This window comes from Pseudomonas crudilactis, assembly GCF_013433315.1.
In the GTDB taxonomy this organism is placed as follows: Bacteria; Pseudomonadota; Gammaproteobacteria; order Pseudomonadales; family Pseudomonadaceae; genus Aquipseudomonas; species Aquipseudomonas crudilactis.
Window position 1 is genome coordinate 171,090 of record NZ_WXVV01000006.1, and the last position, 57,671, is coordinate 228,760.

At 58.4% G+C, this 57,671-nt stretch carries 47 protein-coding genes (2 of these 47 cut by a window edge); 18 read left to right on the forward strand and 29 right to left on the reverse strand.

Features of this window, described 5'->3' with window-relative positions; translation table 11 throughout:
• The 6 genes from rfbA to GTU76_RS29955 form a co-directional block, all read right to left on the reverse strand.
• On the reverse strand, positions 1 to 352 hold the 5' portion of the coding sequence (rfbA, locus tag GTU76_RS08900; RefSeq protein WP_180698456.1) for a glucose-1-phosphate thymidylyltransferase RfbA. The gene continues 539 nt to the left of window position 1, outside the view; the window shows 352 of its 891 coding nt (coding positions 1-352); its start codon is at positions 350 to 352; its stop codon lies off the left edge, out of view.
• Positions 349 to 1,242 (reverse strand): dTDP-4-dehydrorhamnose reductase, encoded by an 894-nt coding sequence (rfbD, locus tag GTU76_RS08905; RefSeq protein ID WP_180698457.1) that lies wholly within the window; start codon positions 1,240 to 1,242, stop codon positions 349 to 351. The genes rfbA and rfbD overlap by 4 nt, the downstream gene beginning before the upstream one ends.
• Positions 1,239 to 2,315: a dTDP-glucose 4,6-dehydratase gene (gene rfbB, locus GTU76_RS08910; RefSeq protein ID WP_016986948.1), complete on the reverse strand. Its 1,077-nt coding sequence runs from the start codon at positions 2,313 to 2,315 to the stop codon at positions 1,239 to 1,241. Before rfbB ends, rfbD begins: the two co-directional genes overlap by 4 nt.
• A gap of 209 nt (positions 2,316 to 2,524) precedes the next feature.
• The gene (locus GTU76_RS08915; protein WP_016986949.1) at positions 2,525 to 2,764 is read right to left on the reverse strand and encodes a lipopolysaccharide assembly protein LapA domain-containing protein; all 240 of its coding nucleotides are present in this window, start codon (positions 2,762 to 2,764) and stop codon (positions 2,525 to 2,527) included.
• A gap of 27 nt (positions 2,765 to 2,791) precedes the next feature.
• Positions 2,792 to 3,088, reverse strand: coding sequence for an integration host factor subunit beta (gene ihfB / locus GTU76_RS08920; RefSeq protein ID WP_003189779.1), 297 nt, complete (start codon positions 3,086 to 3,088; stop codon positions 2,792 to 2,794).
• Positions 3,089 to 3,237: 149 nt separating this feature from the next.
• Positions 3,238 to 3,516 carry a hypothetical protein gene (locus GTU76_RS29955; RefSeq protein ID WP_016986950.1) on the reverse strand — a complete coding sequence of 93 codons (279 nt, stop codon included), beginning with the start codon at positions 3,514 to 3,516 and terminating at the stop codon, positions 3,238 to 3,240.
• 393 nt (positions 3,517 to 3,909) lie between these two features.
• Here GTU76_RS29955 and GTU76_RS08925 point away from each other — a divergent pair, with 393 nt between their 5' ends.
• The 4 genes from GTU76_RS08925 to GTU76_RS08940 are packed head-to-tail and all read left to right on the forward strand — an operon-like array spanning position 3,910 to position 7,959.
• On the forward strand, positions 3,910 to 4,704 hold the full coding sequence (locus tag GTU76_RS08925) for a class I SAM-dependent methyltransferase (RefSeq protein WP_016986951.1): 795 nt from the start codon (positions 3,910 to 3,912) through the stop codon (positions 4,702 to 4,704).
• On the forward strand, positions 4,701 to 5,108 hold the full coding sequence (locus GTU76_RS08930) for a GtrA family protein (protein WP_175553538.1): 408 nt from the start codon (positions 4,701 to 4,703) through the stop codon (positions 5,106 to 5,108). Before GTU76_RS08925 ends, GTU76_RS08930 begins: the two co-directional genes overlap by 4 nt.
• Positions 5,109 to 5,111: 3 nt before the next feature.
• A complete protein-coding gene (locus tag GTU76_RS08935; RefSeq protein WP_016986953.1) occupies positions 5,112 to 6,392 on the forward strand; it encodes an NAD-dependent epimerase/dehydratase family protein in 1,281 nt (426 codons plus the stop codon).
• Positions 6,382 to 7,959, forward strand: coding sequence for an FAD-dependent oxidoreductase (locus GTU76_RS08940; RefSeq protein WP_175553537.1), 1,578 nt, complete (start codon positions 6,382 to 6,384; stop codon positions 7,957 to 7,959). Before GTU76_RS08935 ends, GTU76_RS08940 begins: the two co-directional genes overlap by 11 nt.
• A gap of 108 nt (positions 7,960 to 8,067) precedes the next feature.
• Here GTU76_RS08940 and rpsA read toward each other — a convergent pair whose 3' ends face one another.
• The 8 genes from rpsA to mtnA form a co-directional block, all read right to left on the reverse strand.
• Positions 8,068 to 9,750 (reverse strand): 30S ribosomal protein S1, encoded by a 1,683-nt coding sequence (gene rpsA / locus GTU76_RS08945; RefSeq protein WP_007908431.1) that lies wholly within the window; start codon positions 9,748 to 9,750, stop codon positions 8,068 to 8,070.
• A 119-nt stretch (positions 9,751 to 9,869) separates the two neighbouring features.
• Positions 9,870 to 10,559 carry a (d)CMP kinase gene (gene cmk, locus GTU76_RS08950; protein ID WP_064391442.1) on the reverse strand — a complete coding sequence of 230 codons (690 nt, stop codon included), beginning with the start codon at positions 10,557 to 10,559 and terminating at the stop codon, positions 9,870 to 9,872.
• Positions 10,556 to 12,763, reverse strand: a complete 2,208-nt coding sequence (locus GTU76_RS08955) for a bifunctional prephenate dehydrogenase/3-phosphoshikimate 1-carboxyvinyltransferase (RefSeq protein ID WP_246376025.1) — start codon at positions 12,761 to 12,763, stop codon at positions 10,556 to 10,558. The genes cmk and GTU76_RS08955 overlap by 4 nt, the downstream gene beginning before the upstream one ends.
• Before the next feature lie 28 nt (positions 12,764 to 12,791).
• Positions 12,792 to 13,904 carry a histidinol-phosphate transaminase gene (gene hisC, locus GTU76_RS08960; protein WP_077574022.1) on the reverse strand — a complete coding sequence of 371 codons (1,113 nt, stop codon included), beginning with the start codon at positions 13,902 to 13,904 and terminating at the stop codon, positions 12,792 to 12,794.
• A 13-nt stretch (positions 13,905 to 13,917) separates the two neighbouring features.
• Positions 13,918 to 15,012 (reverse strand): prephenate dehydratase, encoded by a 1,095-nt coding sequence (gene pheA / locus GTU76_RS08965; protein ID WP_007908404.1) that lies wholly within the window; start codon positions 15,010 to 15,012, stop codon positions 13,918 to 13,920.
• The gene (serC, locus tag GTU76_RS08970) at positions 15,012 to 16,097 is read right to left on the reverse strand and encodes a 3-phosphoserine/phosphohydroxythreonine transaminase (protein WP_180698459.1); all 1,086 of its coding nucleotides are present in this window, start codon (positions 16,095 to 16,097) and stop codon (positions 15,012 to 15,014) included. Before serC ends, pheA begins: the two co-directional genes overlap by 1 nt.
• A gap of 223 nt (positions 16,098 to 16,320) precedes the next feature.
• A complete protein-coding gene (gyrA, locus tag GTU76_RS08975; RefSeq protein WP_016986960.1) occupies positions 16,321 to 19,095 on the reverse strand; it encodes a DNA gyrase subunit A in 2,775 nt (924 codons plus the stop codon).
• 425 nt (positions 19,096 to 19,520) lie between these two features.
• The gene (gene mtnA / locus GTU76_RS08980) at positions 19,521 to 20,597 is read right to left on the reverse strand and encodes an S-methyl-5-thioribose-1-phosphate isomerase (protein WP_016986961.1); all 1,077 of its coding nucleotides are present in this window, start codon (positions 20,595 to 20,597) and stop codon (positions 19,521 to 19,523) included.
• A gap of 108 nt (positions 20,598 to 20,705) precedes the next feature.
• On the opposite strand from mtnA, the gene GTU76_RS08985 reads away from it, so the two are divergent.
• The 5 genes from GTU76_RS08985 (at position 20,706) to GTU76_RS09005 (ending at position 25,578) form a co-directional block, all read left to right on the forward strand.
• Positions 20,706 to 22,040: a TRZ/ATZ family hydrolase gene (locus GTU76_RS08985; protein WP_016986962.1), complete on the forward strand. Its 1,335-nt coding sequence runs from the start codon at positions 20,706 to 20,708 to the stop codon at positions 22,038 to 22,040.
• 58 nt (positions 22,041 to 22,098) lie between these two features.
• Positions 22,099 to 22,797 (forward strand): bifunctional 2-polyprenyl-6-hydroxyphenol methylase/3-demethylubiquinol 3-O-methyltransferase UbiG, encoded by a 699-nt coding sequence (ubiG, locus tag GTU76_RS08990; RefSeq protein WP_016986963.1) that lies wholly within the window; start codon positions 22,099 to 22,101, stop codon positions 22,795 to 22,797.
• A 4-nt stretch (positions 22,798 to 22,801) separates the two neighbouring features.
• Entirely contained in the window at positions 22,802 to 23,473 is a 672-nt protein-coding gene (mupP, locus tag GTU76_RS08995; RefSeq protein ID WP_180698460.1) for an N-acetylmuramic acid 6-phosphate phosphatase MupP, read from the forward strand.
• A gap of 76 nt (positions 23,474 to 23,549) precedes the next feature.
• Entirely contained in the window at positions 23,550 to 24,290 is a 741-nt protein-coding gene (locus tag GTU76_RS09000) for a YciK family oxidoreductase (RefSeq protein WP_025113079.1), read from the forward strand.
• Between the two features lie 361 nt (positions 24,291 to 24,651).
• Positions 24,652 to 25,578: a GGDEF domain-containing protein gene (locus GTU76_RS09005; protein ID WP_016986966.1), complete on the forward strand. Its 927-nt coding sequence runs from the start codon at positions 24,652 to 24,654 to the stop codon at positions 25,576 to 25,578.
• Between the two features lie 119 nt (positions 25,579 to 25,697).
• Here the strand turns inward: GTU76_RS09005 and GTU76_RS09010 are convergent, their stop codons facing one another.
• The 7 genes from GTU76_RS09010 to GTU76_RS09040 form a co-directional block, all read right to left on the reverse strand.
• A complete protein-coding gene (locus GTU76_RS09010; protein ID WP_219342090.1) occupies positions 25,698 to 26,459 on the reverse strand; it encodes an iron-containing redox enzyme family protein in 762 nt (253 codons plus the stop codon).
• 79 nt (positions 26,460 to 26,538) lie between these two features.
• A complete protein-coding gene (locus GTU76_RS09015; RefSeq protein ID WP_180698461.1) occupies positions 26,539 to 28,998 on the reverse strand; it encodes an EAL domain-containing protein in 2,460 nt (819 codons plus the stop codon).
• Between the two features lie 201 nt (positions 28,999 to 29,199).
• Positions 29,200 to 31,026, reverse strand: a complete 1,827-nt coding sequence (locus GTU76_RS09020; protein ID WP_016986969.1) for an ABC transporter ATP-binding protein — start codon at positions 31,024 to 31,026, stop codon at positions 29,200 to 29,202.
• Positions 31,019 to 31,621, reverse strand: coding sequence for a DsbA family protein (locus GTU76_RS09025; RefSeq protein ID WP_175555660.1), 603 nt, complete (start codon positions 31,619 to 31,621; stop codon positions 31,019 to 31,021). The genes GTU76_RS09020 and GTU76_RS09025 overlap by 8 nt, the downstream gene beginning before the upstream one ends.
• A gap of 35 nt (positions 31,622 to 31,656) precedes the next feature.
• A complete protein-coding gene (gene trhO / locus GTU76_RS09030; RefSeq protein ID WP_180698462.1) occupies positions 31,657 to 32,598 on the reverse strand; it encodes an oxygen-dependent tRNA uridine(34) hydroxylase TrhO in 942 nt (313 codons plus the stop codon).
• Between the two features lie 101 nt (positions 32,599 to 32,699).
• Complete coding sequence (locus GTU76_RS09035) at positions 32,700 to 32,999, reverse strand: BolA family protein (RefSeq protein ID WP_016986972.1); 300 nt, start codon at positions 32,997 to 32,999, stop codon at positions 32,700 to 32,702.
• Between the two features lie 12 nt (positions 33,000 to 33,011).
• Complete coding sequence (locus GTU76_RS09040; protein WP_016986973.1) at positions 33,012 to 33,533, reverse strand: DUF2059 domain-containing protein; 522 nt, start codon at positions 33,531 to 33,533, stop codon at positions 33,012 to 33,014.
• A gap of 193 nt (positions 33,534 to 33,726) precedes the next feature.
• On the opposite strand from GTU76_RS09040, the gene GTU76_RS09045 reads away from it, so the two are divergent.
• The gene (locus tag GTU76_RS09045; RefSeq protein WP_175553531.1) at positions 33,727 to 35,121 is read left to right on the forward strand and encodes a class II fumarate hydratase; all 1,395 of its coding nucleotides are present in this window, start codon (positions 33,727 to 33,729) and stop codon (positions 35,119 to 35,121) included.
• Between the two features lie 122 nt (positions 35,122 to 35,243).
• Here GTU76_RS09045 and GTU76_RS09050 read toward each other — a convergent pair whose 3' ends face one another.
• Positions 35,244 to 36,203 (reverse strand): DMT family transporter, encoded by a 960-nt coding sequence (locus GTU76_RS09050; RefSeq protein ID WP_180698463.1) that lies wholly within the window; start codon positions 36,201 to 36,203, stop codon positions 35,244 to 35,246.
• Between the two features lie 211 nt (positions 36,204 to 36,414).
• Between GTU76_RS09050 and GTU76_RS09055 the strand changes: the two genes are divergently transcribed.
• Positions 36,415 to 36,609 carry a DUF6316 family protein gene (locus GTU76_RS09055; RefSeq protein WP_016986976.1) on the forward strand — a complete coding sequence of 65 codons (195 nt, stop codon included), beginning with the start codon at positions 36,415 to 36,417 and terminating at the stop codon, positions 36,607 to 36,609.
• Positions 36,610 to 36,747: 138 nt separating this feature from the next.
• On the opposite strand, the gene GTU76_RS09060 is transcribed toward GTU76_RS09055, so the two are convergent.
• A complete protein-coding gene (locus GTU76_RS09060; protein WP_180698464.1) occupies positions 36,748 to 37,932 on the reverse strand; it encodes a thiolase family protein in 1,185 nt (394 codons plus the stop codon).
• 102 nt (positions 37,933 to 38,034) lie between these two features.
• Positions 38,035 to 39,549 (reverse strand): polyphosphate:AMP phosphotransferase, encoded by a 1,515-nt coding sequence (pap, locus tag GTU76_RS09065; protein ID WP_180698465.1) that lies wholly within the window; start codon positions 39,547 to 39,549, stop codon positions 38,035 to 38,037.
• A gap of 171 nt (positions 39,550 to 39,720) precedes the next feature.
• On the opposite strand from pap, the gene mnmC reads away from it, so the two are divergent.
• Positions 39,721 to 41,700 carry a bifunctional tRNA (5-methylaminomethyl-2-thiouridine)(34)-methyltransferase MnmC2/FAD-dependent 5-carboxymethylaminomethyl-2-thiouridine(34) oxidoreductase MnmC1 gene (gene mnmC / locus GTU76_RS09070; RefSeq protein ID WP_180698466.1) on the forward strand — a complete coding sequence of 660 codons (1,980 nt, stop codon included), beginning with the start codon at positions 39,721 to 39,723 and terminating at the stop codon, positions 41,698 to 41,700.
• Positions 41,701 to 41,704: 4 nt separating this feature from the next.
• Here the strand turns inward: mnmC and GTU76_RS09075 are convergent, their stop codons facing one another.
• Positions 41,705 to 46,540: an NEL-type E3 ubiquitin ligase domain-containing protein gene (locus GTU76_RS09075; protein WP_180698467.1), complete on the reverse strand. Its 4,836-nt coding sequence runs from the start codon at positions 46,538 to 46,540 to the stop codon at positions 41,705 to 41,707.
• 250 nt (positions 46,541 to 46,790) lie between these two features.
• Between GTU76_RS09075 and GTU76_RS09080 the strand changes: the two genes are divergently transcribed.
• The 5 genes from GTU76_RS09080 to GTU76_RS09100 all read left to right on the forward strand — a co-directional run bounded on the left by GTU76_RS09080 (position 46,791) and on the right by GTU76_RS09100 (position 53,513).
• Positions 46,791 to 48,131 (forward strand): dermonecrotic toxin domain-containing protein, encoded by a 1,341-nt coding sequence (locus tag GTU76_RS09080; protein ID WP_180698468.1) that lies wholly within the window; start codon positions 46,791 to 46,793, stop codon positions 48,129 to 48,131.
• A 109-nt stretch (positions 48,132 to 48,240) separates the two neighbouring features.
• Entirely contained in the window at positions 48,241 to 50,013 is a 1,773-nt protein-coding gene (locus tag GTU76_RS09085) for an N-acetylglutaminylglutamine amidotransferase (protein WP_016985985.1), read from the forward strand.
• A gap of 3 nt (positions 50,014 to 50,016) precedes the next feature.
• Positions 50,017 to 51,765: an N-acetylglutaminylglutamine synthetase gene (ngg, locus tag GTU76_RS09090; RefSeq protein WP_180698469.1), complete on the forward strand. Its 1,749-nt coding sequence runs from the start codon at positions 50,017 to 50,019 to the stop codon at positions 51,763 to 51,765.
• A gap of 159 nt (positions 51,766 to 51,924) precedes the next feature.
• On the forward strand, positions 51,925 to 53,115 hold the full coding sequence (locus tag GTU76_RS09095; protein WP_016985987.1) for an osmoprotectant NAGGN system M42 family peptidase: 1,191 nt from the start codon (positions 51,925 to 51,927) through the stop codon (positions 53,113 to 53,115).
• Between the two features lie 170 nt (positions 53,116 to 53,285).
• Entirely contained in the window at positions 53,286 to 53,513 is a 228-nt protein-coding gene (locus tag GTU76_RS09100; RefSeq protein ID WP_003192759.1) for a YheU family protein, read from the forward strand.
• 5 nt (positions 53,514 to 53,518) lie between these two features.
• Here GTU76_RS09100 and csrA read toward each other — a convergent pair whose 3' ends face one another.
• The 3 genes from csrA to GTU76_RS09115 all read right to left on the reverse strand — a co-directional run bounded on the left by csrA (position 53,519) and on the right by GTU76_RS09115 (position 55,051).
• The gene (csrA, locus tag GTU76_RS09105) at positions 53,519 to 53,704 is read right to left on the reverse strand and encodes a carbon storage regulator CsrA (RefSeq protein WP_007908359.1); all 186 of its coding nucleotides are present in this window, start codon (positions 53,702 to 53,704) and stop codon (positions 53,519 to 53,521) included.
• A 135-nt stretch (positions 53,705 to 53,839) separates the two neighbouring features.
• Entirely contained in the window at positions 53,840 to 54,172 is a 333-nt protein-coding gene (locus GTU76_RS09110) for a YnfA family protein (RefSeq protein WP_180698470.1), read from the reverse strand.
• Positions 54,173 to 54,235: 63 nt separating this feature from the next.
• Complete coding sequence (locus GTU76_RS09115; protein WP_077574042.1) at positions 54,236 to 55,051, reverse strand: SDR family oxidoreductase; 816 nt, start codon at positions 55,049 to 55,051, stop codon at positions 54,236 to 54,238.
• 302 nt (positions 55,052 to 55,353) lie between these two features.
• Between GTU76_RS09115 and GTU76_RS09120 the strand changes: the two genes are divergently transcribed.
• Positions 55,354 to 55,512: a DUF3309 family protein gene (locus GTU76_RS09120; RefSeq protein WP_169432680.1), complete on the forward strand. Its 159-nt coding sequence runs from the start codon at positions 55,354 to 55,356 to the stop codon at positions 55,510 to 55,512.
• Between the two features lie 74 nt (positions 55,513 to 55,586).
• Here GTU76_RS09120 and GTU76_RS09125 read toward each other — a convergent pair whose 3' ends face one another.
• Positions 55,587 to 57,671: the 3' portion of an LTA synthase family protein gene (locus GTU76_RS09125; protein ID WP_180698471.1), read on the reverse strand. Its footprint extends 9 nt past the window's final position; the window shows 2,085 of its 2,094 coding nt (coding positions 10-2,094); its start codon lies beyond the right edge, outside the window — the gene reads right to left on this strand; the stop codon is at positions 55,587 to 55,589.

Genomic DNA, 57,671 nt, shown 5'->3' on the forward strand with positions numbered 1-57,671 from the left:
CATAGAAAATGTTGTCACCAAGGATAAGGCAGCATGGATCCTTGCCGATGAACTCCTCCCCAATGATAAAAGCCTGGGCCAATCCGTCCGGGCTAGGTTGCTCGGCATAAGAGAGATTGATGCCGTACAGACTGCCATCTCCCAGAAGCTTCTTAAAACAAGGCAGATCTTCAGGGGTGGAAATGATGAGAATTTCACGCATCCCGGCCAGCATCAGCACGGAGAGCGGATAAAAGATCATCGGCTTGTCGTAGATAGGCAACATTTGCTTGGAAACACCCAGTGTCAGCGGGTGCAGGCGTGTACCCGAGCCACCAGCCAGGATGATGCCTTTACGATTTGTCGTGGTCATTTGTTTAAAACTTCCCTAAGCATTCGAGTTACGCCACTTTGCCAATCCGGCAAGTGTAGAGAAAAATTGTCCCGCAGTTTGAAAGTATCCAACCGTGAATTCAGCGGACGGGCCGCTGGTGTTGGATAAGCGGTAGTCGGGATTGGCTCGAGCGCGCTAATCGCTAGAATCTCACCATTGGCTTTGGCGAAATCGATCACATGAGCGGCATAGTCATACCAGGACACTGCACCGCCGGCCGCCAGATGATACAGGCCAGCCAACTCAGGATTTATCAGGACCTGCCGGATTGCCAAAGCTGTCACGTCAGCGATCAAATCTGCACCCGTCGGGGCACCAACCTGGTCTTCGATGACATTGAGGATTTCGCGCTCCTTGGCCAGTCGCAGCATTGTCTTGGCAAAATTATTGCCGCGCGCACCATAAACCCAACTGGTACGGAAAATAAGATGCTGGCAGCCCGAGGCAGTGATTGCCTGTTCGCCGGCAAGCTTGCTGGCGCCATAGTGATTGACTGGGGAAACAGTGTCCGTCTCCTGCCAAGGCTTGTCGCCCTCGCCGCTGAACACATAGTCAGTCGAGTAATGGATTAACCAAGCGCCCAGGGATGCAGCCTCTTCAGCCATGACCTGAGTCGCTTGACCATTAACGCGATCGGCCAACTCTACTTCGGACTCTGCCTTATCGACCGCAGTATAAGCAGCTGCATTCACGATGATATCGGGAGCGATCTGACGGATCGTCTTGCGCAACAGTTCGGGATCGGACAGATCGCCAACCAAACCATCTACCGGGTTGCGATCAAGAGCAATCAACTCGCCAAGAGGGGCCAGGGAACGCTGCAACTCCCAGCCCACCTGACCATTTTTTCCCAAAAGAAGGATTTTCATGCTTTTTTTGAACGTTCTGCGTAGTTCTGATCGATCCACTGTTGGTAGCTGCCGCTCTTCACGTGCGCCACCCATTCAGAGTTGTTCAAATACCATTCAACGGTTTTGCGAATGCCGGTTTCAAAGGTTTCTTCAGGCGACCAGCCCAGCTCTCGCTGGATTTTGCTCGCATCAATGGCATAACGCTGATCATGGCCAGGACGATCGGCGACATAGGTGATCAGGCTTGCATGTGGACGATGAGCAGAGGCAGGGCACAACTCATCAAGCAGTGCACACAATGCGTTGACCACTTCAATATTCTGCTTTTCGTTATGACCACCGATGTTGTAAGTCTCGCCGACAACGCCTTCGGTGACGACTTTGTACAATGCCCGGGCATGATCCTCGACATAAAGCCAATCGCGAACCTGATTACCTTTTCCGTACACCGGCAGCGGCTTGCCTTCGAGGGCATTAAGAATAATCAGCGGAATCAACTTCTCCGGGAAGTGACACGGACCGTAGTTATTTGAGCAGTTGGTGACCAATGTTGGCAGGCCGTAAGTGCGCGCCCAAGCGCGAACCAAGTGGTCGGAACTGGCTTTGCTGGCCGAGTATGGCGAACTCGGTTGGTAAGGCGTGCTTTCAGTAAAGAGATCTTCCGGACCTTCGAGGTCACCGTACACTTCATCAGTTGAAATGTGATGGAAACGAAAGCTGCCCTTACGCATATCATCCATTGCCGCCCAATAATGACGAGCGGCCTCCAACAATACGTAGGTGCCAATGATGTTGGTCTGAATGAATTCGGACGGACCAGAGATAGAGCGATCGACGTGAGATTCTGCGGCCAGATGCATGATGGCATCCGGTTGATGCTCACGCAGAACACGATCAATCTGGTCTCGATCACAGATATCAACGCGTTCGAACGCATACCGCTCGCTCTGACTGACTTCAGCCAAAGACTCAAGGTTGCCGGCGTAGGTCAGCTTATCGACGTTAACGACAGAGTCGGTGGTACTGGAGATGATATGGCGAATGACTGCCGAGCCGATAAACCCGGCACCGCCGGTAACTAGAATTTTCACGCGAAACCATACCCTTGAGCTGCGGACAGCGCCTCAACGTGCGCCATCTGATCCATGAATGCAAAAGCCGTCAGACTTGAGGCTTCTGTAAAAACAAGCCGAAGCGATTGAGGAGTACACCACTATCGAACAGGGGCTGTATTTTACAGCTTAATGTACATTTTACTAATGGATATAGACGGGTAGCGACGCGATATCAAAGGAGGCCCTCAGTCGAGGCGCTTGCGCGCAATCCTGGACGGACGATTCAGGAACCAGCTCAATACTGGGCCTGCAACCATACCGATCAACAACGCCACGACTACCACCACCGACACTGGAAGCTGCGGGCCTGTCCAGCCGAGAAACGCCAGAGAGATCGCCTGCTGGTTTTCCAGAACGAATGCCAGGATCGCCAATACCAATAAAAGAACAAAAACACCAAGAAGCATGCGCTTGAGATTACGCATGAGCAAATTCCTGAACGGTAGCGACTGTCAAACGCCTTCCTCCTCTTCCTCGTTCACCCGATCGCGCAGCTCTTTACCGGGCTTGAAATGCGGAACAAATTTTCCGTCGAGACTGACAGATTGTCCGGTTTTAGGATTGCGACCGACGCGTGGCGCACGATAGTGCAAAGAGAAGCTGCCAAAACCACGGATCTCTATACGATCCCCGGTGGCAAGGCATTGAGACATTTGCTCAAGCATGGTCTTGATGGCCAACTCCACATCTTTGGATGAGAGCAGCCCTTGATGGGTGACAATTCGTTCGATCAACTCCGACTTCGTCATATTTTTCCCTTCTTTTTCAAGCAGCTAGATCATCGCTTCAGAGGTTTTAGCACGCCCAAAGGGTTTTGAACAGCCTAGGGATTGACATATATCGAACCCACACGCACGTCACTCTTGCCGTGGCTGGCAAAATCAGTCAATACGGAAGATCATCGACAGATGACCAGCATCGTACGAGTCAAGTAGCCAGCAGGATTAAAGCCGAAAGGGAAGTCATCGACGTCTTTTGCATCGTCGGATCTCACTATCACTTTATAGCCTGCACCCTTGCACTCTTTTGCCGCTCGCCTGTGGCATTTATCCCAACCCCCCCCTATTCCCGAGCAATCGACTTCGATACCACTGACGCCCCGCACAGCATGAGTTTTGGCGCTCGTGGAACAACCGGCCAATACCAACACTATCAGTGGCAATACGAACCTTTTCATTCACATCCTTATGCCAGAAACAACGCCCGGCTTTTCGACCCCAAACCAAAGAATAGCCTCGATTTACCTTACAGCCACGAAAACAGACCCGCTCACGAGCACATTCGTTTCATCCCAAGAGAGCAGAAAACAAGCCCCCACCCATGAAAGCGTATCTGCCGGCACCTCGAAACCCTCCGGCCCGGCGGTCACCAAAACGCCCCTGACAGAAGTGAGCGATCGGATATACTCCTTCGATTTAAACGTGTCAGCCGCCCGACCCTACATTGAGAACCGGATCTGAAGCGTCAGCTTGGCTAGAAAGCCCTTGGCATCAGACCCTGCAAAAACGAACGCACTGCCAAAATCCCTGGAAATCAACTAACAATAAAATCGATTGATGTGGAGTAAGCAATGAAAGGATTTATAGCGTTTCTTTCTGAACCCTCACTGAAAAAATTCGACGTTGACGGCATCGAGCGCATCGAGCTTCACAGTAAGGTTCTGGAAACAAAGCAGATGCTCAAGGAAGTCTTCGTTGAGTTTCATCACTCATTTCATGAACTGGCCGCTCGCCATATTCCAGCCAAAGGATTGGAAGTAGAACTCGGAGCCGGTGTTGCCCCGATGCGCGACACCTATCGGCAGGTACTGGCAACAGACATCGTTGCCGCCCCTTATCTGGACCAGGTCGTAGACGCACAGAATATGGAGCTGGACGATGCAGGCGTCGCCGTCTTCTATGGGCAGAATTGCTTTCACCACTTCCCGGAACCTGATCTCTTTTTCAATGAGGTCAAGCGAACCCTCAAACCCGGAGGCGGTTTGATCCTGATCGAACCTTATTACGGGCCGCTGGCTAGCACTCTCTATAAGCGGATGTTCAAGTCCGAAGGGTTCGACAAGGCTTATGGGTCGTGGAACACGCCCGCGACCGGCCCAATGAATGGAGCAAACCAAGCCCTCAGTTTTCTCGTCTTCATTCGTGACAAAGAGGAGTTCGACCGCAAGCACCCAAGCTTGGAAATAGTCCACCAAGAGGTATGCAATAATTACCTCCGATACCTGATTTCCGGAGGCCTGAATTTCCGTCAGTTACTTCCGAATTTCTGCACGCCCCTCATCAAACTGCTCGAAAAGATCTTGCAGCCGCTGAATACGTTATTGGGCCTGCATCACATTATAGTAATAAGGAAAAAACCAGCTTGACATTTGCAAAGTATATGGGCGTACAGCTATTCGCTTACGCCCTGGACATGAGCTCGTTCCTTTTGTTCGCCCACCTGCTCGACGGCCAACACATTCTTGCCAACATTTTCAGCAAATTGTTTTCAGGGATATTCGCGTTTTTCCTGCACCGTCACTTTACATTTCAGTCTACTGAGACCAGCCGCCGGACCCAGGCGATTCGCTACTTTTCGCTGCTCGCGATAAACATTCCGGTTTCGTCAGGACTTTTCACCCTGACTCTGGCACTTGTTGCGCCGCCCGCCCTGGCAAAGTTTTTGTCGGACGCTGCCTGCACGGCAATGACTTACTGGATCAGCAAAGTCGCGATCTTCCACAAAAAAACCCCACAGAATGAGAAGTCCGTAGACTCGAAAGGCTTATAAACAATGAAACTGCTGATTACCGGCGCCACGGGATATATTGGTGAACGACTGACCAGCTTGGCAGCCAGAGATGGACATGACGTCTATTGCGCCAGCCGCAAACCTACTCTGACGAAGTACAAATGGCTGCCATTCGACTTGGGCTCACCCACGCTCGAAATACCGCAAGATTGCAAGGCACTGGTCCACCTTGCCGCCGATACCAGCCACAACAAGAACACGTCCTCCGAAACCGAAATAATCGCTGCCAGAGCGCTAATTCAACAGTCATCACTCACCGGCACGAAGATCATCTTCATCTCCAGCCAGACCGCTTCGCCTGACGCACCGACTTCGTACGGGCAGACCAAGTGGCGCATTGAACAGGACATCCTTGCCGCCGGTGGCGTGGTGATCAGACCAGGACAGGTGTATGGCGGCCAGGAGCGCGGACTTTTTGGGGTTCTGTCGTCATTGGTGCGTCGCGTGCCGGCCATTCCTGCCCTGCTACCGGCACCGTTGATCCAGCCCATACACGTTGACGACCTGGCCGCAGCGATACTCACGGCAGCCGACAATAACGACATTAGAGGGGAAACCCTTTCGCTGGGGATGATCCAGCCCATCTCCTTTGGCGCCTTCCTGGAATCCATCGCGACCGACAAGCTGCACAAGCTCCGCTTACCTGTGCCGCTTCCCGTCCCCCTGATTAACCTCGGCACCGCGATCCTCGGAAAAAACCTGACCGCCAGGCTGGGACTTGATCGCCTGCTCTCGCTACTAAGCCTCAAGCCGATGCAATCGCAAGCCTCACTGATCCGACTAGGAATAACGCTGCGACCGCTTGCCGATGGAATGCACAAATCCGGGAGCGGCCGGCGTCGGCGCCTGCTTATCGAAGCCAATACCTTTTTGAGCTACCTGCTCAAATGCCAACCACACAAAGACTTGCTTCGTCGCTACGCGAGAGCCATCGAGATCCTTGATGACGGGCAGGCGCTGCTTGACTCCAAAACGCTCTCAAAACTTCCCTGCGCCGTGGCTCTTCTGGACACCGGCGCTGTGCGAAACACAGTGTACGGACAAGCCATTTCCAGGCGACTGCACATGGCAACGGCGTTGGCGGAAGCCAGCCCCCAAGGTGCCAGCACCTTTCTCGGGCTCAAGCGGCCCGCAGGATTTGCCAGAGCCTTTATTGCGCTGGGCATGGCCGTGCTGAAGGACATCTGCTGGCGCGTACTGTCCATCGTTGCCAGCCCGGTGCTTCCACGCCTCGTTAAAAGGAAGATCCAGCGTGACGACTGATTTTGATGTGATCATTGTGGGCAGCGGCCCGGCAGGAACCTCGGCGGCCTATCCATTGGTCCAGGCCGGACTGCGCGTGCTAATGGTTGATGCCAGCACCCCATCCCACAATCCCCCCCCCCCGGCCGGCAACTACCTCCATAACCGGGCAACCGATCCACTGCAATGGAAATGGATGGTCGGCGAGAGCTTCCACGCTCTCAACAATATGGATGCGGTTTCTCCAAAGCTGAAAACCCCCACGCACAAAAAAACCTTCGACCGCTTCAATGAAGCCAACGGCTTGAAGACAGAGAACTTCATCTCGATTGGCTCGCTGGCAACCGGAGGCCTTTCAAATGCGTGGGGCTGTGGCGTAGCACGATTCAATACAAATGATTTCGCAGGACTGAACCTGGCGCAGTCCGGGATTGAAGAATCCTACGAGATCGTTGCAAAACGCATGGGCATCAGCGGAAATGGCGCGGATGACCTGTCCGGCTATTTCGGCGTAGATCAGTGGGCGCAACCCTCGATCCCGATGGACAACCTTCATCACCAACTGCTGGGCAAATACACCCGTCAACGACAATCCGCACCCGCAAGCGGGTTTCGCATGGGGCGCTCACGCATCGCCGTATTGAGTCAGAACCTTGATGACCGCAAAGCCTGCGATCTCTCAGGCAACTGTTTGTGGGGATGTGACAATCACTCACTTTACTCGGCAGAGCAGGAAATTCCGAAACTGAAAGCCTACCCCGGATTTTTCCATGAGACCGGCTTTCTGGTTGACGCCATCAGCAAGCACAACGACGTTTGGACGATCTCCGACAAGCAAGGCCGAACAACGTTTTCGGCCAAACGACTGTTACTCGCCGCCGGCACCCTGGCGACGACAAAGCTGACACTCCAATATCTAGGGCACACCGCTCCTGTCGCACTTCAATCTTCTCCCACCGCGGCCTTCCTGCTTTGGCTGCCGCAACAACTGGGAGCACAGAGAGCGTCGACAGTAGGCTTGGGACAGTTGTCATTTGCCCTTGAGCTAGGTCCTGAACTGACGGCGTTTGGCTCCACGTTCAGCACCACCGGCCTGCCCATGTCCGAATTCGTCAGCCGGGCCCCCTTGAGCAAAAGATATAGCATCGAGCTCATGAGCAACCTGTTGAGCTCATGCCTGGTAGGAAATGTCTTTTTGCCCGGACACCTGTCCAACCACAGTGCCACCCTGACCGATGACGGACGCCTGTCAATCAAAGGCGTAGAACATCCGGACACACCGGCACTGATGAAAAGAACACAGGCCCTACTGCGTAAAGCTTATTGGAAACTTGGGGCGATCCTGATGCCCATGAGCTTTACAGTGGGCAAACCGGGTGCAGACATTCACTACGCCTCAACTTTCCCCATGCGGGCAACCCCAGGTGAAGGCAACACAAACCTTGTTGGCGAATTGGCAGGACATGAAAACCTGCACATTGTTGATGGCGCATGCCTCCCTCAATTAACAGAGAAGTCCCACACCCTTACCATCATGGCAAACGCTGACCGCATCGCTCGAGCACTACTGACCAAAAGCACCGCCTGACCTGCGGAAAACTACAAGGGCCACATTCATTCACCCCACTAAACCGAGTCAAATCACAGGCACAAAAAAGGGCGACCGAAGTCGCCCTTTTTCATGATCAAGCAGAACTTAGTTCTGTTTGGCCATTGCCTGGCGCAGCAGTGCCGCCATGGTGGTGTCGCCAGCAGGAGCTTCCTCAGCCTTCAGGCTTTGGATAGCTTCTTTCTCTTCAGCATCGTCTTTCGACTTGATGGAGAGCTGGATCACGCGGCTCTTGCGGTCAACGCTGATGATCTTGGCTTCTACTTCCTGGCCTTCTTTCAGAACGTTGCGCGCGTCTTCAACGCGGTCACGGCTGATTTCGGAGGCTTTCAGAGTCGCTTCGATATCGTCGGCCAGAACGATGATGGCGCCTTTGGCGTCAACTTCTTTCACAGTGCCTTTAACGATTGCGCCTTTGTCGTTCTCTTGAACGTACTCGGAGAACGGATCGCTTTCCAGTTGCTTGATACCCAGGGAGATACGCTCGCGCTCTGGGTCAACCGACAGGATAACGGTGTCCAGCTCGTCGCCCTTCTTGAAACGACGAACAGCTTCTTCGCCAACTTCGTTCCAGGAGATGTCGGACAGGTGAACCAGACCGTCGATGCCGCCGTCCAGACCAATGAAGATACCGAAATCGGTGATCGACTTGATGGTGCCGGAGATTTTATCGCCCTTGTTGAACTGGCCAGAGAAATCTTCCCATGGGTTAGATTTGCACTGCTTGATGCCCAGGGAGATACGACGACGCTCTTCGTCGATGTCCAGAACCATAACTTCCACTTCGTCGCCGACTTGTACGACTTTCGAAGGGTGGATGTTCTTGTTGGTCCAGTCCATTTCCGAAACGTGTACCAGACCTTCAACGCCTTCTTCCAGCTCAGCGAAGCAGCCGTAGTCGGTCAGGTTGGTTACACGAGCGGTAACGCGAGTGCTTTCTGGGTAACGGGCTTTGATAGCAACCCATGGATCTTCGCCCAGTTGCTTCAGGCCCAGGGAAACACGGTTGCGTTCGCGATCGTATTTCAGAACCTTAACGTCGATTTCGTCACCAACGTTGACGATCTCGGAAGGATGCTTGATGCGCTTCCAGGCCATGTCGGTGATGTGCAGCAGGCCGTCCACGCCACCCAGATCGACGAATGCGCCGTAATCGGTGAGGTTTTTGACGATACCTTTGACTTGCTGGCCTTCCTGCAGGGATTCCAGCAGAGCTTCACGCTCGGCGGAGTTCTCGGCTTCCAGGACGCTGCGACGGGAAACGACAACGTTGTTGCGCTTCTGGTCCAGCTTGATGACCTTGAATTCCAGCTCTTTGCCTTCCAGGTGCGTGGTGTCGCGCACTGGACGGACGTCAACCAGGGAACCTGGCAGGAACGCACGGATGCCGTTAACGTCGACAGTGAAGCCGCCTTTAACCTTACCGTTGATAACGCCCTTGACCACTTCCTCAGCTGCGAAGGCTGCTTCCAGAACGATCCAGCATTCAGCGCGCTTGGCTTTTTCACGGGACAGCTTGGTTTCACCGAAACCGTCTTCAACCGAGTCCAGAGCAACGTGAACTTCGTCACCGACATTGATAGTCAGATCGCCAGCGTCGTTGTAGAACTGCTCAAGCGGGATGAGTGCTTCAGACTTCAGGCCAGCGTGAACGGTTACCCAGCGAGCCTGGTAATCGATATCAACGATAACACCGGTGATGATGGAGCCTGCCTGAAGGTTCAGGGTTTTTAGGCTTTCTTCAAAGAGTTCCGCAAAGCTTTCGCTCATTTTAATTCCTGTAAATGAGGGCGAAGGATACGCCCATCTCCACACCCCAGACGGTGTGGGTTAGTTTCATATAGAAGAAGCGCCGCAGGACTATGACTGGTCCCCTGCAACCTTCTTGGTCACCCGGCGATATCGCGAATGGCGATCTCGCTCATGATGCGTTCAAGCACCTGATCGATGGACAACTCCGTGGAATCCAGCTGTATGGCGTCAGCCGCCGGCTTAAGCGGGGCTACCGCTCGCTGGGTGTCACGCTCGTCGCGTGCACGGATCTCATCTAGCAGACTCGACAGACTAACACCCTCGACTTTGCCCTTCAACTGCAAATATCGACGGCGCGCCCTCTCCTCGGCACTGGCGGTCAGGAAAATCTTCAGCGGCGCATCAGGAAAAACCACCGTACCCATGTCGCGACCGTCGGCCACCAGGCCCGGCGCTTCCTGGAAAGCACGCTGGCGCTGCAGCAGCGCCTCGCGCACGGCGGGCAATGCAGCCACTTGCGAAGCACCGGAACCGACGCTTTCGGTACGAATGACATCGCTGACTTCGTCGCCTTCCAGAATGATCCGTTGCAACTGACCTTCGGTCGCCGCAATGAACTGAACATCCAGATGAGCGGCGAGTTTCTTCAGCAGCTCTTCATTGGTCAGATCCACACCGTGGTTGTGCGCAGCAAATGCCAGCAAGCGGTACAACGCACCGGAATCCAGCAGGTTCCAGCCCAGACGTTTGGCCAGAATTCCGGCTACGGTGCCTTTGCCCGAGCCGCTTGGCCCATCAATGGTGATGACCGGTGCAATGTTTTTCACGACTGAGCCTCTTGCGCCACACGAATACCGACCTGCCCGCACAGTGCGAGGAAGTTCGGGAACGACGTCGCGACGTTGGCGCAGTCATGAATGCGGATCGGTGCAGTGGCGCGCAACGAGGCAACGCTGAACGCCATCGCGATACGGTGATCGCCATGACCATGCACTTCGCCGCCACCAATCTGGCCGCCGTCGATGATGATGCCGTCCGGGGTCGGCTGGCATTTCACGCCCAGCGCCAACAGACCGTCCGCCATCACCTGGATGCGATCCGACTCCTTGACCCGCAGCTCTTCAGCGCCGGTCAGCACGGTACGCCCTTCGGCACAGGCAGCCGCCACGAACAGCACCGGGAATTCGTCGATGGCCAGCGGAACCAGCTCTTCGGGAATCTCGATACCTTTGAGTTTAGCTGCCCGCACGCGCAGGTCAGCCACCGGCTCGCCGCCGACTTCACGCTGGTTTTCCAGAGTGATGTCCGCACCCATCAGGCGCAGGATGTCGATAACGCCGGTGCGGGTCGGGTTGATGCCGACGTGCTCAAGCACCAGCTCCGAACCTTCGGCGATCGAGGCCGCGACGAGAAAGAACGCCGACGACGAGATGTCGCCCGGCACTTCAATGTGAGTTGCGGTCAGTTTGCCGCCGGATTCAACCGAAGCCGTTGCGCCTTCAACGTTCACCGAATAACCGAAACCGCGCAGCATGCGCTCGGTGTGGTCGCGAGTCGGCGCTGGTTCGGTCACGGTGGTCTTGCCTTCAGCGTACAGACCGGCGAGCAGCAGGCAGGATTTCACCTGAGCACTGGCCATCGGCATGGTGTACGTCAGGCCTTTAAGCTTGTGACCACCACGAATGGTCATCGGCGGACGACCTTCAGCAGCGGTTTCAATCACGGCACCCATTTCGCGAAGCGGATTGGCTACGCGATTCATCGGACGCTTGGACAACGAGGCATCGCCAGTCAAAACACTGTCGAAGTTCTGCGCCGCCAGCAAGCCGGACAGCAAACGCATCGAAGTGCCGGAGTTGCCCAGATAGATCGGGCCCGGCGCAGGTTTCAAGCCGTGCAGGCCGACACCATGGATGGTCACGCGGCCGTGGTGCGGGCCTTCGATGACCACACCCATGTCGCGGAACGCCTGCAAGGTCGCCAGTGCATCTTCGCCCTCAAGGAAGCCTTCGACTTCGGTGACGCCTTCGGCCAGCGAGCCGAGCATGATCGAACGGTGGGAAATGGATTTGTCACCCGGTACGCGAATCCGACCGGACAGGCGGCCACCAGGTTGAGCCAGGAAGATCAGATCGTTGGAATTCATAGCGTCCACATAGGCCCTGCGGGCCAGGATTTTACTGAAATGCTCGCGGGCAACCCGGGCGCGAGTGAAAACGCCCAACAATTGGTGCCCATCCCCTGCATCGACCGCGTCGCGCAAGGCGTCGAGGTCGCTGCGAAATGTATCGAGTGTGCGCAGGACAGCTTCGCGGTTGGCGAGAAAGATGTCGTGCCACATCACCGGGTCGCTTCCGGCGATTCTTGTGAAATCGCGGAAACCGCCCGCAGCGTAACGGAAGATCTCAAGATTTTCATTGCGCTTGGCCAACGAATCGACCAGACCAAAGGCCAGCAAGTGCGGCAGATGACTGGTCGCAGCCAGCACTTCATCGTGACGCTCGACCTGCATGTGCTCGACGTCGGCGCCCAGTTCTCGCCAGAGACGGTCGACCACAGCCAGCGCCGCCGGATCGGTTTGCTCGAGCGGCGTGAGGATAACCTTGTGACGACGGAACAGTTCGGCATTGGAGGCTTCCACCCCGCTCTGCTCGGAACCGGCAATAGGATGACCCGGCACGAAACGTGCCGGCATGCCGCCGAACGCCTCAGTTGCCGCGCGCACCACATTGCCTTTGGCGCTGCCGACATCAGTCAGAATCGCCTGCCCCAGATCCATGCTCGCCAGACGCGCGAGCACTTTTTCCATGGCCAGGATCGGCACTGCCAGTTGAATCACGTCGGCGCCCTGACATGCAGCCGCCAAGTCGTCTTCGCAACGATCAACCACACCCAACTCGACCGCCAGCTTGCGCGATTGCGGGTCGAGATCGACCCCGACCACTTCGCGGCATACACCGCTTTCACGCAAGCCTTTGGCAAACGAACCACCGATCAACCCCAGACCGACCACTACAAGGCGCCCGATCATAGGTGCAGCAGATTGCAGTGCAGTGACATCACCCACGAGCCAGAACCTTGCGCAACGCTTCGAGGAAGCGGCTGTTTTCCGCCGGCAGACCAATGGTCACCCGCAGGTGGTTCGGCATGCCGTAGTTGGCCACTGGACGCACGATCACGCCTTCGCGCAGCAAGCCCTGGAATACCGGGGCCGCGACTTGAGCGAGGTCGACACAGATGAAGTTGCCTTTGGATTCAATCCAGCTCAAGCCCAACTCACGGAAACCGGCCTGCAACTGCTGCATGCCCGCCTCGTTGAGTTGACGGCTTTGCGCCAGATATTCCTCATCCTTCAGCGCTGCGCAGGCTGCCGCGAGGGCGAGGCTGTTGACGTTGAATGGCTGGCGAACACGGTTCAACACATCAGCGACGACCGGGGTGGACAGACCGTAGCCGACGCGCAGCGCTGCCAGACCATAGGCCTTGGAGAAGGTGCGCGATACCAGCAGATTCGGGTAAGCAGCGAGGAAATCCAGGCCATCCGGCAGATCGCTGCCTTCGGCGTACTCGATATAAGCCTCGTCGAGCACCACCAGCACATGCTCTGGAACATCCTGCAGGAACTCGTCCAGCGCTTCAGCACCGAACCAGGTGCCGGTCGGGTTGTTCGGGTTGGCGATGAACACCACGCGAGTATTGGCATCGATAGCGGCGAGCATTGCCGGCAGGTCATGCCCCCAATCCTTGGCCGGAACCACTTTGGCCTGAGCGCCTACCGCTTGAGTAGCAATCGGATACACCGCGAACGCGTGCTCACTGAACACTGCATTCAGGCCCGGCGCCAGATAGGCACGCGCGACCAGCTCAAGAATGTCGTTGGAGCCGTTGCCCAGCGTGACCTGGCTCAGTTCGACGCGGCATTGCTCGGCCAGCAGCGATTTCAGCGCGAAACCGTTGCCATCCGGATAACGGGTGAGCTCGGCCAGCTCTTCGCGGATGGCCGCCAAGGCTTTTGGACTGGCGCCCAGCGGATTTTCGTTGCTGGCCAGCTTGACGATTTTTGCCGGATCCAGATCCAGCTCGCGCGCCAGTTCGTCCACAGGCTTGCCCGGAACGTACGGCGAAAGTTGTTGCACGCCCGGCTGTGCCAGAGCGAGGAAATTGCCACTCATTTGCTACCGCCCCTTAGAGAACTGCTTTCGGGTAGGAACCCAGCACTTTGAGTGCTACCGCTTCCTGACTGATCTTTTCCAAAACACCTTTGATCAACGGATCACGGTGATGGCCGACGAAGTCGATGAAGAATACGTAGGTCCATTTGCCGCTGCGCGACGGACGGGTTTCGATACGGGTCAGGTCGATCCCGTTGTCGTGGAACGGCACCAGCAACTCATGAAGCGCGCCGGGTTTGTTGCTCATGGACACGATGATCGAAGTCTTGTCGTCGCCGGTCGGCGGCACTTCCTGATTACCGATCATCAGGAAACGCGTCGAGTTGTCCGGACGGTCTTCGATCTTCTCGGCCAGGCGGGTCAGACCATAAAGGCCTGCCGCCATGTCACCGGCAATCGCCGCCGAGTTCCACTCGCCTTTAACCCGCTTGGCCGCTTCCGCATTGCTCGATACCGCAACGCGCTCGACATTCGGGTAATGCGCGTCCAGCCATTTACGGCACTGAGCCAGCGACTGCGCATGGGAATAGATGCGGCTGATGCTGTCGGTCTTGGTGTTTTCACCGACCAACAGGTGATGGTGAATACGCAACTCGACTTCGCCACAGATCACCATGTCGTGTTCGAGGAAGCTGTCCAGCGTGTGGTTGACCGCGCCTTCGGTGGAGTTTTCCACCGGGACCACGCCAAAATTCACCGCACCGGCTGCCACTTCACGGAACACTTCATCGATCGCCGCCATCGGCTTGCTGATGACGGCGTGGCCGAAGTGCTTCATCGCTGCGGCTTGCGTGAAGGTGCCCTCAGGACCGAGGTAAGCCACTTTCAGCGGCTGCTCCAGCGCCAGGCACGACGACATGATTTCGCGGAACAACCGCGCCATCTCTTCGTTGCCCAGCGGCCCCTGATTGCGCTCCATCACGCGTTTGAGCACCTGAGCTTCACGCTCGGGACGATAGAACACCGGCACTTCGCCTTCGGCCAGCGAGGCCATCTTTACTCGCGCGACTTCCTGGGCGCAACGCGCACGCTCACTGATCAGCTCCATGACTTTGGTGTCCAGAGCGTCAATGCGAACGCGCAGTGCCTTGAGTTCTTGCTCGGACATCAGCCGTGTTCCTTCTCGAATTCAGCCATGTACGCCACCAGCGCGTTGACCGCGGTGATGTCGACAGCGTTATAGATAGAGGCGCGCATGCCGCCCACGGAGCGGTGGCCTTTCAGATTGAGCAGGCCGCGTTCTTCGGCACCAACGAGGAATGGCTTGTCCAGACGATCATCGGCCAGACGGAACGGCACGTTCATCCACGAGCGATCCGACTTGTTGATCGGGTTGCTGTAGAGGCCGCTGGCGTCGATGAAGTCGTACAGCGTGCGCTGTTTGACGTCGTTGAGTTTGGCGATCGCGTCGACGCCACCCTGCTCTTTCAGCCACTGGAACACCAGACCGGACAAGTACCAGGCCAGGGTCGGCGGCGTGTTGTACATCGAACCGTTATCGGCTGCGACCTTGTAGTCGAGCATGGTCGGGCACAGCGCGCGCGCCTTGCCGAGCAAGTCTTCACGAATGATGTTGACGACGATACCGCTCGGGCCGATGTTTTTCTGCGCGCCGGCGTAGATCATGCCGAAACGCGAGATGTCGACCGGACGCGAGAGGATGTCCGAAGACATGTCAGCCACCAGCGGCACATCACCGACTTCCGGGATCCACTGGAATTCCAGACCGCCGATGGTTTCGTTCGGCGCGTAATGAACGTAAGCGGCGTCTTTCGACAGCTTCCACTCGTTCTGGCCCGGGATGGCGAAATAGTCGTAAGGCTTGGCGGTAGCAGCAACGTTGACGTGACCGTAGCGCGAGGCTTCTTCGATGGCTTTCTGCGACCAGATACCGGTGTCGATGTAGTCGGCCGAACCGCCTTCAGGCAGCAGGTTCAGCGGGATCTGCGCGAATTGCTGGCTGGCGCCACCTTGCAGAAACAGCACTTTATAGTTCGACGGGATATTCAGCAGGTCACGCAGATCCTGCTCGGCTTGGGTGGCAATGGACACGAACTCATCGCTGCGATGGCTCATTTCCATGACCGACAGACCCTTGCCGTGCCAATCAAGGAGTTCACCCTGGGCACGTTGCAGGACAGCTTCAGGAAGCGCCGCAGGACCGGCGCAGAAGTTATAGGCTCGCTTGCTCACATCCAATCTCGCTCTGATTTGGTGGTATCACATATCAGTCGGCGCCAATCGTGTGTGGGAGCGAGCTTGCTCGCGAAGGCGGACTGACATTCAACAATAATGTCGCCTGATACTCCGCTTTCGCGAGCAAGCTCGCTCCCACAAGGATCTCCATGGGCGCCGAAATTTCATACCGGACAAATAACAAGGGGGCGAATTCTCATCCGCCCCCTCGTTTGTCCGCTTATTCTTGCGGTTCTTCGTCTGCTGCGGCGTCGAGTTGCTGGTCTTCGCCAGCATCGTCGATCACGACGCTGCCTTCGAATTCCTCGCCCTCCTCACCTTCGAGCTCTTCACCTTCAATTTCCGAAGGCTCCTGAACCCGCTCCAGCCCGACCAGGGTTTCATCCTTGGCCAGCTTGATCAGCGTGACACCTTGAGTGTTACGGCCCAGGCTCGACACTTCGTCGACACGGGTACGCACCAGAGTGCCCTGATCGGAGATCAGCATGATTTCTTCACCGTCCTGCACCTGAACCGCGCCGACCAGACGGCCGTTACGCTCGTTGCTGACCATGGCGATAACGCCCTGACCACCACGCTTGTATTCAGGGAACTCGGTGATCGCCGTACGCTTGCCGTAGCCGCGCTCGGAGGCGGTGAGGATCTCGCTGCCTTCTTCCGGAATCAGCATGGAGATCAGCTTCTGCCCTTCTGGCAGACGCATACCACGCACGCCGCGGGCGGTACGGCCCATGGCGCGAACTTCGGATTCCTTGAAGCGTGTCACTTTGCCGCCGTCGGAGAACAGCATGATTTCCTGCTCGCCATCGGTGATGGCAGCGGAGATCAGGATGTCGCCTTCGTCCAGTTCCAGCGCGATCAGACCGACGCTGCGCTGACGGCTGAACGCCACCAGCGGGGTCTTCTTCACGGTACCGTTGGCGGTCGACATGAAGATGAACGGGGCTTTCTTGCGGTCAGCAGCCTTGATACGGGCACGACGTTCTTCGTCGGTCTCGTTGCTGTTTTCGATGTCTTCTACATCAGCCTCGACGCCTTCGGCTTCTTCTTCATCAGCCTGACGCTTCATGGCTTCGAGATCGACCGGCAGCATGGTGGTGATGTATTCGCCTTCGCTCAACGGCAACAGGTTGACCAGCGGACGGCCACGGGCGGCGCGGGACGCTTCCGGAATCTCGTAGGTCTTGAGCCAGTACACCTTGCCCTTGCTGGAGAACAGCAGCAGCGTGGTGTGGCTGTTGGCAACCAGCAGGTGAGCGATGTAGTCCTCATCCTTGACGCCGGTGGCCGATTTGCCTTTACCGCCACGACGCTGAGCCTGGTACGCAGCCAATGGCTGGGTCTTGGCGTAACCACCGTGGGAAATGGTCACGACGCGCTCTTCTTCCGGGATCATGTCACCCAGGGTCAGGTCGAGACGGGCATCGAGAATTTCGGTGCGACGCACGTCGCCGTATTCGGCACGAATCACTTCCAGCTCTTCGCGGATCACTTCCATCAGGCGCACAGCGCTGTTGAGGATGCGGATCAGCTCGCCGATCTGATTGAGAATCTCTTGATACTCGGCCAGCAGTTTTTCGTGTTCCAGACCGGTCAGACGGTGCAGACGCAGTTCCAGAATGGCTTGCGCCTGTTCTGGCGACAGGAAGTACTTGCCTTCGCGCAGACCGTATTGCGGATCGAGGTTTTCCGGACGGCACGAATCGGCACCGGCACGTTCAACCATCGCGACCACTGCCGAGGATTCCCACGGTGTGCTGATCAGCGCTTCTTTCGCTTCCGAAGGGGTCGGCGAGGCTTTGATCAGGGCAATAACCGGGTCGATGTTCGACAGGGCAACGGCCTGACCTTCGAGGATGTGACCACGCTCGCGCGCCTTGCGCAGTTCGAACACGGTACGGCGGGTGACCACTTCGCGACGGTGACGGACGAAGGCTTCCAGCAGATCCTTGAGGTTGAGGATGCGTGGGCGGCCGTCGATCAGCGCAACGATGTTGATGCCGAATACCGATTGCAGCTGGGTCTGGGCGTAGAGGTTGTTGAGGATCACCTCAGGCACTTCGCCGCGACGCAGTTCGATCACGACGCGCATACCGTCCTTGTCGGACTCGTCGCGCAATTCGGTGATGCCTTCCAGCTTCTTCTCTTTGACCAGCTCGGCGATCTTCTCGATCAGACGCGCCTTGTTCAGCTGGTAAGGGAGTTCGGTGATGACGATCTGCTGACGGCCACCGACCTTGTCGATGTCTTCAATGATCGAACGGGCACGCATGTAAATACGGCCACGACCGGTGCGGTAGGCTTCGATGATGCCGGCGCGACCGTTGATGATCGCCGCGGTCGGGAAGTCCGGACCGGGGATGTATTGCATCAGCTCATCGACGGTCAGCTCAGGGTTGTCGATGAGCGCCAGGCAACCGTCGATGACTTCACCGAGGTTGTGCGGCGGAATGTTGGTCGCCATGCCCACGGCGATACCGCTGGAGCCGTTGACCAGCAGGTTGGGAATACGGGTCGGCATGACCGCCGGGATCATTTCGGTGCCGTCGTAGTTCGGCACCCAGTCCACGGTTTCCTTGTGCAGGTCAGCCAGCAGTTCGTGCGCCAGCTTGGTCATGCGCACTTCGGTGTATCGCATCGCCGCAGCGTTGTCGCCGTCGACCGAACCGAAGTTGCCCTGACCGTCTACCAGCAGGTAGCGCAGGGAGAAAGGCTGAGCCATACGAACGATGGTGTCGTACACGGCAGTGTCACCGTGCGGGTGATACTTACCGATCACGTCGCCGACAACACGGGCAGATTTCTTGTACGGCTTGTTGAAGTCGTTGCCCAGCTCGCTCATCGCGAACAGTACGCGACGGTGCACGGGCTTGAGGCCATCGCGCGCATCCGGCAGTGCACGGCCGACGATCACGCTCATCGCGTAGTCGAGGTAGGACTGTTTCAGCTCGTCTTCGATATTGACCGGGAGGATTTCTTTGGCCAGTTCGCCCATGAGAAGCCTGATTCCTTTTTCTGGTGAAACTTCGTCATATCCATGTGGGAGCAACGAAGCTCGTCGGGCCCGGCCGAGTGCCATGCGCCGACTTACGACAAATCAACAATCTGAAGAGTGGATTTGCGCAGTAAAGACAGCTCCGTGGAGCTGCCTCGGAAAACGCCGGATGTTATCACAAAGGCCGCCACGCACCTATCCCCCAGATGCGCATGGAGCATAGTTAGTTGACCGGTGACAGGCTTAACGGGGACGAGAGAGGCTCAGAGCCTGGTTGAATGCAGATTTGTGGTCTGGATTAGCGATGTTTATTGACGTTTAGGGACCCTTCGCGAGCAAGCTCGCTCCCACATTGTTCTGTGGCGGTCACAAAACCTGTGGGGGCGAGCTTGCTCGCGAAGAGGCCGACGCGGGATTCAAGCCTGTTAATGCAGGCGCTTGCGGCACATCAACTGGGCCATTTTCGCGGTATCCGGGCGCTCGACGATGCCTTTCTCGGTAACGATCGCATCAATCAGGTCCGCCGGGGTCACGTCAAACACCGGGTTGAACGCTTCAACATCGGCGCCGACACGCTTACCGCCGACCTCCAGCAGCTCGGCGCCGTCACGCTCTTCAATCGGAATGTCGTCACCGCTGGCCAGATTCATGTCGATGGTCGAACTCGGTGCCACCACCATGAAGCGCACGCCGTGGTGCATGGCGTTGACCGCCAGTTGATAGGTGCCGATCTTGTTCGCCACGTCGCCGTTGGCGGTGATGCGGTCAGCCCCTACGATCACCCAGGTCACGCCTTTGGTTTTCATGATGTGCGCGGCAGCGGAGTCAGCATTGAGCGTTACCGGGATGCCTTCGTTGGCCAGCTCCCACGCGGTCAGGCGCGAGCCTTGCAACCACGGGCGGGTTTCGTCGGCATAAACGCGCTCGACCATGCCTTCCAGAAAAGCTGCGCGAATGACCCCCAGCGCGGTACCGAAACCGCCGGTAGCCAGCGCGCCGGTATTGCAGTGGGTCAGAATCGCCTGGGCGTTGCCCTGATGTTTGCGGATCAGGTCGACGCCGAGCTGCGCCATGGTCAGGTTGGCTTCGCGGTCGCTTTCATGAATGGCGATGGCTTCGGCTTCCAGCGCCGCCAGCGGATCGGCGTTTTCTTTCAAGCGATCGAGCCGATCGTGCATGCGGCCAAGGGCCCAGAACAAATTGACCGCGGTCGGACGGGAATCGGCCAGCAAGGCAAAATCCTCCTCCAGCGCCGCATACCAGTCGCCACCTTCGGCGATCCGCGCACGCGCCGCGAGGACAATGCCATACGCCGCACTGATGCCGATGGCTGGCGCGCCACGCACCACCATCGAGCGAATCGCTTCAGCTACGCCAGCGGCGCTGGTGTAGGCAATCCAGGTTTCCTCGAACGGCAAAATACGCTGATCCAGCAGGTGCAGCGCGCCGTCTCGCCAATCGATGGCCTTCACTTTCTCCGCAGCCAACAGTCGATCGCGCATCCCACACCCCGCACTCATGAACAAAAGCCGCCGATTATAGCGATCCCCCCGCGAAGACGCTCGGGTATACTTCGCCATCCTTTACAAAAGCACTGGAACCGACCCTCGATGCCGAAACCTGCCATTGCGCTCGACTTATTATTGCTGCCGACCTGGCTGGTACCCGTCGAACCTGCAGGCGTTGTGCTCAAGGAGCACGGCCTGGGCATCCGCGACGGTCGCATCGTGTTTATCGGCCCGCGCGCCGAAGCATTGAAGTGTAACGTCACGGAAGTTCGCGAACTGCCGGATGTGCTGCTCGCCCCTGGCCTGATCAATGCCCACGGCCACGCGGCAATGACGCTGTTCCGTGGTCTGGCTGACGACCTGCCGCTGATGACCTGGCTGGAAAACCACATCTGGCCGGCCGAAGCGAAATGGGTCAGCGAAGATTTCGTGCGTGACGGCACCGATCTGGCCATCGCCGAGCAGATCAAGGGCGGCATCACTTGTTTCTCGGACATGTATTTCTTCCCGAAGATCGCCAGCGAGCGCGTGCACAACAGCGGCATTCGCGCGCAGATCGCGATTCCGATCCTCGACTTCCCGATTCCAGGCGCCAGCAGCGCCGATGAAGCCATTCGTCAGGGCGTCGAATTGTTCGGCGATCTGAAGCATCACGAACGCATCAAGATCACCTTCGGTCCTCATGCACCGTACACCGTTGGCGACGAAAACCTCGAGAAAGTCCGCGTGATTGCCGAGGAACTGGACGCGTCGATCCACATGCACGTCCATGAGACCGCTTTCGAAGTCCAGCAAGCGCTGGAGCAACACGGCGAGCGTCCACTCGCTCGCCTTGGCCGTCTGGGCCTGCTCGGCCCGCGCTTCCAGGCCGTGCACATGACCCAGATCAGCGATGACGACCTGGCGTTGCTGGTAGAAAGCAACACCAGCGTGATCCACTGTCCGGAATCGAACCTGAAACTGGCCAGCGGTTTCTGCCCGGTCGAGCGTTTATGGCAGGCTGGGGTAAATGTCGCGGTCGGCACCGATGGCGCCGCCAGCAATAACGATCTGGATCTGCTCGGCGAAACCCGCACCGCCGCGCTGCTGGCCAAAGCCGTCGCTGGCTCGGCCACTGCACTGGACGCCCATCGGGCGCTGCGCATGGCCACATTGAATGGCGCGCGCGCACTGGGAATCGAAGCACAGGTTGGCTCCCTGGAAATCGGCAAAGCCGCCGACATCGTCGCTTTCGACCTGTCCGGCCTGGCGCAGCAACCGGTGTACGACCCGGTTTCGCAGCTTATCTATGCCACCGGTCGCGATTGCGTGAAACACCTGTGGGTCGCCGGCAAACAACTGCTCGACGACCGGCGCCTGACGCGCATGGACGAAGAGCAACTGGGCGCTACCGCCCGGGCCTGGGGCCAGCGCATCAGTGGCCACACCGAATCGTAAACACCCCGGCGCAAACGCCGGGGCTACAGCCCTTTTTCAAGTTTTAGAGGAATTGAACATGAGCAACGTCGACCACGCCGAAATCGCCAAATTCGAAGCCCTGGCTCATCGCTGGTGGGACCGTGAAAGCGAATTCAAACCGCTGCATGACATCAACCCGCTGCGGGTCAACTGGATTGACGAGCGGGTCAATCTGGCCGGCAAGAAGGTCCTCGACGTCGGTTGCGGCGGCGGCATTCTCAGCGAAGCCATGGCGCAACGCGGCGCCACTGTGATGGGCATCGACATGGGTGAAGCGCCGCTGGCGGTCGCGCAACTGCATCAACTGGAATCCGGCGTCAACGTCGAATACCGCCAGATCACCGCCGAAGACCTCGCTGAAGAAATGCCTGAGCAGTTCGACGTAGTGACCTGCCTTGAGATGCTCGAGCACGTGCCTGATCCATCGTCAGTCATTCGCGCCTGCTTCCGCATGGTCAAGCCCGGCGGCCAGGTGTTCTTCTCGACCATCAACCGCAACCCGAAGGCGTATCTGTTCGCCATTATCGGCGCTGAATACATCATGAAGCTGTTGCCGCGCGGCACTCACGACTTCAAGAAATTCATCCGCCCGTCCGAGCTCGGTGCCTGGAGCCGCATGGCTGGCCTGACCGTCAAGGACATCATCGGCCTGACCTACAACCCGCTGACCAAGCACTACAAGCTGGCCAACGATGTTGACGTCAACTACATGATCCAGACCCTGCGCGAGGAATAAGCCGATGGCCATCAGAGCAGTTCTCTTCGACATGGACGGCACCCTGCTCGACACGGCGCCGGACTTCATCGCCATCTGCCAGGCGATGCGCGCCGATCGTGGCTTGCCGCCGATCAACGACAAGCACATCCGCGACGAGATCTCCGGCGGCGCCAAAGCCATGGTCGCGGTGACGTTCTCGATGGATCCGGAATCGCCGGGCTTCGAGGAACTGCGTCTGGAGTTCCTTGAGCGCTATCTGGTCGGCTGCGCGGTGCACAGCAAGCTGTTCGACGGCATGGGCGAACTGCTCGCCGACATCGAGAAGGCCAACCTGATCTGGGGCGTGGTGACCAACAAGCCTTTGCGCTTTGCCGAGCCGATCATGCAACAACTGGGGCTGGCCGAGCGCTCGGCACTGCTGATCTGCCCGGATCATGTGAAGAACAGCAAGCCGGATCCGGAGCCGTTGATCCTTGCATGCAAGATGCTTGATCTGGATCCGGCGACGGTTCTGTTTGTCGGCGATGATCTGCGTGATATCGAATCGGGCCGCGATGCCGGCACGAAAACCGCGGCGGTGACGTTTGGTTATATCCACCCGGACGACAATCCGCGGCATTGGGGCGCGGATGTGGTGGTGGATAACCCGTCGGAGTTGCGCAAGGTGCTCGATAGCGCGCTTTGCAGCTGCTGAGACCTGACGCAGAGCGTCATTGGCTGCATTCCCACGCGGAGCGTGGGAAACGATCTGACTCCATGATGAGGTTTTTATGTTTGATTATTCCGCTCGTCCCGAATTGCTCAAGGATCGGGTCATTCTGGTCACCGGTGCCGGTCGTGGCATCGGTGCGGCGGCCGCGAAAACCTACGCCGCTCATGGCGCTACGGTATTGCTGCTGGGCAAGACCGAAGCCAATCTGACCCAGGTTTACGACGAGATCGAAGCCGCGGGCCACCCGCAACCGGCAGTGATCCCGTTCAACCTCGAAACCGCCCTACCCCATCAGTACGATGAACTGGCAGCGATGATCGAGACCGAGTTCGGCCACCTCGACGGCCTGCTGCACAATGCCTCGATCATCGGCCCACGTACGCCGATCGAGCAGTTGTCCGGCGAAAACTTCATGCGTGTCATGCAGGTCAACGTCAACGCCATGTTCATGCTGACCAGCACTCTGCTGCCGCTGCTCAAGCTGTCACAAGACGCCTCGGTGGTGTTCACCTCCAGCAGCGTCGGGCGCAAGGGTCGGGCGTACTGGGGCGCCTACGGCGTGTCGAAGTTCGCCACCGAAGGCCTGATGCAAACCCTGGCCGATGAAGTCGATGGTGTGGCGCCGGTGCGTTCCAACAGCATCAACCCGGGTGGCACGCGCACGAGCATGCGCGCCCAGGCGTATCCAGGGGAAAACCCGTTGAACAACCCGACGCCCGAAGAGATCATGCCGGTCTACCTTTACCTGATGGGCCCGGACAGTACTGGCATCAACGGCCAGGCATTCAACGCCCAGTAACTGCCATACGTCGCATTTGTTGCCGCGGCAGATTCCTGTCGCGGCATGCATTTGCCGTTCGAGAGCGTCACAATCCAGTCAATTTTCCAGCACCCTTTGCTCACCTTCCAAGCCAAGCCATTGATTTAATACGGTTTAAATAAAAACGAACCGAATGGCACGACTTTCGCTCTAATTTTCCTCAAAACAAGCCACGTGAAGGCAATGGGGCGAGGCCGATTTCGATAGCTTACTAATCGTCATCCGGCAGACTAGACTTACGCCAAACGTCCTACGGGACTGATGGATCAGTATGACGCGCAGCCCATAGCCGCTCTCACCCAGCCTGTAAGACAGACTTACTGCTAAGGGTTCACGCCATATGAAATCACCCTCCCAGACCAATGCAATTGACTTTGACAGTGCCAAATTGCAACGCCTGGGCTTTGGTCAACTGCCGCCCCTTCTGGAGCGACCGGCCAGTCTTGCGCAATTGCGCCAGCAAATGAGCCTGCAACTGCAAACCAGCCTCGAACCGCAACGCATCCTCGGTCTGTTTTTCCGCGAAGTTCAGCGCCTCGTGCCGCTGGACGCGCTCAGTTACGTGCACCAGGGCAGTGATTTGCGCCTGGAATTCGGCACCCGTGGCCACCATTCGATCAGCTACAGCCTGAGCCACGAAGGTGAGCACATGGGCGAACTGGTGTTCCGTCGCAATCAGCGCTTCAACGAACAGGATCAGGGCAACCTTGAATCGCTTTTGTCGTCGCTGCTGTACCCGATGCGCAATGCCCTGCTCTACCGCGCTGCCACGCAGAGTGCCCTGCGCGATCCGCTGACCGGCGCCGGCAACCGCATCGCCATGGAGCAGACCTTGCAGCGCGAGATCGACATGTCGCGTCGGCACGTGCAGCCGCTCTCGGTGCTGATGCTCGACATCGATCACTTCAAACGGGTCAACGACAGCCATGGTCACAGCGCCGGCGATGACGTACTTAAAGCCATCGCCGCGACAATCAAGGCGCAACTGCGCAACGTCGACATGGTGTTTCGTTACGGTGGCGAAGAGTTTCTGGTGCTGCTGTCCAATACCAGCCGGGATGCGGCCGCAATGGTCGGCGAACGGCTGCGTTATGCGACGCAGGCAGCTGAATACTATGCGGATGGGCAGTTGATCGAATTGACCGTGAGCCTGGGATGTTCGACGTTGTTGCCGGGCGAATCGGCCGACAGCTTGCTGCGCCGTGCCGACAGTGCGTTGTACGTGGCCAAGCGCGAAGGACGTAACCGCTTGGCGATGGCGGGCTAAGTCCTTCCAAACGATAAAAAACAGTGTGGGAGCGAGCTTGCTCGCGAAAGCGGTGCATCAGTCAAAACAATGCTGACTGACAGGCTCGCTCCCACATTGGTTTTGCATTAAGCCGAAAATCAGCTCTCGACTACCGCCCTGCGTTCCCGGTTGACCAGCAAGCGCTCGGAAGTCTCCAGTTGCATGCAGCGCTCCAGAAACAGGTACATGTAGTCGTAGCTCTTGCACACTGCCTGACGCAGTTCTTCCTGCAAAGCCTTGGTCGGGTTCATTCCGGCCAGAGTGCAGATGATTTCCAGCGCTTCCCACGGGTGGGCATCATCGTACTGGGCATGCATCTTCAGCCACTTCATTGCCCGCTTGCGGTCTTCTTCGGGAAACGCCGCCGCATAAACGCCCGTCGAACAAACCACAGCCGACCACTCCCCGGTCGCACCCTCGATGGCGTAGTTGGTGGCGGCGATAGCCACGATCAGCGAATCGGCCGAACTGGTGTGCCAGCACCAATGACTCAGGGCATGCAGCTCCGGTGGCACATGTTGGGCCTGGAGATCTTCCAGACTGACGCCATGGGCACGACTCCAATGCACCCAGTAATCCGCGTGATTGAGTTCAACGCGGATATTGCGCATCAGCCAGCGCCGCGCCATGTCCTCTCCGGGGTGGCGGGCAAACCGGGTTTTGGTGAGATTCTGCGCCATGTACAAGGCGAATTGCTCAACCACTGGCCAGCCGCCAATCAGGTACTGACGCATGGTTCTGGCGCTGAGTTTGTTATCACGCATGCGCAGATAAAGTTCATGTTCGACAACCCGGCGCTTGCTCTCGCTGCAATCCTCAATGAGCTGTTGTGCCCAGGCAGGATAACTTGCAGCTTCCATGAGTGGTCCGGTTCGGTTGAATGTGTCGATCACTGTTCGGCTCCTTTTGATTTGTGATTGTAAGGATCGGCGAGAGACTTCAACGGAACGTGCCAGGCGCTTTGAATAACAGCGGTTGCGGTCTGGCGGGCCGACTTTGCAAACTGTCACAGGTAAACAACTGTGGACGCTCTATAACATAACCCTGAGCGTAATCCACACCGATTTCAAGCAATGCCTGCTCGATCTGGGTTGTTTCAACAAACTCGGCAATTGTCTGCTTACCCATGACATGCCCGATGTGATTGATCACTTCGACCATTGCGCGGTTAATCGGGTCGTCCAGCATATCCTTTACGAAACTCCCGTCGATCTTCAGGAAGTCTACAGGCAAATGTTTCAGATAAGCGAATGAAGACATTCCGGCACAAAAGTCATCTAACGAAAAATAGCAACCTAAGCCTTTGAGTTCATTAATAAATCTTATTGCACTGCCCAGATTTGAAATTGCGCTGGTTTCTGTAATTTCAAAACAAATCATTTCAGGCGGTATTGCGTAGTTATCAAACTGCTCTCGCAGAAAGTGCAAAAACGCGTCATCTCCTATAGTAATGCCTGACAGATTAATCGCACACATCGCTAATGGCCGTTTATGTTCTTGCGCTATACATTGAGCAATAACCTTGAATACGTTCTGAACTACCCAGCGATCCAGTTGACTCATCAAACCATAGCGTTCGGCGGCTGGAATGAAACTGTCCGGCAGAATCATCCGCCCGGCCTCATCATGCAGACGCAACAGGATTTCAATGTGCCCACTCTTGCCAACTTCCTGTTTCAGCGGGGCGATTTCCTGGGCATAGAGGCAGAAGCGATTCTCTTCCAGCGCCATGTGCAGTCGTTGTACCCAAGCCATTTCACCAAAGCGCAGCGACAGTTCGGAATCGTCGGCGTGGTACACCTGCACCCGGTTGCGGCCCTTCTCCTTGGCCATGTAACAGGCCATATCGGCCGCGCGCAGTGAGGCTTCGAGGGTCGTCGGGGTCTGCGCGATATGCACCAGGCCAATGCTCACCGTGGTCAGGAACGGCCGCCCCTTCCAGACAAAATGCAGATTCTGTACGGTCTGGCGCAGTGCCTCAGCGATCTTTTCCGCAGCTTCCGGCGCGCAGTTCTCCAATAGAATGCCGAACTCGTCACCGCCGAGCCGCGCCAGCGTATCGCCCTCACGCAGCCCCGATTGCAGCAGCGTGCAAATGTGCCGTAACAGCTCATCACCGGCGGCGTGACCACAGGTGTCGTTGACCAGTTTGAATTGATCGAGGTCGAGAAACATCAGCGCATGCCGCCCGGAATGGCGCGTGAGCTTATGCAGCGCCTGCTCCAGCCGATATTCAAATTCGCGGCGATTGGCCAGCCCGGTCAGCGCGTCATGGGTGGCCTGCCAGGACAGATTGGCGATGTATTGCCGCTCCTGAGTCATGTCGTGCAACACCAGCACCGTGCCGCTGACCTTGCCGGCATTGCGGATCGGTGCGCCGACCAGCGTCACCGACAACGTTGTGCCATCCAGGCGCTGGATCAGTTTCGAGTGCTCGCTGCCGCCACTGAGCTTACCGCTGAGGATGTGCTCGATCAGGGTCAGCCCCTCGGCCTGGGCGTTGTCGTCGAGCAAATTGAACAGCGCGGCCAATGGCAGGCCCGCCGCCTGCTCGGCCTTCCAGTGGGTCATGACTTCAGCGGCAGGGTTCATGTAATCGATGGCACCGCTGACATCGGTGGTAATGACACCATCACCGATCGAATGCAACGTAACGTGCGCCCGATCCTTCTCCAGTTGCAGCGCCTCGGCAAAGGCATGACGTTGCTTGAGCAACTTATGCGTACGCCACAAGGCCAGCACGATCAGCCCCAGCGCCGTCGCCAGGTTGGTGAACAGCAGCAGACGCATGATCATCCGCGAACCTTCGCCCAAAGCATCGCTGAAGGCTTTTGCTGCCGGGGTGACGCCATCGTTGATGGCAAAAATCCGTGCTTTCCAGCGCTGGATATCGGCGCTGTTGGCCGTGTTCTGCGAAATGCTGCGGTGCATCTCCTGCGCCACGTCATCCAGCTCGACCAGATAGGCGTCACCGACCGTCCAGCGATCAATGGCGGTTTCCAGATAACTGAAATGGCGGAAGTTGAGGTACAGCCAGATCAGGCTGGAAACGTCGTCCGGATGGTTGCCGCCCTTGAGAATACCTTCACGCGCGGCAGCCAGATCCGGCGGTTGATGATCCAGCGCCAGACGCAACTGATGTCCGCCTTGTGGCACGGCAATCGCGTTACGGTATTTGAGGAAAATCGCCTCGTCACGGCTGTCGGCGTAAAGATTGAGGTAGTAGATGGCATCTTTCTGGCCCTTGGACCAAAGGCTTTCGCCGGCGACGTAGCCGCGAACGGCCGAGAGCACGTAAAGACTCACGCCGCCCAGTAACGCTTGAAATAACACGACGGCAATAAATGGCCAGACGATGCCCAACAACCGTGGCGTTCCGAGAGTCCGCTTTTGCTTCATGAGATCCCTTGCGCAAGCACTGCCAGATGAACACCGGAAAATCCCGCTCCTGACAGCTCAGCCTAGGCTAATTTTCGCCAAGTCAAAGGGACAGCTCTGCCGTCCTCTAGGTCGATTGTGCAAATGGCGGGACTGTGCGGGCGTTCCGAGTGGTTTTACTCAATGCAATTCAAGCACTAAGCACAGAAACCGTGACGAAACTCAAGGGCGCTGGATCTGCTGCAGGTGACCATAAAGCTTGGCATACAGACCGCCGTCGGCAATCAACTGCTGATGATCGCCGTCTTCAGCGACCTGACCACCATCGAACACCAGCACGCGATCGGCCTGTTTCACCGCCGACAGTCGGTGAGCAATGATCAGCGTGGTGCGACCATTGAGGAAGCGCGCCATGGCTTGATGCAGGTTGTACTCGGTGGCGGCGTCGAGGGCCGAGGTGGCTTCGTCGAGGATGACGACTTTCGGCTCGGCGAGAATCATCCGCGCGATGGCCAGGCGTTGGCGTTGCCCGCCCGACAAGCGCACGCCGGAGCGCCCGACAATACTGTCCAGACCATTGGGCAAAGCACGGATGGTCGCTTCGAGCTGAGCGATTTCCAGCGCCTGCCAGCAGGCTTCGTCGCTGCGAGTACGGCCCATGGTCAGGTTGGCGCGCACGGTATCGTTGAACAGTGCCGGGTGTTGCAGCACCACCGCGACGTTTTCCCGTACTGTGTCGAGGCCGATCTCCTGCTGGGTCGAACCGCCGAAACGGATGGTGCCGGACACTGGCGTATACAGCCCGAGGAGTAATTGCACCAGGGTACTTTTGCCACCGCCGCTGGCGCCGACAATCGCGACTTTTTCACCCGGGGCAATCGACAGATTCAGCTGATCCAGCACTAGCTCATCACCGTAGCCGAAGCTCAGGCCTTGCACCTGAATGCCGACGGTGTCACGGCCCTTGAACGGATCGACGCCGCCGGGATATTGCGGCTCATCGGCGCGCGCCAGCAGTTCGTTGATCCGCGCCAGCGCTCCGCCCGCCGCGTAATAGGCGTATTGCAGATTGAGCAGTTGTTCGACCGGGCCGATCATGAACCACAGGTAGCTGAACACCGCGAGCATCTGGCCGATCGACAGGTCGGAAAACAGCACGGTGAGCATCGCTGCCGCGCGAAAAATGTCGATACCGAACTGGAACAGCAGACCACTGGCGCGGTTCGACGCGTCGGTTTTCCATTGCGAGTTGACCGCGTAATTGCGCACTTCCTGCGCACGCAAGCCGAGTCGCCCGAGGAAGAAACCCTGACGATTGCCGGCGCGGATTTCCTGAATCGCATCAAGGGTTTCGCTCAACGCCTGGGTGAAGCGCGCCGTGCTGTCGTTCTCGAGTTTCTTCAGGTGTTTGACGCGTTTGCCCAACTGCACCGTGGCGTAAATCACCAGCGGGTTGAACAACAGAATCAGCAGCGCCAGTTTCCAGTGCATCCACATGAGGATGCTCGCGGTGCCGACCAGGGTCAGCATCGCCACCAGAAAACGACTGAGGGTTTCGCCGACAAATTTGTCGAGGGTATCGAGATCCGTGACCAGGTGCGTGGTTACCGTGCCGCTGCCGAGGCTTTCGTACTCGCCGAGCGAGATGCGTTTGAGGCGCTCGATCAGACGCACGCGAATGCGATAGACGATGTCTTTGGCCAGCCGTGCGAACAGCCGCGACTGCAACACGCCGAAGCACAGTGAGCTGCAACGCAGGGTCAGCGTCACGACCAGCATCAAGCCGATATAGCCTGCCGCTTGCTGCCACATCGTCGGCAGCACATGGTTCATGGCTTTCAATGCCGCGTCGCCGTGGCCGAGCAGGACTTCGTCCACCAGCAACGGCAGCAGCAATGGAATCGGCACGCTGCACAGCGTCGCCAGAACAGCGACGCCGTTGGCGATCCACAGGGATTTTTTGTGTGTAAGTGCCAGTCGCCGGACTTCTGCCCAGCTCAGCCGGTCGACACGCTTTACGGCTGGCGTGTCATCGGCCCGATCAGACACAGGCCGCACGCTCCAGCCATCGACCCAGTAACGGCGACAGTTCACTGAGCGGTTGGTAGCCGTTGGTCAGCAGGGCCAGTTGGCCATTGCGTTCGGCGAGCAGGGTCGGGAAACCGGCGATGCCGAGATCCTGCACCCAACTGAAATCGGCCTGAGTGGCTTTGTGCTGATCGGCATGATCAAACAACGCAGCGAATTCGATACGCGGTACACCAGCCTTTTCGGCCAGCTCGACCAACACACTGGCCTGGGTGACATCGCGACCTTCAGCGTAAAACGCCTCCTGGATCAGTCCGACCAATTTCCACGCGCAATCCGGTGCCAGGCTGCGTGCGGTGACAATCGCCCGGCAGGCAGGCTCGGTGTCGTAGACAAAACCGTCGGGCAACGCGCCGTCAAACTTGAACGGCTGGCCGGTGGCCTCGGTGACCGCTTGCCAGTGTTCAAGAATATAGCGGCGGGTGGTCGGCTCCAGCGCCGAGCCACTGCCGGTGCGCAAACCACCGACCACCAGATGCAACTCGACTCCCGCTGCTTGCGCCTGCTCGACCAATGCCTTGGCTACTGGAGCAAAACCCCAGCACCACGAACACATCGGGTCCATCACATAGAGCAGGCGTGCAGACATGGTTAAGCCTCGGTGGATGCTTGCTTGTAGTTGTAGCCGATCGGGTGCGGCTGGTTACGCGCCTTGGCCAGTTCGATCTGCTTCTGCCGATCGATGGCACTGCGCCGGGTTTTCTCGCTCAGTTTGTCCCAGCAATGCGGGCAACTGATGCCGGCCACATAATGCTCGCTGGCGCGATCTTCAACACTGACCGGTGTGCGGCAGGCATGACATTGATCGTAGTCGCCTTCGCTGAGGTCGTGACGCACGGTCACACGGTTGTCGAACACAAAGCAGTCGCCCTGCCACTTGGTTTCTTCCTGCGGCACTTCTTCGAGATACTTCAGGATGCCGCCCTTGAGGTGGTAAACCTCTTCATAGCCTTCGCCGAGCATATAGCTCGAGGCTTTTTCGCAGCGAATGCCACCGGTGCAGAACATCGCGACCTTCTTGTGCACGGCCGGATCGAAGTGTTCTTTGATGTAGTCAGGGAACTCGCGAAAACTGGTGGTTTTCGGATCGATGGCGCCTTCGAAGGTGCCGATCGACACTTCGTAATCGTTGCGCGTGTCGATCAACAGCACTTCCGGGTCGCTGATCAACGCGTTCCAGTCTTGCGGATCAACGTACGTGCCGACCTTTTTGTTCGGGTCGACGCCTTCGACACCGAGGGTGACGATCTCTTTCTTCAGTTTGACCTTGGTGCGATAGAACGGCTGCTCGTCGCAGTACGACTCTTTGTGATCGATGTCGATCATGCGTGGGTCGTTCTTGAGCCAGGCGAGCAGGCCATCAATGCCTTCGCGAGTGCCGGACACCGTGCCGTTGATGCCTTCTTCGGCGATCAGCAGGGTGCCTTTGATCTGGTTGTCGACCATCGCTTGCAGCAGCGGCTCGCGCAGGTTGACGTAATCTTCGAGGGTGACGAACTTATACAGTGCCGCCACGACAATCGGCTGTGTCATGGGTATTTCTCCAGGTGGCTACCCTCGCAAAGGGTGAACCGGATTCAAAAAAAACGCGCCGGGTGAGCGGCGCGTTGCGGATTCTAGCAAAAAACCGAAGCTTAATGCTTGCTGCCGCCGGCACAGGTTGGCGACGCCGGAGCGGCGCCAGTCTCTGCCCATTCCTGCGGAGTGTAGGTGTGCAGCGCCAACGCATGGAACTCGCCCATCAGCTCACCGAGCGTGCCGTAGACTTTCTGGTGGCGCTTGACCCGGTTCAGGCCGTCGAACTGCGCGCTGACCACCACAGCCTTGAAGTGGGTCTGCAACCCGCGACTGTGCATGTGGCTTTCATCCAGCACTTGCAGATGTTCGGGCTGAAGCAGCGCCAGCGTCGATTCGATGCGTTGTTGCATGGTCATCACGAACTCCGCTTACTTCTTCTTGGCCGGCGCAGCAGCGCCTTTCGGGTCCAGCTCTTTGGTCATGTCGTCGAGCAGCTTGTTGACGACAGGCACGGCGCTTTCCAGCTTGGCTTGGGTCATCTGGGCCGATTGCTGGGTCAGCTGCGGCATTTTTTCCAGGACTTTCTTGCCCAGTGGCGACTGGTAGAACGCGACCAGGTCTTTCAGCTCGGATTCGCTGAAGTTAGTGGTGTAGAGCTTGACCATGTCAGGCTTGAGCTTGTTCCAGCCGATGGCCTGATCCAGCGCGGCGTTGGCTTTGGCCTGGTAGGTTTCCAGTACGGCTTTCTTGGCTTCCGGGGCTTTGGTCTGCTCAAAACGCTGAGCAAACATTTGCTGCACTTGCATGTACACCGGAGTGCCGAGCTTGTCAGCGTGAGCCAGGGTCAGGAAAGCTTCGGCACTGGCGTTGTGGCTGGCGGTATCGGCAAGCACCTGGCCGCTGGCGCAAACCAGTGCAACCGCGGTGCAGATGGCACGAAGACGAGTCATCGAGTTTCCTTTTAAGCAAAGCGAGGTCAAACCCCAAGGGCGACCATTCTGCGCCTAAAAAACCTCGTGGCTCAACCCCCGGGCCTTGCCGTGCTTGATTGGCGGGGTTTTACCGGTCAACAATCGGATCGAGGGAACCACCTGGGCCCGACCGGGCCTAAACTGCGCAAACAGACCAACAGGAGTGTGCACGATGAGCCGTATCGAAACCGACAGCCTGGGCCAGATCGAAGTCCCGGACGAAGCCTACTGGGGTGCTCAGACGCAACGCTCGCTGATCAACTTCGCCATTGGTCAGGAACGCATGCCGCTGCCGGTACTGCACGCCCTGGCCCTGATCAAGAAAGCCGCCGCACGGGTCAACGACCGCAACGGCGACCTGCCCGCCGACATTGCCCGCCTGATCGAACAAGCCGCCGATGAAGTCCTCGACGGTCAGCACGACAACCAGTTTCCGCTGGTGGTCTGGCAGACCGGCAGCGGCACCCAGAGCAACATGAACGTCAACGAAGTCATCGCCGGTCGTGCCAACGAACTGGCCGGCAACCCGCGCGGCGGCAAGACCCCGGTGCACCCCAACGATCACGTCAACCGCTCGCAAAGCTCCAACGACTGCTTCCCTACCGCCATGAGCATCGCCACCGCGCAAGCCGTGCAGGAACAACTGCTGCCGGCGATTGCCGAGTTGTCCGGTGGTCTCGCCGAGCTGGCGGCGCGGCACATGAAACTGGTGAAAACCGGGCGCACGCACATGATGGACGCGACGCCGATCACCTTCGGTCAGGAGCTCTCCGGTTTTATCGCGCAGCTGGATTACGCCGAACGCGCGATCCGCGCGGCACTGCCGGCGGTGTGTGAACTGGCGCAGGGTGGCACGGCGGTCGGCACCGGGCTGAATTCGCCGCACGGTTTTGGTGAGGCGATTGCCGCAGAACTGGCGGCGCTGTCGGGCCTGCCGTTTGTCACTGCGCCGAACAAGTTTGCCGCCCTCGCCGGCCACGAACCGCTGACCAGTCTTTCCGGCGCGCTGAAAACCCTCGCCGTGGCATTGATGAAAATCGCCAACGACCTGCGCCTGCTCGGCTCCGGCCCTCGCGCAGGTTTTGCCGAAGTGCGGCTGCCGGCGAATGAGCCGGGCAGCTCGATCATGCCGGGCAAGGTCAACCCGACCCAGTGCGAAGCGCTGTCGATGCTCGCCTGTCAGGTGCTGGGCAACGACGTGACCATCGGCATTGCCGCGAGTCAGGGTCACTTGCAGTTGAACGTGTTCAAACCGGTGATCATCCACAACCTGCTGCAATCGATTCGTCTGCTGGCCGATGGCTGCAGCAACTTCCAGCAGCACTGCATCGCCGGGCTGGAGCCGGATGCCGAGGTCATGGCCAGGCATCTGGAGCGTGGTCTGATGTTGGTGACAGCGCTGAATCCGCACATCGGTTACGACAAGTCGGCGGAGATCGCCAAGAAGGCCTATAGCGAAGGGCTGACGTTGCGTGAGGCGGCGCTGGCGCTGGGCTATCTGACCGATGAAGAATTTGATGCGTGGGTGCGGCCGGAAAACATGATCGAGGCTGGCGCCAAGGGCTAGTTTTGTAGCGGCTGTAAATCCGTCTTCGCGAGCAAGCTCGCTCCCACATTCGATCGCATTCCTGACATGGGATCGCGGTCAATTGTGGGAGCGAGCTTGCTCGCGAATGGGAGCGACGCGGTTTAACTGGCGGCCATCTTCATCCGCCGCGCCTTCAATCCAGCAATTAATGAAGGCCCCAACGCCACCAGCGCCGACCCCAGCACTACCAGCACCGCCCCGCCATAGCCGAGCGCATTGATCTGCTCGGCATGCACATACTCGGGCCAGATCCCGGCGGCAATCGCCACGGCACCAAACGTTACCAACGGCGTAATCGCCAACGTCGCACTGACCCGCGAAGCCTCCCAGTGCGCCAGCGCCTCGGCGAACGCGCCATAGGCAATCAACGTGTTCATGCAGCACGCAAGCAACAGCCAACCCTGCAGCGGACTCAGATTCAGCGCTTCGAGCGGGTGTACCCACGGCGTCAGCAGCAATGCGCAAAACAGATAAATCACCATCATCACCTGCAGCGAATTCCACACCGTCAGCAATTGCTTCTGGCCCAGTGCATAGAAGGTCCACACCGTCGACGCCAACAGCACCAGCAGCACACCTGCGGTGTAATCCGACAGCGAGGTCAGCAGCTCGGCCAGGCGCTGATTGAAGAACAGCACAAAACCGATCAACAGCACCGCCAAGCCAATGCCCTGGCCGATACTGAAGCGTTCCTTGAACACAAACAGACTGGCGATCAACAACATGATCGGGCCCATCTGCACCACCAGTTGCGCAGTACCGGGGCTGAGCAGATTGAGCCCCATCAGGTACAACACATAGTTGCCGACCAGTCCGAGCACCGCCATCAGCACCAGCCAGCCGCCCCTGGGCCCGAGCACTTTGCGGCTGGGCAGACGCTTGACCGCCGCCAGATAGATGAACAGACAACCACCGGAAACCAACAGACGAAACCAGGTCACCGTGACCGGGTCCATCACCAGCAGCACCTGTTTGAGTTTGATCGGCAGGATGCCCCACAGAAACGCGGTCAGCAGCGCCAGGAACAGGCCGTAAACCCAACGACCGGATGAAATGTGCATGGAAACCCCAAAAGCCTGCTGACAAGTGCGCTCATTCTAGGCGCGCCTTAGATCCGCACACAGGGACAGTTAAGGCCAGGACGCGAATGAAACTGTGCAGGTCGCAGCATTAAATTGACGCGGCGCCGTTGATCGGCTGGCCGGGCGCGTCAAGTGCTTCAGGCATAAGCTCATTGGATCCCTTTCAGCACATCAGCCGAGGAGACCGATCATGTTAGGAATGCGCGCCCAGGACAGCGCCCCCGCCATGCGCTTTCGCAGCGGTAGGCTGTGCCGGGTCAATGGCGAACTGTTTTTCAGCACTCGGGAAAATACCCTTGAAGGGCCTTTCGACAGTCCCGAAATCGCTGAGCAGCAAATAAAAGCCTACATCGCGCGGATGCAAGCATTGGATTCCAACCGGTGACCCGGTTGATCCCTTCGCGAGCAAGCTCGCTCCCACATTGGATCTCTGGTGTACACAAAAGCAGTTTTCACTGAAGATCTACTGTGGGAGCGAGCTTGCTCGCGAAGAGGGCTGAACAAACAACCAGTGAATTGAGGGTTAACACACTGCCTCAAACAACCCCGTCGCGCCCATCCCGCCGCCCACACACATCGTCACGATCCCATAACGCAAATTACGCCGCTGCAACTCACGCACCAGATGCCCGACCTGCCGCGATCCGGTCATGCCAAACGGGTGACCAATCGAAATCGACCCTCCATTGACGTTGTACTTGTCGTTATCGATCTCCAGTCGATCCCGGCTGTACAGGCACTGCGAAGCAAACGCCTCGTTCAGCTCCCACAAGTCGATATCCGCCACCTGCAAGCCCTTGGCCTTGAGCAGTTTCGGCACCGAGAACACCGGGCCGATGCCCATTTCGTCCGGCTCGCAACCGGCGACGGTGAAACCACGGAAAAACGCTTTCGGCTTGAGCCCCAGTTGCAGGGCTTTTTCCAGGCTCATCACGAGGGTCATTGAGGCACCATCGGACAGTTGAGACGAGTTGCCCGCCGTCACCGAACCGTCCTCGGCAAACACCGGTTTCAGCCCAGCGAGGCTTTCGTAAGTGGTATCGGGACGGTTGCAATCGTCGCGGTCGACCACGCCGTCGAGAATCTGCACTTCACCGGTATTTTTGTCCTCGACGCGATACTTGACCGCCATCGGCACGATTTCATCATTGAACAACCCGGCGGCCTGAGCCTGCGCAGTGCGGATCTGGCTCTGCAATGAATAGCGATCTTGCGCTTCACGGCTGACGCCATAACGCCGAGCCACCACTTCGGCGGTCTGGCCCATCGTGTAATAGATGCCCGGCGTCTGCTGTTTGAGCAGCGGGTTGATCAAGTGGTCGGTGTTGACGCTTTTCATCGTCAGGCTGATCGACTCGACGCCGCCCGCGACGATGATGTCGCTGCAGCCCGAGGCAATCTGGTTGGCGGCAATCGCAATCGCCTGCAAGCCCGAGGAGCAGAAACGGTTGAGGGTCATGCCGGCAGTACCGGTGCCCAGACGCGACAGCACCGCGACATTGCGACCGATGTTGTAGCCCTGCGCGCCCTCGTTGGAGCCTGCACCAACGATGCAATCTTCGACGCTGGCCGGGTCGATGTCGTTGCGCTCAAGCAGCGCGTTGACGCAATGAGCCGCCATGTCATCGGGACGGGTCTGGTTGAACTTGCCGCGAAAGGATTTGGCCAGGCCAGTCCGCACGCTGTCGACGATCACCACTTCACGCATGGCATACCTCATTGTTGTGGTCAGTTGAGAGTGGACCGAGCATAAGTCCACTGCATCAACGACCGCGACAATCATTCACCCCGCGTATGCGCGTCTATCGGCTCAATCCTTGTGTTTCTTCGCGCGTTTGTCGGATTTCTCGAAGGCGTCTTCCAGCGCGCGGTTGATCGTGCGCAACACTTTGACCCGCGCCCAGCGCTTGTCATTGGCCTCGACCAGGGTCCACGGCGAGATTTCGGAACTGGTGCGGTCGACCATATCGCCCACGGCGGCGCGATAGTCATCCCACTTGTCGCGGTTGCGCCAGTCGTCTTCGGTGATCTTGAAGCGCTTGAACGGAATCTCCTCGCGCTCCTGGAAACGCTCCATTTGCGTGTCCTTGTCGATGGCCAGCCAGAACTTGACCACGATCACCCCGGCGTCGGCCAGTTGCTCTTCGAAATCGTTGATCTCGCCATAGGCGCGCAGCCAGTCGGCCGGCGTGCAGAAGCCTTCGACCCGCTCCACCAGGACCCGGCCATACCAGGAACGGTCGAACACGGTGAACTTGCCGCGCGCCGGAATGTGCCGCCAGAACCGCCACAGGTACGGCTGCGCGCGTTCCTCTTCGGTGGGTGCGGCAATCGGCACGATGTTGTATTGACGCGGATCGAGCGCCGCCGCGACCCGGCGAATCGCCCCGCCCTTGCCCGCCGCGTCGTTGCCTTCGAACACCGCGACCAGCGCGTGACGGCGCATGCGTTTGTCGCGCATCAACCCGGACAGGCGCGCCTGCTCGGTGATCAGTTGTTCTTCGTAGTCTTTCTTCTCCAGGCGCTGGGTCAGGTCGAGGCTGTCGAGCAGGTTCAACTGATCGACCGGCGTGCCCAGCGGCGCGGCGCTGACATCGTGGGGATGCACGTCCGGGCGTTTCAGCGCATTTTGCAAACCTTCGAGCAGAATCTTGCCGACCGCCAGGCTGCGGTAGTTGGCGTCGGCGCCTTCGATCACATGCCACGGCGCGTAATCACGGCTGGTACGGCGCAGCACGCGCTCGCCGTATTTGACGAACTTGTCGTAGGTCTCCGACTGCTGCCAGTCCAGCGGGCTGATGCGCCAGCTGTGCAGCGGGTCATCAGCCAGCGCCTTGAGTCGCGCCTTCATCTGTTTCTTGGACAGGTGAAACCAGAATTTGAAGAGCAGCGCGCCTTCATCGCAGAGCATCTTTTCCAGACGCTCGGCACCCGCGATGGCCTGATCCAGACGCGGATCCTTGAACAAGCCGTGCACCCGCCCCTGCAGCATCTGGCTGTACCAGTTGCCGAAGAAAATCCCCATGCGCCCCTTGGCCGGGAGCATCCGCCAATAGCGCCACGCCGGCGGCCGGGACAACTCTTCATCGGTCTGCTGGTCGAAAGTGCGCACTTCGATCAGGCGCGGGTCCATCCACTCGTTGAGCAATTTGACCGTCTCGCCCTTGCCCGCACCCTCGATGCCGTTGATCAGGATAATCACCGGAAAACGCTTCTGCTGCTGCAATTCGAACTGGGCTTCGAGCAAGGCTTCACGCAATGCCGGGACGGCCGCCTCATAGGTGTCTTTGTCGATGGCGTGACCGATTTCAGCGGATTCAAACATGGGACGGCTCCTTCCAGGATTCAGCAAGACTAGCGGATTGGGCACAGCAGCGGCGCAGAAATTCCCGCGGGTGGCGGATTGTCCGCCAGTCTCGGCGACAAGCCTTGCCATGGATCAAGCAACGCCTGCGCGATCGGCTAGAATGGCGGCCTTGTCGTTGCCGAGCCTGCCATGAAAGCCGTATTGCCCCACGCCCAACTCGACTGGGATGACCAGGGACGCCCGCGTTCGCGGGTGTTCGATGACGTGTATTTTTCCGACCAATCAGGTCTGGATGAAACCCGTTATGTGTTCCTCGAACAAAACCGTCTGGCCGAGCGTTTTGCGGCGTTGCCGGCAAGCGGTCGTTTGGTTATTGGTGAAACCGGCTTCGGCACCGGGCTGAATTTTCTCTGTGCCTGGCAGTTGTTCGAGCAACACGCCGTCGCCGGTGCGCGGCTGCATTTTGTCAGCGTCGAAAAATATCCGCTGAGCCCGGCAGACTTGCAGCGGGCCTTGGCCTTGTGGCCAGAACTCAAGCCGCTGGCCGATCAGTTGCTGCGCCATTACGTAGCGATCCACGCCGGTTTTCAACGCATCACCCTGGCCCAAGGCCGCGTGACGCTGACGCTGTTGATCGGCGATGCACTGGAGCAACTGCCGCAGCTCGATGCGCAGATCGACGCGTGGTTTCTCGACGGTTTCGCCCCGGCGAAAAACCCCGACATGTGGACTGCCGAACTGTTTGTCGAGCTGGCGCGACTGGCAGCGCCCGGCTCGACCATCAGCACTTTCACCAGCACCGGTTGGGTACGACGTTTGCTCAACGCTGCCGGGTTCAAAATGAAGCGCACCCCGGGCATCGGCCATAAATGGGAAATTCTGCGTGGCGAATTTCTTGGCTGGCCGCACGAGGTTGCGCCGCCAGTGCCGGACAAGCCGTGGTTTGCTCGGCCTGCGCCGATCGCCGCTGAGCGTCGTGCGCTGGTGATCGGCGCCGGTCTGGCCGGATGTGCCACGGCGTCCAGTCTGGCGGCTCGCGGCTGGCGGGTCACGTTGCTCGAACGCCATGCAGCCGTGGCGCAAGAAGCCTCGGGCAACCCGCAGGGCGTGCTGTACCTGAAACTGTCCGCCCATGGCACGGCGCTGTCGCAACTGATTGTCAGCGGTTTCGGTTACACCCGACGTCTGCTGGAAACCCTGCAACGTGGCACCGACTGGGACGACTGCGGCGTGCTGCAACTGGCATTCAATGCCAAGGAAGCCGAGCGCCACGCGCAATTGGCGCAAGCCTTCCCGGAAGACCTGTTGCAATGGCTTGATCAGCCCGCGGCGCAGGCCCGCGCCGGTGTCGGTCTGGCCCATGGCGGCTTGTTCTACCCCGAGGGTGGCTGGGTGCATCCGCCCGCGCTCTGTCAGGCGCAAGCGGCGCAGCCAAACATCGAACTGCTCAGTCATCGCGACGTGCTGGAAATACGCAAGGTCGACGATCAATGGCAAGCCTTCGACGGCGAATGCCTACTCGCCAGTGCCCCCGTAGTCGTGTTGGCCGGTGCTGCCGAGATCAAGCGTTTTGCGCAAAGCGCCGAACTGCCACTCAAGCGCATTCGTGGGCAGATCACCCGTTTGGTGCAGACCGAACAGAGCCAGGGATTGGCTACAGTCGTCTGCGCTGAAGGCTACGTCGCCCCTGCACGATTGGGCGAACACACCCTCGGTGCCAGTTTCGACTTCAATAGTGATGACCTCACCCCGACCACCGCCGAACACCAGGGCAATCTGGCAATGCTTGCTGAGATCTCCGCTGATCTGGTCGCGCGCCTGACCATCAGCGAGCAGGATGTCGACAACCTTGAGGGGCGCGCCGCGTTCCGCTGCACCAGCCCGGACTACCTGCCGATCGTCGGTCCGCTGGCCGACCGCAGCGCTTTCATCCAGGCATACGCGGTACTGAGCAAGGATGCCCGGCAAGTGCCGGACATCGCCTGCCCCTGGCTCGACGGCTTATACGTCAACAGCGGTCACGGCTCGCGCGGTCTGATCACCGCGCCGCTGTCCGGCGAATTGCTCGCCGCCTGGCTGAACGATGAGCCGTTGCCCCTGCCCAGAAGCGTGGCCGAGGCCTGCCACCCCAACCGATTTGCGTTGCGTCAGTTGATACGCGGCCGATAAAACCTTACGCCTCGGGCATCACACAGATGCCCAGATCCATCAGGCGTAACGCGTCCCCGGTCAGGCGCTCGAGCACCGCTTCCTCTGCCTGCTCCCGCTCGAGTCTGATTGCCTCGGCCTGGCTGAGAAAATCGGCCGAGGTCAGGCTCTGCGCTTGTTCGTATGCTGCATTCATCCGATCCGGGAAGACTTCATTGATGCTGGCGAATTGTCGGGGGAACGTGCGCTGGAGGTAATCGCACCAGAACGGTTGACGCAGCATGAATCTCAGCCATTCGGATGACAGCTCAGCGGTGTCGACCATGTTCCTTGCCCGCTCCAGATCCGCCTGGCTCACTTTGGCCAGGACCGAAAACCGCATGTTGCGCGGTTGCCCCGGCAGGTCAAGCTGATCGGCAAGACCGATGCGAAAAGCGAGGTTGACTTCCAGTGGATCGACGGTCGGGTTCTTGCCCACGTGGTCTTGAGCGATCTGGTTCAGCTTGTCCAGCCTGAACAGGCCCCGACCGAGCTGGAGCAAAGGTCTGGCAGTGATAATGCGGCCACCCGCAAGGTTGGTCAGCTTGTCGACTTCCACCGCGACCTCGAGATGGCTGAAGTTGAGCGCCGCCGAATCTGTACAGTTTATCGGGTTGGCCGCCTGGTTCAGCACTTGCTCGCACAGGACCGCATCGGACTCGGCTGCCTCGAGCACTGCCCACACCCGTCGGTGCATGTCGTGACTGACCTTCTCCGAATCCGCCGTGTTGCCGAGTTCGGACAACAACTGGAACAAACCCTCAGCCTTGGGCTCATCCTTGAAGGCTGTCCAGATGCGATTACGCCGCCCCCACTCGGCGCCGGCGCCTTCCTTGAACCACAGTGCACGCGCCTTCTGTTCGTCGAGACGGGCGATATCATTTTCCAGATAGCCCATACCGATGCCGACGTTGTTTCGATAATCGGCCAGGTGCGTGCTGCTTGCCAGCGACAAGGGATTACCTCGCAAGTTGACGGCGCGGCTGAAACCTCTGGAGGTCTTGAACAACCAGTCCGGCAAATCCCTGATGTTGTTATCACGCAGATCCACCCAGTCCAGAACGGGCAATCGCGCCAGGCCCTTGGGCAATTCGGTAGCCTGTGTCTCGCGCAGGGACAGCGTGCACAGATCCAGCATCTTGCTCACGTCCAGGGTCGCCCCCAACGGATTACCGTTCAGATTCAAGAGGTGCAGCGTGCGCAAGTTGCCCAACTTCGCCAGGGTGTGTTCGGTCAGCTTGATCTGGTTGCCCGCGAGGCTCAACCGGGACAGATGGGGCAGGTGCGACAATACCTCGGGCAAGCGGGTGAGTTTGTTGCTGTCGAGTTCCAGAGACTCGACTTGCTTGAATGACTTGAGGAAATAAACAAGATCGTCATCCTGATCCATGTTCTTCAGCGACAAATGCTTTACATGGTCGAAGTTCAGCCCTGAAGGCAAAGTCGGCAATTTTCCCACACGCATGCCGTCAAGATTCAGCGCGTAGACGGATTTGCCACTTGCATCGTTCACCGTGAAAAGTCGTCGGAACCCATCCTCTATCTGCTCAGCCGTCGACTTGCGACTTTGCCGTACTTCTCGCAAATCGCCACCGAGCGCCTTCATCGCGACTCGATCCTCACTCCAGACGTCCAGTACGTCGCGCAGTTGCTCGCGCTCACGGCGCAACGCTTTTACCCGGATCGCGCGGGTCAGCGCGTCGGTGCCCAACCCATCGATAAATTCGCTGGCCTGGGCCTCGGAAAAGCGCGGATAGAGTTTTCTCACCTTGCGCAGTAGCGCCCGCGGATGAGCGGTCGCGGTCGATGCATGATCGGCTTGAATACACGCGACTTCGGCGGCCGGCGCCGCAAATTTGCCATCGGTCAATAGACGGGCACTGGCCTCACGATCATCCAGCGCAACCTCCAGCAGTTGTTTGCGCAGCCGCGCACTGTCAGCGCTGACCGGATCGGCAAAACCGGCAGCGTTACGCTGGCGCGACGGGAGTGCCTTGAGGATGGCGGCATAGAGGTCGTCGGGACCTGCGGCCACGCGACCGAGGGATTTACCGTCGCCGGCGAACACTTCATAACCGCCACCGGACTTGACCAGCGTGCACGTGTTCAACGGTGTCGCCGACTCACTGCCGATGGCCTCCAGCACTGGCCCGGTCAGCGTCTTGTCACGCAGCACAAGACGCAGTCCGGCGTCCCAGCCACTCAATCCCTGTAGTAACCCGATAGTCAGTTTTTCGCTGTCGGCATTGGCGACCTGCGGCATGTGCAGCCCGCTCAGCGCACGATCAAGACGCACCTGGGCAGTGGCGTTGCGGACTTTCTGTGCGAGGCGCAAAGGCACCCGTCCGGTCGAGCGCAAATGGATGCGCTCGACACTCGGCGCCTGATCGATCAAACGCTGGGCATAGCGCGCAGGGATGTCTGCAAAGACGCTGCGCAACTTCTTCACCTCGTCAGTATCGCTCTGGTCATAACGTTGATACATCCGCTCGAAAACCGAACGACGATCCGCTTTCAAAGCCGCACCCAGATTTCTCGCCAGCGCCTGCCTTTCGCTACCGGCATTGGGCCTGGTCCCCAGCAACGTATCGACTTCTTCCTGATAGAGGCCATCGATCACCGTTTGAAGTAATTGACCGCTATCCAACTGGTCCTGGCTGACAACCACGCTGAGGGTGTCATCGGCAATGCGGGTGGCCGGATACCTGGCCGTGACGTTGGCGTCGTCATCGATGACCTCAATATAACGATCAGTCGGCCAGCCCGGCAGTTTCGGCAGACCGTGCAGTTGTTCCTGCAACGGCTGGCCAGAATGCGTTTCACCTTTTTCCAGCTCACGGATAAGTTGGCGCAGCTGGCGTCCGATGCGCAGCCGCTCCACGCTGTCGCGCAGCCGCACCGGCAGCGCCAGATTGTCGCTAAAGGCGCGGTACAACTCATCGTGGGTGACACCACTCAGTCGGCGCACAATGTCGATATCGCTGTCGACGAATTCACTCAGATGCGGGTCCATGCGCTTGAGGGTATAGGCCGCGCTGTTCCACTGTGCAGGATCTTCAGCGGCAAATCGCCAGCCGCCCTCGACATGTCGCTCAAGCTCGGGGACATAGGCTTGCAAGCGCTGGGGATGGGCCAGGCGCCAGCGATGGGTCTGCGTATCGATGGCCCCGGAAACGATTCGATGATCGACGCGGCCGACGATGTTGCCGCTGATCTCGTATAACTCTTCGGAGTCAGCGGCGACCGTAAACCCCACAGGCAGCCGATGCTCATAGCTCGTAAGATCAGGCTTCCACAACCGCGGTTTGCCAAGCGCATTGGTGACAGCACTGAACTGCCCGAAAAACTCCGGATGACCAAGGACCAGTTTGCGTCCAAGCGTCCCCACCACCTTCTGTCCGGCGCCAAAAGCCGCCATCAAGGCAATATTTTCCGCCACGCTCAACAGGTGTGAAAACGCCTGCTGGTGGTCGCCGCGACGCCAGTCCTCGACACCCTCGTATACCTCCGCCAACAGTTGTCCGACCGCGACGCCCATCATCAATTGCCCCACGACCGGCACAAAAAACCCGGCCACCGAGGCAATCGTCACACCCATCTGAAGAAAGTCGAGCAGGCGTTTCTGGCGCACGTCTTCATCGATGTCAGCAGTCGGCACCGCGAGTTTGCGGGCGTCGAGTTGCAGTTTGCCGACGTGGCTCTGCACCATGAATTCGAACAGTGGCACGGTGATCGGCAACTGCCTGATGTGCCCCAGATCCGCCGTATCGGCGAAGGTCTTGAAGAAGTCCGCCTTGTCATCTTCGTCGATGCTGTTGGCGAAATAGTCCTTGTAGCTTTTCACCTTCAATTGCTGCGTGAGGTACTGCTTGAACGCGGTAAAGCTCGGGTATTCGTACAAGGGCCTTTCGGGCTCGTTGGCCATGTACACCAGGCACCATTGATCCGGATACAGCTCGAACGAGCGAGCAGAAAACACCACCACGCCCCAGATACAACTGTCGAGTATCTCGATGCCTTGCATGATTAACGGGCGTTTCCGGTACTGCAGGGTATTCGCTGACACCACGCCATCAGCGGCAATCAGGCTTTGGATCGTCTGCACGCCTGCCGGTGTGATGTGTTGTCTGAGCCCGGCCAGATGCATGTCCAGTTGCAGCAGGTGTTTTTTCATCGTCGCGATGTCGCGGGTCATCGCGCTGGTCGCTACGACCTCGCCGGCGCTGTCCTTGAGGCCGAACACTGCCTGGAAATGTTCCTGATAGCGCTTTCCCAGATCCAGTTCGCGACAGAACCTGGCGAACGACGCCGGGGTCAACCCAGGTACGCCTGACGGCCTACTGGCCACGCGCACCAGGCTGCCGACGGGATAGTCGTCAGCTTCCTCGTCCTCACTGAAGTTCTGCATCGCCGCTTGCAATAACGTCTGGGTGGCATGCGGAACCGTTTCAATCGCCTCGCCATCGGTGGAAGTCGGCGGGCAACCGCAATCGGGGCCCGGCAGGCTCAACAGGTCTTTCTCGACGTCGAATACCGCTGACCACTTGCTGCTCAGCGCACGGGTCAACTCGGTTTTGCAGAACGTGTTCAAAGGCGTGAGCCGCAGCAGGTCCTTGTCGACCTGCAGTTGAGAGACGTGCAAGTCTCGCGCGGTTTGATCGAGCGCAACCAAGGTGGCGACCGAACTCTTGAGGAGCATGTCAGGCAGGCTCTTTTGCAATGCCTCGGCGCTGTCCAGATCGCCGGTGGCTTCGAGCAAGGCGCTGAGAATCCCGTTCTGAGTCAGCGCTGGCGGTACGGATTTTTTCTGTGTAGTGATCATCGGCAATAGTCCTTTATTGCAGGTTTGAGGTTTAACCGTACCAATACAAAGTCAAATAAAACACTTTTAACTGATATTTTTCGCCCGTATCAAAACCGGCATATTTCGCCGTTGACAGTGCGGTATCCATTTATATCCAGCATTCAAAATACTGCTAAACCCGACCGGCAAACCATTTAATAATGGCGTTATTCCTGAGCAACACTTGCGCCTACCATGGAAGTTCAATTCAAGGAACGAGTTTACTGACATGCCCCCATCAGCAACGGATACATCCGTCAATATCAAACACCTGCACACTGCAAAAACAATTGAACATTACCTGTCGGAAAAACTGGCAAATGCAGATAAAAGGAAACTCACCGAGTATCGAGAAGCCCTTGAACAGGCACATCCCTACCAGGTTTATTTCGACAACTTGCTAGCCCCGCTTAAAACCCCAGACGACTTCTGCAGGCAACGACTTCAGGAGGCCTTGCAAAATAAATACAACAGTCAGCTCAATCCCCAGGACTTGATCAGACTCCAGCCCCGGCATTCCGTGAGCAAGGCGATGCCTCTCTACACCTTGCTCGACGCTGCAATGTTGAACTTCACCGACATCGAAACAGCAGCGCATTATTTTTCCGACGATAGCGAGACACTCACTGACGCTCAAGACATACCAACCGAGGGCTCCACGAACACCAGGATTGGCGCCCGCCAATTCGCTGCATTGAGCCGCATGCTTGATCTTGGAGTGCAGTATCAAAACTACATATCGCGAACTTTCAACGTGTCTTCAGTCAAATTGAACGCTCTGCGCCTGGCAAAACTCAACATGAAGTTGGCGGCCTATAGCAAATACTTCAGCAATGACATCCATCAATCCCTGTGGTTCATGCTGAAAAACCTGAGCTGCGGATCGGCAGATATTGCCAACGGGGATAATTTCAACAATGCACCCCTCCAGTTGTATTCGGTACAACTGTTTGGCAAGAATCTTGTAGACGCGGTTTTAATTACCTGTCGCCTGACAGATCAATCAACCCAGGACCGCTACCTGTTATATGTACCTAATGATACGGGCCCCGGTTTTTACCTCAACCCTGACGAAGACAACTGCAGAATCACCCTGGCGGTCAAGCTGCTCGGGCAATCCTCATTGCGCAAACTGTTCGCCTCCCGACTGCCCAAAACAGATCAGAATGGGTTTCTGACAAGTCACTTGTCTTCCATCTCGTTTATTGACGACATTACGTTTCAGCCGTTAAAACAGCGGTTGTTCGAATACATCGCCAGTCGGCATCTGGATACATTTCTCGCCGATGCCAGGCAGTGCGCCGTTCCCGTAGCGGACATCAGCAGCTCAAACCATCAACAGCGGCGAGAGCCCACTGAGCTTCAACAACGCCGAATGCTCTGCGAATCACTGACTGACGATTTCAGCAAGCGTCTGCGCACCTGCGCAACGGATGCGCTTATAAGCGAAGTGTTTAGCGGCGTCGAAGGCTGGACGTCCGCTGAAAAGTTGCATGCGATCCATCAACTGTTGGATCTAAAGGAAAAATCATCCTTGGCCGGTGATGTTGAGCCAACGGCAGCCTTATAACTTATCGTTCTAAAACTCCAGTTCCCGAGGCGGGTCAGTTTCTGAGTACCCGCCATTTTGGCGAGGTAGCGTTTGCCCCCTCCCCAACGGAAAAACCGGTAAGGACTTTATGTGCGGATTAGCTGGCGAGTTACGTTTTGATCAACAACCTGCAGACCTTGCAGCCATCGAGCGAATCACCCATCACCTGGCCCCTCGCGGCCCCGACGCGTGGGGCTTCCATGCCCAAGGGCCGATTGCCCTGGGTCATCGTCGCCTGAAAATCATGGACCTGTCGGATGGCTCGGCGCAGCCGATGATCGACAGCCAACTCGGCCTGTCGCTGGCCTTCAACGGCGCGATCTACAACTTCCCGGAGCTGCGTGCCGAACTGGAAGCGCTGGGTTACGCGTTCTATTCCGGTGGCGACACCGAGGTGCTGCTCAAGGGCTACCACGCCTGGGGCGAAGCGTTGCTGCCGAAGCTCAACGGCATGTTCGCGTTTGCCATTTGGGAACGCGACGCGCAACGCCTGTTCATCGCTCGCGACCGTCTCGGCGTGAAACCGTTGTACCTGTCGCGCACCGGCCAACGCCTGCGCTTTGCCTCGGCCTTGCCGGCGCTGCTCAAGGGCGGTGACATCAACCCGATCCTCGATCCGGTGGCGCTCAATCACTACCTGAATTTCCATGCTGTGGTCCCGGCGCCGCGCACCCTGCTGGCCGGCATCGAAAAACTGCCACCGGCGACCTGGATGCGCGTTGAAGCCGATGGCCGCACCGAGCAGAAAACCTGGTGGACCCTGCCCTACGGCCCACATGAAGACGAGAAAAACCTGACGCTGGAAGACTGGGTCGACCGCGTTCTCGACAGCACTCGCGAAGCGGTGGCGATTCGTCAACGTGCGGCGGTGGATGTCGGTGTGCTGCTGTCCGGCGGTGTCGACTCAAGCATGTTGGTTGGCCTGTTGCGTGAAGTCGGCGTGGAAAATCTGTCGACCTTTTCCATCGGTTTCCAGGATGCCGGCGGTGAGCGCGGCGATGAATTTCAGTACTCCGATCTGATCGCCAAGCATTACGGCACTCAGCACCACCAATTGCGCATCGACGAGAAAGAGATCATCGAACAACTGCCCGCCGCATTCCGTGCGATGAGCGAGCCAATGGTCAGCCATGACTGCATCGCTTTCTATCTGCTGTCCCGTGAAGTGGCCAAACACTGCAAGGTTGTGCAGAGCGGCCAGGGCGCGGATGAACTGTTCGCCGGTTATCACTGGTACCCGCAAGTCGATGGCGCAGCCGATCCTTACACGGCCTATCGCAACGCGTTTTTCGACCGCAGCTACGACGACTACGCCGCCACCGTGCAGCCGAAATGGCTGACCGCGAATGACGCGGCCGGCGACTTCGTCAAAGAACATTTCGCCCAGCCCGGCGCCGATGCAGCAGTCGACAAAGCCCTGCGTCTGGACAGCACGGTGATGCTGGTCGACGACCCGGTCAAACGCGTCGACAACATGACCATGGCCTGGGGCCTGGAGGCGCGCACGCCGTTTCTCGACTATCGACTGGTTGAACTGTCGGCGCGTGTGCCGGGCCAGTTCAAGCTGCCCGATGGCGGTAAACAAGTTCTGAAAGAAGCCGCGCGCCGAGTGATTCCAAGTGAAGTGATCGACCGCAAAAAAGGCTACTTCCCGGTGCCTGGTCTCAAGCACTTGCAAGGCGATACGCTGAACTGGGTACGTGAACTGCTGCTCGATCCGAGTCAGGATCGTGGCTTGTTCAACCCGGCCATGCTCGACAAATTGCTGACCGATCCGCAAGGCCAACTGACGCCGTTGCGCGGTTCGAAGCTGTGGCAACTGGCAGCTCTGAATCTGTGGCTCAGTGAACAAGGAATCTGATCGATGAAACCCCACGCCACGGCCATCAACCAGCGGCTGCTACGCGGTCAGACACCGTCCTATGAACGCTTGCAGGCACGTCTGGCCGAAGACGGCAGCACGCTGGCCGCCGACCCGATTGCGCTGCATTGCGGCTGGGGCCGCTTGCTGATCGGCCACACGTTTCCCGACCCAGCATCGCTGGCGCAGGAACTGCTCAAAGAGCAGCCCGGCGAGCGCGACATCGCGCTGTACGTCGCCGCGCCGCAGCAGATTCTCGGCCTGGAGCCAACGCAATTGTTTCTCGACCCGTCCGACACCTTGCGCCTGTGGTTCAGCGATTACCGACAGGCGACCCGAGTGTTTCGCGGCTTCCGTATTCGCCGCGCGCAAAGCGAAGCGGATTGGCAGGCGATCAATCAGTTGTACCAGGCGCGCGGCATGTTGCCGATCGATGCCACGCGACTGACACCGCATCATCAGGGCGGCCCGGTGTACTGGCTGGCCGAGGATGAAGACAGCGGCGCGGTGATCGGCAGCGTCATGGGCCTGAACCATCAAAAAGCCTTCAACGACCCGGAAAACGGCAGCAGCCTGTGGTGCCTGGCGGTTGATCCGCAATGCTCGCGCCCGGGTGTCGGTGAAGTGCTGGTGCGGCACCTGATCGAGCACTTCATGAGTCGCGGTCTGAGCTATCTCGACCTGTCGGTGTTGCACGACAACCGTCAGGCGAAAAACCTCTACGCCAAGCTCGGTTTTCGCAATCTGTCGACCTTCGCCATCAAACGCAAGAACGGCATCAATCAGCCGCTGTTTCTCGGCCCCGGCCCGGAGGCGCAGTTCAATCCGTATGCGCGGATCATCGTTGAAGAAGCCCATCGGCGCGGTATCGATGTGCAGGTCGACGATGCCGACGCCGGGCTGTTCACCCTCAGCCATGGTGGCCGTCGCGTGCGTTGCCGAGAATCGCTGAGCGACCTGACCAGCGCGATCAGCATGAGCCTATGTCAGGACAAAAGCCTGACGCACAAAGTGCTGAAAGGTGCCGGGTTGAATCTGCCCTCGCAGCAACTGGCGGGCAATGCCGACGATAACCTGGCCTTTCTCGATGAGCATCAACGGGTGGTGGTCAAGCCGCTCGACGGTGAACAGGGCCAAGGCGTGGCCGTGGATTTGCAAAGCATCGAAGAGGTGCAGCAAGCCATCGAAACGGCGAAGCAATTTGATAGCCGCGTGCTGCTCGAAAGCTTCCACGAAGGCCTCGATCTGCGGATTCTGGTGATTGGCTTTGAAGTGGTTGCAGCGGCGATTCGCAAACCGGCAGAAGTGGTCGGCGACGGTCAGCATTCAGTGGGCGCGTTGATCGAGGCGCAGAGCCGCCGTCGGCAAGCGGCCACCAGCGGCGAGAGCAAGATTCCGCTGGATCACGAAACCCAGCGCACTTTGCATGCGGCGGGTTATGACTACAGCAGCATTCTGCCAGCCGGCGAGCATCTGTTTGTGCGCCGTACGGCCAATCTGCACACCGGCGGCACGCTGGAAGATGTCACGGCGATTCTGCACCCGACGCTGGTCGATGCAGCGGTAAGGGCGGCGCGGGCGCTGGATATTCCAATGGTCGGCCTCGACTTGATGGTGCCGGCGGCGGATCAGCCGGAGTACGTGTTTATCGAGGCCAACGAACGCGCCGGGTTGGCCAACCATGAGCCACAGCCAACGGCGGAGCGCTTTGTCGATTTGTTGTTTCCGCACAGTCAGCCGGCTGTACTTTGATCATGCAGCGATTCTACTGACGCCTTCGCGAGCAAGCTCACTCCCACAGGGGAATACATTCCAAATGTGGGAGCGAGCTTGCTCGCGAAAGGGCCGCATCATGCACCACAAATTCTCCTCATCGAAACCATCGGTGTGCTCAACCCATCAGGAGTTTCCATGACCACGCAAATCCCCGAACCGGATCTCAACTACCTGCAAAAAGTCCTCCTGGAAATGCTCGCCATTCCCAGCCCTACCGGGTTCACCGACACCATCGTGCGTTACGTCGCCGAGCGTCTGGAAGAACTCGGCATCCCGTTCGAAATGACCCGGCGCGGGACCATTCGCGCCACGCTCAAAGGCAAGAAGAACAGCCCCGACCGCGCTGTTTCGGCGCATCTGGACACCATCGGCGCCGCCGTTCGTGCGATCAAAGACAACGGGCGCCTGACCCTCGCCCCGGTCGGCTGCTGGTCGAGCCGTTTTGCCGAGGGCAGTCGCGTCAGCCTGTTTACCGACAACGGCGTGATTCGCGGCAGTGTCTTGCCGCTAATGGCCTCAGGGCATGCCTTCAACACTGCCGTCGATGAAATGCCGATCAGTTGGGATCACGTCGAACTGCGTCTGGACGCCTACTGTGCGACCAAGGCTGACTGCGACTCACTGGGCATCAGCATCGGTGACGTGGTGGCATTCGATCCGTTGCCGGAGTTCACCGAAAGCGGCCATATCAGCGCCCGTCACCTCGATGACAAGGCCGGGGTTGCGGCACTGCTCGCGGCACTTAAAGCCATCGTCGACAGCGGCCAGGAACTGATGATCGACTGCCATCCGCTGTTCACCATTACCGAGGAAACCGGCAGTGGCGCGGCAGCGGCATTGCCTTGGGACGTCAGTGAATTTGTCGGCATCGACATCGCGCCGGTCGCACCGGGGCAGCACTCCAGCGAGCATGCGGTGAGTGTGGCGATGCAGGATTCCGGCGGACCGTACGACTATCACTTGTCGCGGCATTTGTTGCGCCTGGCCGGTGAAAACGAATTGCCGGTGCGCCGCGACCTGTTCCGCTATTACTTCAGCGATGCGCATTCGGCGGTGACGGCCGGCCACGACATCCGCACTGCCCTGCTCGCTTTTGGCTGTGACGCGACCCATGGTTATGAGCGTACGCACATCGACAGTCTGGCGGCGCTCAGTCGCTTGCTCGGCGCTTATATTCTGAGCCCGCCGGTGTTTGCCAGCGATGCGGCGCCGGCCAATGCTTCGCTGGATCGCTTCAGTCATCAGATTGAACATGACACGCAGATGGAGAGCGATACGCGGGTGCCGTCGGTGGACAGTCTGGTGGGGCAGCGTAACGATAGTTAGATCATCGTTGTTTGGAATACCGCTATCGCGAGCAGGCGAAGGCCTACCTTTGGAATGCGTTCCCCTGTAGGAGTGAGCCTGCTCGCGATGGCGTAGGTACAGGCAACACAAAACTGGCAGCCAACCGGCAATCGCCGTAGCATCTCGCCATTGATTTGACCGAGGTGCCCATGCTCATTCCCTACGACGCGCTTGAAGTCGACACCCTCACCCGCCTCATCGAAGATTTCGTCACCCGCGACGGCACCGACAACGGCGATGACACGCCGCTGGAAACCCGTGTACTGCGCGTGCGTCAGGCCTTGACCAAAGGCCAGGCGCTGATCGTCTTCGACCCGGAAAGCGAGCAGTGCCAGTTGATGCTCAAGCACGATGTGCCCAAGCATCTGTTCGACTGAACGCTTCAGCGCAGCTTTTCAGTGGCCTGTTTGCGCTTGATCCGGTCATAGACCTCCGCGCGGTGCACATTGACCTTTTGCGGGGCCTCGACGCCAAAGCGCACGCTGGAGCCGTTTACCGACAGCACGCGCAGGGAAATATCGTCACCGATTGAAATCAACTCACCAACGACACGGCTGAGTACAAGCATGAGATTCGTCCTTCAGGGTTAGCGAACCCTGAAGATGCGCGGCTTGCAGCGGCTCTACAATGCGCGGCGAGCAAATCAGTTTTGCCTTACACCCATACTCGCATCGAGCCGTCAGACGTTTCCGACAAATAGCCGTCAGGCCGCCGAAAACCGCGGCCCGAACAGAATCACGCTGGCGCCGATCACGCACAACGCCACGCCGACCCAGTCAGATCCCAATGGGCGTACCCGCTCGACTACCATCAGCCAGCCAATCGACGCAACGATGTAGATCCCGCCATAAGCGGCATAGGCACGTCCGGCGTAGTTGGCTTCGACGCGGGTCAACAACAGTGCGAACAAGGTCAGACTGAGCAGCGCAGGAATCACCCACAACGCACTTTTGCCTTGACGCAGCCACATGAAGAAGGCGAAACAACCGGCGATTTCAAACAGCGCCGCGAGGAAAAACCACAAGTAATTGAGCATTGACGCGTCTCGACAGGGTGACCATTGCGGCCACCCTAACGACGCCGCCGACAACGGGCAAGGTCAGCCGTTGTTCTGTTTGGCTTTGGCGCGCATTTTTTCGGCCATTGAAGTCATTTCGTTATAGAGCAGTTGCGGATTTTTCTGCTTGATCGCCCAGGCCATGCGCCCTTGTTCGTGGGGCAGGATCATGAATTCGCCGGCCGCTACTTGCTGATAGATGTAGTCGGCGATATCCGCCGCGGTGATCGGCGAACTTTCCAGCAACTTGCCCACTTGCGCCTTCATCGCCGGTGTCGGGCCACGGAAAGAGTCGAGCAGATTGGTCTGGAAGAATGACGGGCAAACCACATGCACACCGACTTCCTGCTGCGCCAGTTCAATCAACAGACTTTCCGAAAGTGCAACCACGCCAGCCTTGGCCACGTTGTAATTACTCATCGCCGGGCCTTGCATCAGTGCGGCCATGGAGGCGATGTTGATGATTTTGCCTTTGCTTTGCTCAAGCAGCGGCAGAAACGCTTTGCAGCCCTTGACCACGCCCATCAGGTTGATCGCGATCTGCCAGTCCCAGTCTTCCAGCGACAGCTCGCTGAAGAACCCGCCCGACGCAACACCGGCGTTGTTGACGATGATGTCGATGCCACCCAGTTTCTCTTCGCAGGCTTGGGCGAATGCGGTGAGCTGGCTGTAATCACGCACATCGCAGCGCTGAACAAAACCGTCACCGCCCGCCTCGCGGACCATTTTCAGGGTTTCCTGCAGGCCGGGTTCACTGACGTCGGACAAGGCCAGTTGCCAGCCTTCACGCGCCCAGCGCAGCGCGATTTCGCGACCCAGGCCCGAGCCCGCACCAGTGATCATCATGCGATTTTGCATAGCACACAGCCTTGTTGTTCCGGGGAAGATGCGCCGAGTGTAGCGAAGGATCCGCGCGCGCCCACGCTCCATCAGATTGCTGAATGGTGAGGGCAAACCGTGGCGCGTTGGATTCCCGAAAATGGTCTGGGTTCTGAACTAGACGAGAGGAAAAATAGGAAATAAGTCTGCGATCCAAATACATTAAAAAAACATTGAATTTTCTTTCATGCGCACCGGTCGGAATTTGTAAGCCGTCTGGAATTACTTAGTCTCCAGTCGCCCTTGAATACCAAGACTTCTCGAACACTATCAACAAGGAAATCGACATGGGCACAATTCTAATCATTATCCTGATCCTGTTGCTGATCGGTGGTCTGCCGGTCTTCCCGCACTCCAGAAGTTGGGGTTATGGTCCTTCGGGCATTATCGGCGTGGTGTTGGTGGTGCTGTTGGTGCTGCTGTTACTGGGTCGGATATAACGATTCAAGCGTAAAAAAAGAGGCCCTGTTCAGGGCCTCTTCTTTATTGCGCGGATTTTATCATCGACAAGCGATCAATCCGGCTTGCCGTGAATCACACCGGCGGTGTTGTCCATCAGGCTCTTGGTCGCCGTTTGCAAGAACGCTTCCAGTTTGAGTTTCAACTCGGCAGTGCGCGGTGCATTCGGAACGACTTCGGCATGCGGGTTGGCACCCAACTGGTACTGCCACATTTTCGGACCCATGTCCTTGTCTCTCGGCAATACCAGAATCTGGTCAGCGGTGACGATGGCAGTGGTCTGCTCGCTGCCCGACGGCTTGATCACACCGAAACCGGTGTCGCCTTCCGGCAGGTTGAGCAAGTCGCGACCCCAGCACTGATGACGCACTTCGCCACCGAGACGGCCCATGATGGTCGGCACAATGTCGATCTGAGTGCCGACAGTGTGGTCACGGGTACCGAATTTCTCCTGGATGCCCGGCGCAATCATCAGCATCGGCACGTTGAAGCGGCCCAGGTCCATTTCGGTGATCTGGCGCTCGTTGCCGAAACCGTGGTCACCGACGATAACGAACAGGGTTTCCTTGAAGTACGGCTCTTTGCGCGCCTTCTCGAAGAACTGACCCAGCGCCCAGTCCGAGTAACGCATGGCGGTCAGGTGCTCGTTGAGCGAGCCACGATCGGTTACGCGCTCGACCGGCAACGGCGTTGGCAAGGCATACGGTGTGTGGTTGGACAGGGTTTGCAGCAGCGCGTAGAACGGCTTGCCGTTTTCCCGCGCCTTCAACTCCTGCAAACCACGGTCGAACATGTCCTGGTCGGACACGCCCCAGGTCGGATCGGAGAACACCGGGTTGACGAAGTCATTACGGCCAACGAAGTTGGTCATGCCCTGGTTGCTGAAGAAGCCCGACTGGTTGTCCCAGGCGAAGTCGCCGTTGTAGACGTACACGTCGTCGTAGTTACGGGCGCTGAGCACCTGCGGCAGACCGGACAGCTTGTGGCTACCTTCCGGGGTCTGCATCAGGTATTCGAAACCTGGCAGGTTGGGGAAGCAGGCCATGGTCGCGAACATGCCCTGATGGGTATGTGTGCCGTTGGAGAAGAAGCGGTCGAACAGCAGGCCTTCCTTCGACAGCTTGTCCAGGTATGGCGTGATGTTGCCTGGTGCGCCCAACGCACCGACCGAGTGACCGGCCATGCTTTCCATCAGGATCACGACGACGTTCTTGATCGGCAGGGTCTTGTCGGCCGGCGGCGTGTAATCACGGCGCACGGCGGCAATATCGGCATCGACCAGTTTTTCGTCTGGCATCAGCAGCATGTCGCGCACGATCTTCTGCGCTTGTTCTTGCGGCAACGTGGCTTTCCAGATGTTGTTGCGATCCTCGCCCATACGGGACTTGGCGGCCTCGATCAGCGACAGCGTGGCGTTGAGGCCGAGCTGGTTGGCGAAGTTGGAATCGGTGGTGTACACGTCACCCCAACGCATTGGCGGGCCTTGACGCAGAGTGCCACGAGCGGCAACCACGCAGATCAGCAAGCAGACCACGAACACCGCAAGACGGGTGTACCACGGCGCTATTTGGCGGCTGCTGACGCTGCCGCCGCTGAACGGTCCGCGTGGACGGGTGGCACGGTCGGCGCCTTTGAACGCCAGGGTCAGAATAACGGTGCCGATGACCCACGCCAGCAGATACCGAACGACCGGGAAACCGTACCAGAGCATGCTCATCACGGTTTTCGGGTCTTCTTTCACGTACTGGAACACCAGACCGTTGAGGCGCTGGTGGAACTCGCGGTAGAAGTCCATCTCCATCAGGCCGAGAAACAGCGCAATGCTCGATGCGATCGTCAGCCACAGACGGAAGAAACCGCGCGCAGCCATGGCGCGGGCACTGAACAGCGCCAGCACCAGCGGAATGCACACGTAAACCACCAGACGCAGGTCGAAACGCAGGCCGTTGGCGAAGGCTTCAAGGAACGTCGAAGCCGGGGTGTCGAGGATCATCTCGCGGTTGTAGACCAGCAGCGCGAGGCGCAGCACGGAAAACATCACCATCATGACCAGCGCGCAAAGCAGCGTGTAGGCCAGATGCGATTTGACGGTCGGTTGCAGCAGGCGAGCAGAAGATCGCTGCTGATTCAGGGCGTCCGG

Bases quoted from the DNA above. Each gene is read 5' to 3' on its own strand.
- GTU76_RS09110 (WP_180698470.1), bottom strand. From the start codon at position 54,172: ATGCTCAATTACTTGTGGTTTTTCCTCGCGGCGCTGTTTGAAATCGCC.
- GTU76_RS09080 (WP_180698468.1), top strand. From the start codon at position 46,791: ATGCCCCCATCAGCAACGGATACATCCGTCAATATCAAACACCTGCAC.
- GTU76_RS29955 (WP_016986950.1), bottom strand. From the start codon at position 3,516: ATGAAAAGGTTCGTATTGCCACTGATAGTGTTGGTATTGGCCGGTTGT.
- GTU76_RS09095 (WP_016985987.1), top strand. From the start codon at position 51,925: ATGACCACGCAAATCCCCGAACCGGATCTCAACTACCTGCAAAAAGTC.
- mtnA (WP_016986961.1), bottom strand. From the start codon at position 20,597: ATGCGCGATCGACTGTTGGCTGCGGAGAAAGTGAAGGCCATCGATTGG.
- GTU76_RS09005 (WP_016986966.1), top strand. From the start codon at position 24,652: ATGAAATCACCCTCCCAGACCAATGCAATTGACTTTGACAGTGCCAAA.
- GTU76_RS08935 (WP_016986953.1), top strand. From the start codon at position 5,112: ATGAAACTGCTGATTACCGGCGCCACGGGATATATTGGTGAACGACTG.
- trhO (WP_180698462.1), bottom strand. From the start codon at position 32,598: ATGACACAGCCGATTGTCGTGGCGGCACTGTATAAGTTCGTCACCCTC.
- mupP (WP_180698460.1), top strand. From the start codon at position 22,802: ATGGCCATCAGAGCAGTTCTCTTCGACATGGACGGCACCCTGCTCGAC.
- GTU76_RS09060 (WP_180698464.1), bottom strand. From the start codon at position 37,932: ATGCGTGAAGTGGTGATCGTCGACAGCGTGCGGACTGGCCTGGCCAAA.
- rfbD (WP_180698457.1), bottom strand. From the start codon at position 1,242: ATGAAAATCCTTCTTTTGGGAAAAAATGGTCAGGTGGGCTGGGAGTTG.
- ngg (WP_180698469.1), top strand. From the start codon at position 50,017: ATGAAACCCCACGCCACGGCCATCAACCAGCGGCTGCTACGCGGTCAG.
- GTU76_RS09000 (WP_025113079.1), top strand. From the start codon at position 23,550: ATGTTTGATTATTCCGCTCGTCCCGAATTGCTCAAGGATCGGGTCATT.
- GTU76_RS09015 (WP_180698461.1), bottom strand. From the start codon at position 28,998: ATGAAGCAAAAGCGGACTCTCGGAACGCCACGGTTGTTGGGCATCGTC.
- pap (WP_180698465.1), bottom strand. From the start codon at position 39,549: ATGTTTGAATCCGCTGAAATCGGTCACGCCATCGACAAAGACACCTAT.
- ihfB (WP_003189779.1), bottom strand. From the start codon at position 3,088: ATGACGAAGTCGGAGTTGATCGAACGAATTGTCACCCATCAAGGGCTG.
- GTU76_RS09010 (WP_219342090.1), bottom strand. From the start codon at position 26,459: ATGGAAGCTGCAAGTTATCCTGCCTGGGCACAACAGCTCATTGAGGAT.
- GTU76_RS09085 (WP_016985985.1), top strand. From the start codon at position 48,241: ATGTGCGGATTAGCTGGCGAGTTACGTTTTGATCAACAACCTGCAGAC.
- GTU76_RS09050 (WP_180698463.1), bottom strand. From the start codon at position 36,203: ATGCACATTTCATCCGGTCGTTGGGTTTACGGCCTGTTCCTGGCGCTG.
- GTU76_RS09100 (WP_003192759.1), top strand. From the start codon at position 53,286: ATGCTCATTCCCTACGACGCGCTTGAAGTCGACACCCTCACCCGCCTC.
- GTU76_RS08955 (WP_246376025.1), bottom strand. From the start codon at position 12,763: ATGATCGGGCGCCTTGTAGTGGTCGGTCTGGGGTTGATCGGTGGTTCG.
- GTU76_RS08925 (WP_016986951.1), top strand. From the start codon at position 3,910: ATGAAAGGATTTATAGCGTTTCTTTCTGAACCCTCACTGAAAAAATTC.
- GTU76_RS09045 (WP_175553531.1), top strand. From the start codon at position 33,727: ATGAGCCGTATCGAAACCGACAGCCTGGGCCAGATCGAAGTCCCGGAC.
- GTU76_RS09035 (WP_016986972.1), bottom strand. From the start codon at position 32,999: ATGACCATGCAACAACGCATCGAATCGACGCTGGCGCTGCTTCAGCCC.
- ubiG (WP_016986963.1), top strand. From the start codon at position 22,099: ATGAGCAACGTCGACCACGCCGAAATCGCCAAATTCGAAGCCCTGGCT.
- GTU76_RS09040 (WP_016986973.1), bottom strand. From the start codon at position 33,533: ATGACTCGTCTTCGTGCCATCTGCACCGCGGTTGCACTGGTTTGCGCC.
- pheA (WP_007908404.1), bottom strand. From the start codon at position 15,012: ATGTCCGAGCAAGAACTCAAGGCACTGCGCGTTCGCATTGACGCTCTG.
- GTU76_RS08985 (WP_016986962.1), top strand. From the start codon at position 20,706: ATGCCGAAACCTGCCATTGCGCTCGACTTATTATTGCTGCCGACCTGG.
- mnmC (WP_180698466.1), top strand. From the start codon at position 39,721: ATGAAAGCCGTATTGCCCCACGCCCAACTCGACTGGGATGACCAGGGA.
- GTU76_RS09075 (WP_180698467.1), bottom strand. From the start codon at position 46,540: ATGATCACTACACAGAAAAAATCCGTACCGCCAGCGCTGACTCAGAAC.
- hisC (WP_077574022.1), bottom strand. From the start codon at position 13,904: ATGAGTGGCAATTTCCTCGCTCTGGCACAGCCGGGCGTGCAACAACTT.
- gyrA (WP_016986960.1), bottom strand. From the start codon at position 19,095: ATGGGCGAACTGGCCAAAGAAATCCTCCCGGTCAATATCGAAGACGAG.
- GTU76_RS09115 (WP_077574042.1), bottom strand. From the start codon at position 55,051: ATGCAAAATCGCATGATGATCACTGGTGCGGGCTCGGGCCTGGGTCGC.
- GTU76_RS09025 (WP_175555660.1), bottom strand. From the start codon at position 31,621: ATGTGTTCGTGGTGCTGGGGTTTTGCTCCAGTAGCCAAGGCATTGGTC.
- csrA (WP_007908359.1), bottom strand. From the start codon at position 53,704: ATGCTTGTACTCAGCCGTGTCGTTGGTGAGTTGATTTCAATCGGTGAC.
- GTU76_RS08915 (WP_016986949.1), bottom strand. From the start codon at position 2,764: ATGCGTAATCTCAAGCGCATGCTTCTTGGTGTTTTTGTTCTTTTATTG.
- GTU76_RS09055 (WP_016986976.1), top strand. From the start codon at position 36,415: ATGTTAGGAATGCGCGCCCAGGACAGCGCCCCCGCCATGCGCTTTCGC.
- rpsA (WP_007908431.1), bottom strand. From the start codon at position 9,750: ATGAGCGAAAGCTTTGCGGAACTCTTTGAAGAAAGCCTAAAAACCCTG.